The 57,671-nt window shown below is 39.3% G+C and carries 54 protein-coding genes (1 of these 54 cut by a window edge); 8 read left to right on the top strand and 46 right to left on the bottom strand.

Annotated features, from left to right (window positions below; genetic code table 11):
• The 3 genes from H0Z36_RS01170 to H0Z36_RS01160 form a co-directional block, all read right to left on the bottom strand.
• A protein-coding gene (locus H0Z36_RS01170) for a diguanylate cyclase (RefSeq protein WP_296863095.1) crosses the window boundary here: on the bottom strand, positions 1 to 1,340 show its 5' portion. The gene continues 256 nt to the left of window position 1, outside the view; the window shows 1,340 of its 1,596 coding nt (coding positions 1-1,340); it begins with the start codon at positions 1,338 to 1,340; its stop codon lies beyond the left edge, outside the window.
• Between the two features lie 233 nt (positions 1,341 to 1,573).
• Positions 1,574 to 3,517, bottom strand: coding sequence for an HD domain-containing phosphohydrolase (locus tag H0Z36_RS01165; protein WP_296863093.1), 1,944 nt, complete (start codon positions 3,515 to 3,517; stop codon positions 1,574 to 1,576).
• Between the two features lie 141 nt (positions 3,518 to 3,658).
• Positions 3,659 to 4,591, bottom strand: coding sequence for an alpha/beta hydrolase (locus tag H0Z36_RS01160; protein ID WP_296863091.1), 933 nt, complete (start codon positions 4,589 to 4,591; stop codon positions 3,659 to 3,661).
• A 72-nt stretch (positions 4,592 to 4,663) separates the two neighbouring features.
• Between H0Z36_RS01160 and H0Z36_RS01155 the strand changes: the two genes are divergently transcribed.
• Together H0Z36_RS01155 and nhaA are read left to right on the top strand one after the other, a co-directional pair.
• Positions 4,664 to 5,434 (top strand): epoxyqueuosine reductase, encoded by a 771-nt coding sequence (locus tag H0Z36_RS01155; protein WP_296863089.1) that lies wholly within the window; start codon positions 4,664 to 4,666, stop codon positions 5,432 to 5,434.
• Positions 5,435 to 5,553: 119 nt separating this feature from the next.
• On the top strand, positions 5,554 to 6,897 hold the full coding sequence (nhaA, locus tag H0Z36_RS01150; RefSeq protein WP_296863087.1) for a Na+/H+ antiporter NhaA: 1,344 nt from the start codon (positions 5,554 to 5,556) through the stop codon (positions 6,895 to 6,897).
• Between the two features lie 65 nt (positions 6,898 to 6,962).
• Here the strand turns inward: nhaA and H0Z36_RS01145 are convergent, their stop codons facing one another.
• Genes H0Z36_RS01145 through H0Z36_RS01135 form a run of 3 tightly spaced genes read right to left on the bottom strand, consistent with a single transcriptional unit; the run spans position 6,963 to position 10,206 of the window.
• The gene (locus tag H0Z36_RS01145; protein WP_296863086.1) at positions 6,963 to 8,093 is read right to left on the bottom strand and encodes an alpha/beta fold hydrolase; all 1,131 of its coding nucleotides are present in this window, start codon (positions 8,091 to 8,093) and stop codon (positions 6,963 to 6,965) included.
• Positions 8,094 to 8,111: 18 nt separating this feature from the next.
• Complete coding sequence (locus tag H0Z36_RS01140) at positions 8,112 to 9,830, bottom strand: AMP-binding protein (RefSeq protein WP_296863084.1); 1,719 nt, start codon at positions 9,828 to 9,830, stop codon at positions 8,112 to 8,114.
• Between the two features lie 19 nt (positions 9,831 to 9,849).
• Complete coding sequence (locus tag H0Z36_RS01135; RefSeq protein ID WP_296863082.1) at positions 9,850 to 10,206, bottom strand: hypothetical protein; 357 nt, start codon at positions 10,204 to 10,206, stop codon at positions 9,850 to 9,852.
• Between the two features lie 239 nt (positions 10,207 to 10,445).
• Between H0Z36_RS01135 and H0Z36_RS01130 the strand changes: the two genes are divergently transcribed.
• Positions 10,446 to 11,102, top strand: a complete 657-nt coding sequence (locus H0Z36_RS01130) for a DUF5692 family protein (protein WP_296863079.1) — start codon at positions 10,446 to 10,448, stop codon at positions 11,100 to 11,102.
• A 281-nt stretch (positions 11,103 to 11,383) separates the two neighbouring features.
• Here the strand turns inward: H0Z36_RS01130 and H0Z36_RS01125 are convergent, their stop codons facing one another.
• The 8 genes from H0Z36_RS01125 to H0Z36_RS01090 all read right to left on the bottom strand — a co-directional run bounded on the left by H0Z36_RS01125 (position 11,384) and on the right by H0Z36_RS01090 (position 21,153).
• Entirely contained in the window at positions 11,384 to 12,163 is a 780-nt protein-coding gene (locus H0Z36_RS01125; protein WP_296863077.1) for a hypothetical protein, read from the bottom strand.
• Entirely contained in the window at positions 12,160 to 12,897 is a 738-nt protein-coding gene (locus tag H0Z36_RS01120; RefSeq protein ID WP_296863075.1) for an HD domain-containing phosphohydrolase, read from the bottom strand. Before H0Z36_RS01120 ends, H0Z36_RS01125 begins: the two co-directional genes overlap by 4 nt.
• A gap of 665 nt (positions 12,898 to 13,562) precedes the next feature.
• Positions 13,563 to 15,374, bottom strand: coding sequence for a glutamine--fructose-6-phosphate transaminase (isomerizing) (glmS, locus tag H0Z36_RS01115; protein ID WP_296863073.1), 1,812 nt, complete (start codon positions 15,372 to 15,374; stop codon positions 13,563 to 13,565).
• 325 nt (positions 15,375 to 15,699) lie between these two features.
• Positions 15,700 to 17,049, bottom strand: coding sequence for a phosphoglucosamine mutase (gene glmM, locus H0Z36_RS01110; RefSeq protein ID WP_296863071.1), 1,350 nt, complete (start codon positions 17,047 to 17,049; stop codon positions 15,700 to 15,702).
• A 32-nt stretch (positions 17,050 to 17,081) separates the two neighbouring features.
• Entirely contained in the window at positions 17,082 to 18,731 is a 1,650-nt protein-coding gene (locus H0Z36_RS01105; RefSeq protein WP_296863069.1) for an FAD-dependent protein, read from the bottom strand.
• Between the two features lie 5 nt (positions 18,732 to 18,736).
• The gene (locus H0Z36_RS01100; protein ID WP_296863067.1) at positions 18,737 to 19,654 is read right to left on the bottom strand and encodes a CdaR family protein; all 918 of its coding nucleotides are present in this window, start codon (positions 19,652 to 19,654) and stop codon (positions 18,737 to 18,739) included.
• On the bottom strand, positions 19,632 to 20,483 hold the full coding sequence (cdaA, locus tag H0Z36_RS01095; RefSeq protein ID WP_296863065.1) for a diadenylate cyclase CdaA: 852 nt from the start codon (positions 20,481 to 20,483) through the stop codon (positions 19,632 to 19,634). The genes H0Z36_RS01100 and cdaA overlap by 23 nt, the downstream gene beginning before the upstream one ends.
• A gap of 25 nt (positions 20,484 to 20,508) precedes the next feature.
• The gene (locus tag H0Z36_RS01090) at positions 20,509 to 21,153 is read right to left on the bottom strand and encodes a thiamine diphosphokinase (protein WP_296863063.1); all 645 of its coding nucleotides are present in this window, start codon (positions 21,151 to 21,153) and stop codon (positions 20,509 to 20,511) included.
• A 189-nt stretch (positions 21,154 to 21,342) separates the two neighbouring features.
• Between H0Z36_RS01090 and H0Z36_RS01085 the strand changes: the two genes are divergently transcribed.
• Complete coding sequence (locus H0Z36_RS01085) at positions 21,343 to 21,516, top strand: 4Fe-4S binding protein (protein WP_296863061.1); 174 nt, start codon at positions 21,343 to 21,345, stop codon at positions 21,514 to 21,516.
• Positions 21,517 to 21,563: 47 nt separating this feature from the next.
• Here H0Z36_RS01085 and H0Z36_RS01080 read toward each other — a convergent pair whose 3' ends face one another.
• The 3 genes from H0Z36_RS01080 to H0Z36_RS01070 form a co-directional block, all read right to left on the bottom strand.
• A complete protein-coding gene (locus tag H0Z36_RS01080; protein WP_296863059.1) occupies positions 21,564 to 22,469 on the bottom strand; it encodes a diguanylate cyclase in 906 nt (301 codons plus the stop codon).
• Positions 22,470 to 22,568: 99 nt separating this feature from the next.
• Positions 22,569 to 23,843 (bottom strand): HD domain-containing phosphohydrolase, encoded by a 1,275-nt coding sequence (locus H0Z36_RS01075; protein WP_296863057.1) that lies wholly within the window; start codon positions 23,841 to 23,843, stop codon positions 22,569 to 22,571.
• Positions 23,844 to 23,864: 21 nt separating this feature from the next.
• Positions 23,865 to 24,323: a tRNA (cytidine(34)-2'-O)-methyltransferase gene (locus H0Z36_RS01070; RefSeq protein ID WP_296863055.1), complete on the bottom strand. Its 459-nt coding sequence runs from the start codon at positions 24,321 to 24,323 to the stop codon at positions 23,865 to 23,867.
• 238 nt (positions 24,324 to 24,561) lie between these two features.
• On the opposite strand from H0Z36_RS01070, the gene H0Z36_RS01065 reads away from it, so the two are divergent.
• Positions 24,562 to 25,419 (top strand): SpoIID/LytB domain-containing protein, encoded by an 858-nt coding sequence (locus H0Z36_RS01065; protein ID WP_296863052.1) that lies wholly within the window; start codon positions 24,562 to 24,564, stop codon positions 25,417 to 25,419.
• On the opposite strand, the gene H0Z36_RS01060 is transcribed toward H0Z36_RS01065, so the two are convergent.
• The 7 genes from H0Z36_RS01060 to H0Z36_RS01030 all read right to left on the bottom strand — a co-directional run bounded on the left by H0Z36_RS01060 (position 25,416) and on the right by H0Z36_RS01030 (position 34,511).
• Complete coding sequence (locus H0Z36_RS01060; RefSeq protein ID WP_296863051.1) at positions 25,416 to 26,294, bottom strand: DMT family transporter; 879 nt, start codon at positions 26,292 to 26,294, stop codon at positions 25,416 to 25,418. The two genes, H0Z36_RS01065 and H0Z36_RS01060, sit on opposite strands and share 4 nt — an antisense overlap.
• A gap of 2 nt (positions 26,295 to 26,296) precedes the next feature.
• The gene (locus H0Z36_RS01055) at positions 26,297 to 27,055 is read right to left on the bottom strand and encodes an ABC transporter ATP-binding protein (RefSeq protein ID WP_296863049.1); all 759 of its coding nucleotides are present in this window, start codon (positions 27,053 to 27,055) and stop codon (positions 26,297 to 26,299) included.
• A complete protein-coding gene (locus H0Z36_RS01050; protein ID WP_296863047.1) occupies positions 27,052 to 27,942 on the bottom strand; it encodes a branched-chain amino acid ABC transporter permease in 891 nt (296 codons plus the stop codon). Before H0Z36_RS01050 ends, H0Z36_RS01055 begins: the two co-directional genes overlap by 4 nt.
• Positions 27,943 to 27,954: 12 nt before the next feature.
• Positions 27,955 to 28,830 (bottom strand): branched-chain amino acid ABC transporter permease, encoded by an 876-nt coding sequence (locus H0Z36_RS01045; RefSeq protein WP_296863045.1) that lies wholly within the window; start codon positions 28,828 to 28,830, stop codon positions 27,955 to 27,957.
• A 128-nt stretch (positions 28,831 to 28,958) separates the two neighbouring features.
• Complete coding sequence (locus H0Z36_RS01040) at positions 28,959 to 30,134, bottom strand: ABC transporter substrate-binding protein (RefSeq protein ID WP_296863044.1); 1,176 nt, start codon at positions 30,132 to 30,134, stop codon at positions 28,959 to 28,961.
• Positions 30,135 to 30,327: 193 nt separating this feature from the next.
• Entirely contained in the window at positions 30,328 to 31,656 is a 1,329-nt protein-coding gene (locus H0Z36_RS01035) for a methyl-accepting chemotaxis protein (RefSeq protein WP_296863042.1), read from the bottom strand.
• A gap of 269 nt (positions 31,657 to 31,925) precedes the next feature.
• Positions 31,926 to 34,511, bottom strand: a complete 2,586-nt coding sequence (locus H0Z36_RS01030) for a PAS domain S-box protein (RefSeq protein ID WP_296863040.1) — start codon at positions 34,509 to 34,511, stop codon at positions 31,926 to 31,928.
• Positions 34,512 to 34,937: 426 nt separating this feature from the next.
• On the opposite strand from H0Z36_RS01030, the gene H0Z36_RS01025 reads away from it, so the two are divergent.
• Entirely contained in the window at positions 34,938 to 35,276 is a 339-nt protein-coding gene (locus H0Z36_RS01025) for a helix-turn-helix transcriptional regulator (RefSeq protein ID WP_296863356.1), read from the top strand.
• 76 nt (positions 35,277 to 35,352) lie between these two features.
• On the top strand, positions 35,353 to 35,823 hold the full coding sequence (locus tag H0Z36_RS01020; protein WP_296863038.1) for a helix-turn-helix transcriptional regulator: 471 nt from the start codon (positions 35,353 to 35,355) through the stop codon (positions 35,821 to 35,823).
• 236 nt (positions 35,824 to 36,059) lie between these two features.
• On the opposite strand, the gene H0Z36_RS01015 is transcribed toward H0Z36_RS01020, so the two are convergent.
• The 21 genes from H0Z36_RS01015 to H0Z36_RS00915 all read right to left on the bottom strand — a co-directional run bounded on the left by H0Z36_RS01015 (position 36,060) and on the right by H0Z36_RS00915 (position 55,357).
• Positions 36,060 to 36,689, bottom strand: coding sequence for a YkgJ family cysteine cluster protein (locus tag H0Z36_RS01015; RefSeq protein WP_296863037.1), 630 nt, complete (start codon positions 36,687 to 36,689; stop codon positions 36,060 to 36,062).
• Complete coding sequence (locus H0Z36_RS01010; protein WP_296863034.1) at positions 36,686 to 37,216, bottom strand: acyltransferase; 531 nt, start codon at positions 37,214 to 37,216, stop codon at positions 36,686 to 36,688. Before H0Z36_RS01010 ends, H0Z36_RS01015 begins: the two co-directional genes overlap by 4 nt.
• Positions 37,217 to 37,238: 22 nt before the next feature.
• The gene (gene rnhA / locus H0Z36_RS01005; RefSeq protein WP_296863032.1) at positions 37,239 to 37,682 is read right to left on the bottom strand and encodes a ribonuclease HI; all 444 of its coding nucleotides are present in this window, start codon (positions 37,680 to 37,682) and stop codon (positions 37,239 to 37,241) included.
• A 3-nt stretch (positions 37,683 to 37,685) separates the two neighbouring features.
• Positions 37,686 to 37,958: a late competence development ComFB family protein gene (locus tag H0Z36_RS01000; protein WP_296863030.1), complete on the bottom strand. Its 273-nt coding sequence runs from the start codon at positions 37,956 to 37,958 to the stop codon at positions 37,686 to 37,688.
• A 13-nt stretch (positions 37,959 to 37,971) separates the two neighbouring features.
• Positions 37,972 to 38,682, bottom strand: coding sequence for an HAD family hydrolase (locus H0Z36_RS00995; protein WP_296863028.1), 711 nt, complete (start codon positions 38,680 to 38,682; stop codon positions 37,972 to 37,974).
• A gap of 176 nt (positions 38,683 to 38,858) precedes the next feature.
• Positions 38,859 to 39,164 carry an FmdB family zinc ribbon protein gene (locus tag H0Z36_RS00990; RefSeq protein ID WP_296863026.1) on the bottom strand — a complete coding sequence of 102 codons (306 nt, stop codon included), beginning with the start codon at positions 39,162 to 39,164 and terminating at the stop codon, positions 38,859 to 38,861.
• A 72-nt stretch (positions 39,165 to 39,236) separates the two neighbouring features.
• Positions 39,237 to 39,992 (bottom strand): type II CAAX endopeptidase family protein, encoded by a 756-nt coding sequence (locus H0Z36_RS00985; protein ID WP_296863024.1) that lies wholly within the window; start codon positions 39,990 to 39,992, stop codon positions 39,237 to 39,239.
• Positions 39,982 to 41,211, bottom strand: coding sequence for an ATP-binding protein (locus H0Z36_RS00980; protein WP_296863023.1), 1,230 nt, complete (start codon positions 41,209 to 41,211; stop codon positions 39,982 to 39,984). Before H0Z36_RS00980 ends, H0Z36_RS00985 begins: the two co-directional genes overlap by 11 nt.
• 21 nt (positions 41,212 to 41,232) lie before the next feature.
• On the bottom strand, positions 41,233 to 41,673 hold the full coding sequence (locus H0Z36_RS00975) for a hypothetical protein (RefSeq protein ID WP_296863021.1): 441 nt from the start codon (positions 41,671 to 41,673) through the stop codon (positions 41,233 to 41,235).
• Between the two features lie 88 nt (positions 41,674 to 41,761).
• Positions 41,762 to 42,406, bottom strand: a complete 645-nt coding sequence (locus H0Z36_RS00970) for a deoxynucleoside kinase (RefSeq protein WP_296863019.1) — start codon at positions 42,404 to 42,406, stop codon at positions 41,762 to 41,764.
• A gap of 104 nt (positions 42,407 to 42,510) precedes the next feature.
• A complete protein-coding gene (locus H0Z36_RS00965; RefSeq protein WP_296863017.1) occupies positions 42,511 to 43,866 on the bottom strand; it encodes a SpoVR family protein in 1,356 nt (451 codons plus the stop codon).
• Positions 43,867 to 43,870: 4 nt separating this feature from the next.
• Entirely contained in the window at positions 43,871 to 45,040 is a 1,170-nt protein-coding gene (gene yhbH, locus H0Z36_RS00960) for a sporulation protein YhbH (protein WP_296863016.1), read from the bottom strand.
• A gap of 10 nt (positions 45,041 to 45,050) precedes the next feature.
• Complete coding sequence (locus tag H0Z36_RS00955) at positions 45,051 to 46,976, bottom strand: PrkA family serine protein kinase (protein WP_296863014.1); 1,926 nt, start codon at positions 46,974 to 46,976, stop codon at positions 45,051 to 45,053.
• A 218-nt stretch (positions 46,977 to 47,194) separates the two neighbouring features.
• Positions 47,195 to 48,115, bottom strand: coding sequence for an electron transfer flavoprotein subunit alpha/FixB family protein (locus tag H0Z36_RS00950; protein ID WP_296863012.1), 921 nt, complete (start codon positions 48,113 to 48,115; stop codon positions 47,195 to 47,197).
• A gap of 15 nt (positions 48,116 to 48,130) precedes the next feature.
• Entirely contained in the window at positions 48,131 to 48,880 is a 750-nt protein-coding gene (locus H0Z36_RS00945) for an electron transfer flavoprotein subunit beta/FixA family protein (protein WP_296863009.1), read from the bottom strand.
• 23 nt (positions 48,881 to 48,903) lie between these two features.
• Entirely contained in the window at positions 48,904 to 49,188 is a 285-nt protein-coding gene (locus H0Z36_RS00940; protein ID WP_296863007.1) for a 4Fe-4S dicluster domain-containing protein, read from the bottom strand.
• Positions 49,185 to 50,474, bottom strand: coding sequence for an FAD-dependent oxidoreductase (locus tag H0Z36_RS00935; protein ID WP_296863005.1), 1,290 nt, complete (start codon positions 50,472 to 50,474; stop codon positions 49,185 to 49,187). Before H0Z36_RS00935 ends, H0Z36_RS00940 begins: the two co-directional genes overlap by 4 nt.
• A gap of 67 nt (positions 50,475 to 50,541) precedes the next feature.
• A complete protein-coding gene (locus tag H0Z36_RS00930; protein ID WP_296863003.1) occupies positions 50,542 to 51,684 on the bottom strand; it encodes an acyl-CoA dehydrogenase family protein in 1,143 nt (380 codons plus the stop codon).
• Between the two features lie 179 nt (positions 51,685 to 51,863).
• On the bottom strand, positions 51,864 to 53,075 hold the full coding sequence (locus tag H0Z36_RS00925; RefSeq protein WP_296863001.1) for a VWA domain-containing protein: 1,212 nt from the start codon (positions 53,073 to 53,075) through the stop codon (positions 51,864 to 51,866).
• Between the two features lie 26 nt (positions 53,076 to 53,101).
• Complete coding sequence (locus H0Z36_RS00920) at positions 53,102 to 53,929, bottom strand: MoxR family ATPase (RefSeq protein ID WP_296863354.1); 828 nt, start codon at positions 53,927 to 53,929, stop codon at positions 53,102 to 53,104.
• A 174-nt stretch (positions 53,930 to 54,103) separates the two neighbouring features.
• Complete coding sequence (locus tag H0Z36_RS00915) at positions 54,104 to 55,357, bottom strand: NAD(P)/FAD-dependent oxidoreductase (RefSeq protein ID WP_296862999.1); 1,254 nt, start codon at positions 55,355 to 55,357, stop codon at positions 54,104 to 54,106.
• Between the two features lie 104 nt (positions 55,358 to 55,461).
• Between H0Z36_RS00915 and H0Z36_RS00910 the strand changes: the two genes are divergently transcribed.
• On the top strand, positions 55,462 to 56,028 hold the full coding sequence (locus tag H0Z36_RS00910) for a hypothetical protein (protein ID WP_296862997.1): 567 nt from the start codon (positions 55,462 to 55,464) through the stop codon (positions 56,026 to 56,028).
• A 48-nt stretch (positions 56,029 to 56,076) separates the two neighbouring features.
• On the opposite strand, the gene H0Z36_RS00905 is transcribed toward H0Z36_RS00910, so the two are convergent.
• Complete coding sequence (locus tag H0Z36_RS00905; protein WP_296862995.1) at positions 56,077 to 57,594, bottom strand: methyl-accepting chemotaxis protein; 1,518 nt, start codon at positions 57,592 to 57,594, stop codon at positions 56,077 to 56,079.
• Between the last annotated feature and the right edge of the window lie 77 nt (positions 57,595 to 57,671).

Below are 57,671 nucleotides of genomic sequence, written 5' to 3'. Positions count from 1 at the left end.
ATGCGCATAACCTCATCCTTTTGCCGCACACAGGATCTTATAACCTCAGCAGCCCGAATTATAAACTCATCTCCTGCCAAATGTCCCATAAAATCATTAATTTCTTTGAGCCCATCCAAGTCGCATATAATTATTCCCACCTTTTTCTCCTTATCCTTATCAATTTCCTCCATCTTCTTCAAAAAATATGCCCGGTTAAAAAGCCCTGTTAAAGGGTCATGCAAACTCAAATATCTGAGTTCCTTTTCTGCTTCTTTGCGAACTTTTATTTCCTGCATAAGCTTATTAACCAGTCGCATGTCTTTGCTTACTGCTACAATCCCCACTAAATCGCCGAAATTATCTCTCACTGCAGTAAAAAAATTTCTGGTAGGTATTTTTTCACCTGAAGAAGTTACAAAATTGAGTCTTCTATGTTGTTTATCAAACTTCTTTATACGGTTCAAAACCTCCATCAGTCGATCTTTTTCCTCAACCAGGTCAACTAATGAAATCCCTAAAACTTCTTCTTTCCTTTTTTTTAAAATAATCAATGCTCGTCGATTAACTTTTACTATTTGGAAGTTATGATCCAGCAAAAACACCATGTCATTTATATGGGATAATATATCCTCAGCCACCATACCGTAATTAAACTGCATAAGCTTATATTTATTAACTGCATAAAGAATCCCGCCTGCCCAAAATACGCCCAGGAAATGTGCTATCCCCGGCGTTTCGTATTTTAAAGCAGGTAAAATCAAATTAGTTATTAGCCCTGAAACCAGGATAATCATACCAAAAGAAATTATTAAATATGCCTGCATTTTTTCACGCTTAAAACGGCTTTTGTTTCCCCATCTATAGATCAAAATAAACATAATCAATGCATATAAACCATAATAAAAAATGTGAACCCAGTACCACGGGTTATCAAGGCGAATAATCTCCACCGTGCCGTAGTTATAGAAAGCAAAATCAAAAGCTGTAAGCTTTCCCATCCAAGATTTATAAAGCTCCAAAAAGGGAAGCAAAAAAATTAAAAAATAACCCCCAATCTTAATCTTTTCAATTTTTCCTGTAAGTTCGAGACCAAACAAAAGTAAAAATAAAGGCAAAAGTATCCAGCCAATAGAAGATATTCTAAACCACATCCAGGCTGTCCTGTAATCATCTGCTGAATAAAAAAACGCATAGCCAAAAGACCAGATTACAAGGCAAACACTCACCATCATAAAAAGCCAGTTCGCCCTGGATCTAGGATTCAAATTGAGCGCAAAAACCCCCAGCCATATATAAAAAACACAAACCAGAAGTGAAAGTATGCCTAAAGTGTTTATATCCCTTCTCTCCCCTTTCATAATTCCCGAATAATCTTTCTCCCTGATTTATCATTATTATACGATATTTTCATAAAATAAAATAAAATAAAAAAAAGGGCAATCTCACCATCAACAGTAAGAACAGCCCTTTTGCATGTCTTCTATTACAGCTTAAACATTTTTACCAAGGCAGTGAGTTCTTCTGCTTTATTGAGCAGCAGCCCTGCCATTTCGCTAACCTCTGCGTCTTTTCTGGCTGTATTTTCACTTCCTTATTTTCCACCTATAACCTCCAGAAAAATTTCCACCAGCTCAGGATCAAATTGAGTCCCGGCATTTCTCTTTAATTCAGCTACTGCTTCCTCACGGCTTAATGCCCTGCGGTAAGGTCTATCGCTGGTCATGGCGTCATAAGCGTCCACTACCGCAATAATGCGAGACAAAAGCGGAATCTCTTCTCCTTTAAGCCCCCTCGGATATCCTGTCCCATCCCAATGTTCATGGTGAGATAATATGTATTCAGCCACTGATAGGAGCTCAGCTGTATTCTGGGCTATGCGGCAGCCGATTTCCGGGTGTTTCTTCATTTCATCCCATTCTTCATCAGAAAGAGAAGCAGGTTTTTTTAAAATTTCTTCCCTGACCCCTATTTTACCTATATCATGTAAAAGAGCGAGAAGTGAAAGCTCATCTATCTGCCGGGAGGACAATTTAAGCCTTTTTGCTATACTTATACCCCATTTCTTCATGCGCTCCGCATGTTCTCTAGTTTCTACACTCTTTTCCATCAATGTGGAAAGTAATGCATCAAGAATAACTTTGCGGCTGCTTCTTTCATTTAAAAGCTTATTCCTATACATCATTTCTTCAGCTTCTTTTATAATCTTATCTATCGGGTATTTTGCTTCATTCATAATTGCAAAACCAAACGCCATACTTAATTTAAAAGGCAGATTTTCAAGCTTCTCACATTCTTCTTTTATTTTTTCAATAATCTCCTCAGCATCTGCCTCCGAGCTTGCAGGAAGAAAAATCAGAAATTCATCGCCTCCCCAGCGGGAAATTATATCGCTTTCCCGGCAGCTTCTTTTTATTGCTTCAGCTGCCTTTTTAAGCATAATATCTCCAAATTTATGGCCTAAAGCATCATTTATAACTTTGAGATTATTTATATCGGCTACGATTATAGTTAAGGGAACATTTTCCGATACAGCTATTTTATGTAAGTTTTCATCTATAAATCGACGGTTGTAAAAACCGGTAAGAATATCATGGTATGTCCTAAAAATAATTTCTTTTTCGTAATCTTTATTTATCAAATATTGGCAAACTATGTGTGCAACTACTTTCAAAAGTTCAATATCCTCATCTTTCCATACACGGCAACTCGTACAATCATCAAATCCAATAAAGCTCATTTTGCCATCCTCTTTGCAGATTGGAAAAACCAGAATTGATTTTATATTCTGTTCTTTTAAAATCAAGCTGGTGTATTCATCCGGTATATCATCTATATTTGAATAGTTAATGACTTCTCCCCTTTTTATCTTCTCCATCCACCAGGCAAACAATGCTTTAGGAAGCTTCTGCAACCTGTCCTTTTGCGGTTCAATACCGGGCGCATTCCACTCAAAAGTATTGCTTATAGTTTGACCATCATCATCCTCTTCAAAAATATAAACCCTGCTGACACCTGTTTCAGTTCCCAGGATCATAAGGGTCTTTTCTAAAAATGAAGCCTTTTCTTTTTCTTCCAGGGCCAAGATAGTTATCCTGCTTACTATTTTTTCATATCTCAAGCGATGTTTCAGTTCTTCTTCCATTTTTTTTCGTTCGGTTATATCACATCGTGAGCCCACAATATATTTTATCTTGCCTTCCTCATAAACAGGGGTTAAGTTAACATTCCATATCCTTTCCCCACCCGGCAAAAAAAGCTTTTCTTCATAGCTCACCGGAGATTCAGCCAATATGCAGCGCATATAATTTTCCTTTACTTTTCTTCCAATCTCCGAACCTAATACTTCTTCCGGGGTTCTGTTTTTTAGATCTTCATTTCTGAATCCGGTAAACTCCTGATGGGCACGGTTAGACACAATGTAATAAAATTCTCCGTTTTTAAATTCTGCCAGAAACAAAGCATCCTGGATACTGTTAAAAATAATCTCTAAAGGTCTATTTTTTAATAATTTTCCTATATTACTTTTATTCTCCATAAGTCCCCACTCTTTTTTAAGTTCTCAAGCAATTTTGCCATTTTTTATCTAATTTTATCACATTTTGTTTTATTTTGGTAGTATTTTATGTTGCTTGTGTATTTTTTTAAAAATATAAAATATTAATCAAACATAAGCTTTTTATCCTAAAATTTCTTTTTGCATCCATTCCCAGATATCATCGAAAACCTCTTTCCTGTTAACTTCATTAAACAATTCATGCCTTTTTCCGGAATAAAGTTTCATACTCACCTTTCTGCAGCCTGCATCCAAATATATGTTATAAAGCCTCTTTACCAGCCTGCCGTATTCCCCCACCGGATCCCTATCGCCCGCAATGATAAATACAGGCAAATCCTTGGGAATTAAAGATAACCTCTCCGGCTTATACAAATTCAAAAAAGCTTTGGCCAAATAATAAAAAAATCCGGTAGTAAAAACCTCCCCACAATATGGGTCTTCTTCATACTTGCGGACTTCTTCCTTATCTGTACTGAGCCAGGAAAAGCGGCTTTTATTATCCTTTATTCCCCGGTTGAAACTGCCAAAGCTCATAAAATCTAAAAAACGGCTGCGGTGCTTTTCTCCTCTTACCGCTCTTTCCAGGCTTGCCAAAATATATCCTGCTTTTGCCTTAATTGTATTCATAGCCGCCGAACCGCATAATACTGCCCCGTCAATTTTGTTCCCATATCTTATCATATATTCCTGGGCTATAAAAGAACCAAAACTGTGGGCTATTATAATTAAAGGTAAACCTTTATACTTTTCTCCCAAAAAATTTGATATTATATATTCATCCTTGACTATTTTATTAAAACCATCTTCCCCTATGTATCCTATATCCTCTAATCTTTTTGCCGTCCTGCCGTGTCCCCGATGGTCATCAGCGTAGACAACAAAACCTTTTCTATTGAAATACTCAACAAGCGGATAATACCTTGCTCCGTGCTCTGCCATGCCGTGGAATATCTGAACAACACCTCTAGCTTCATCTACTTTATCCCAACAGTGAAGATAGATGTCACTCCCCCCTTCTCCCCTTATAAAAGTTCCGTGATAGTTATCAGCCATAACAATACCCCCCTTGACTTATTAAGGATTTATTTTAAACTTTATTATAAACGATAAGCAGGTGAAGAATTTATGCAAAAAAAACTTACAAAATGGATAACAGAATATATCGAACATTATAAAAATCAGCATATGTCTGTTACTATATGGAATAAGCCTCTGATATCATTTGTAGATGCAAAAGACAAAAGATTTTACAACCTCAAAGAAACCGTAAATCCCGCTCATCTTATGCCGAACGACCTTCTTCCAAACGCCCGGTCTGTTATAGTATATTTTGTTCCTTTTACACATAATGTAACTAAAAGCAACCTGAATTCAGGCATAAGTTCAAGAGAATGGGCTTATGCTTGTGTAGAAACTAATAAATTGATAGCACATATAAACAGGTATCTACATGAAAAACTGAAAGACTATGGCTATACATGCACTAACCTTCCTGCTACCCACAACTTTGATGAAAAAAAACTCATAAGCAGCTGGTCTCACAGGCATATAGCAGAAATAGCAGGTTTAGGCGGATTTGGACTTCATCGCCTGCTCATAACTGATGCCGGATGTAGCGGAAGATTAGGAAGCATTGTAACAGATATTCCGCTTAATGTTGAGCCTGTGCTACCTAAAACTTACTGTTTATATTATCTTAACGGCAGTTGTAAAAAATGTATAGAAAAATGCCCTGCCGGTGCCCTTACTCTCGAAAAATTCGACCGTTTTAAATGTTATGAATATTTGTTGAAAAACGCCGAGCTTCATGCTGATATCGTATTAGCTGATGTATGTGGAAAATGTATAAGTGGAGTTCCTTGTTCTCACAAGAATCCCGTAAGGGAGGATGAGTAAAAAATCACCAATATTTCAATAAAAAACTTCATCAAGCATAATTTTTAAAATTTAAATCTATATGTTAAAATAATGACACAAAATATTCTTAAATTATATATTAAGAAGGAAAAAATAACATGAATAAAAAAGAAACCTCATTAAGGCTTTATCTTTTACAACCACTCCAACGATTCTTAAATTCCGAACTTTTGAGCAGCCAGCTGCTTCTGATCGCAACTGCAGTTGCTCTTATATGGGCTAATTCATCTTATGCCGCAAGTTATTTTGCCTTATGGGAAACAGAATTAAGCTTTCAAATAGGGAATTTCATTTTATCCGACACTTTAGGCCACTGGATAAATGATGGTTTAATGGTTATCTTCTTTTTTGTCGTAGGCCTGGAAATTAAACGGGAATTTATGGTCGGCGAGCTTTCCAGCTTCAAAAAAGCCAGCTTGCCCATGTTAGCCGCATTAGGCGGCATGGTGGTTCCCGCCATTATATATACTTTTTTTAATGCTGGCACTGACAGTATGAGCGGCTGGGGAATACCTATGGCAACAGATATAGCTTTTGCTTTAGGGGTGCTCATGCTTCTGGGAAATCGAATACCTCTGCCCCTTAAAGTATTTTTATTGGCACTGGCCATAGTTGACGATCTGGGTGCCATTCTGGTAATTGCTCTTTTCTACACAGAACAGATTAACTTAACCAGTCTGTTAATAGCTCTTATTATATTAGGCGTATCTGTTTTCTTGAATTATATCGGTGTGAGAAAAACCTTTCCCTACGCTTTACTCGGAATATTTTTGTGGGTAGCTTTCCTGCAGTCCGGAGTACACGCTACAATCGCCGGCGTCTTAATGGCTTTTACTATTCCATCCCGGGCCCAATTAGGTGCTGAAGAATTTAAAGAGGCAACTCTCAATCTTGTCGAACGCTTCCCGGAAAGAGAAATCAATATTATGTGTACTGACAAAGAACAAAAAGAAACCCTCTACGAGCTAAAATATATAATCAATAATATCAATACTCCGCTTCAGCGGTTGGAAGATGCCCTACATCCGATAGCATCATATTTTATAATCCCGGTTTTTGCCCTGGCCAATGCCGGAGTCCCTTTTATCGGCAATGCTGTTATTAATTTCTTAAATCCAATAACTTTAGGTATAATATTAGGGTTGGTACTAGGTAAACAAATCGGCATCACCCTTTTCTCCTGGCTGGGAGTAAAAGTCGGCATAGCCCATCTCCCGACCGGCATAAGTTTCAAACACATTTACGGAATAAGCTGCCTTGGCGGTATAGGTTTTACTATGTCGCTTTTTATCACCAACCTGGCTTTTGCAAATCCTGTCTATATTGAAGCAGCCAAAATAGGAATTTTAGCTGCTTCCCTGATTTCAGCTGTTATAGGAACAACATTTTTAATGCTCACTACTGATAACAAAAAAAATAAAACAAACTGCTCCTTTGAATGAGCCAAAAAATAAAAAACCCGTATATATTTCAGGCTGTTTCCTGCCCGGCGGAAACAGCCTTTCTATCAGATAACCAGCTTCATAACTTCCGCCACCTTAGTCCAGTCTTCCCTCAAAGCTTCAGTTCCCATAAGGGTTCCTATATGTCCCCCGGGAGTGAGTATCTCAATGATGTTTTCCTGAGGAGTCTTTACATATTTGCGGAGGGCAAAAGCCTGCGGCGGAGGTGTAATGTGATCCTTAGCCCCTGCCATAATAATTATCGGACACTCGATATTGCCAAGATCTATTCCTCTTCCCTTCAACTTCCATACACCCGGTTTAGTAAGGTTGTTCTCTTTAAATATATTTTTAATGGCATCAAGGTAAAATCTCCCCGGCAGATAATGAGTTTCTTCATACCAATTTTCAAAGCGAATGAATCGCTTTATACCATCTTCATCACATTTATCAATCATCTCCCAAAGCCTTTGATATTTCCGCACATAATGTTCATCAGCCTGCATGCTTTTAAAGCCCATCAAAATATACCTTCCGTCCATAAGACCGTTGCCGCGGGCAACCAGGTATTCAAAAAACTCCATAGGAAGTCGAGCATATTCAATAATTTCTGAAGGGGCAGCATATACATCAATAGGTGAAGCTGCAATTACCAAAGTCGCAATTTTCTCCGGATATAAAGCAGTATAGATAGCAGCTTGCCACCCTCCCTGGCACTGCCCTATAATGTGTATTCTATAAATCCCGGTACGCCGCCTGATCTCTTCTACTGCTTCATCAGTGAGCCTTATATAATCATCTATCCCTAGTTCTTTATATTCCGGCGTTGCCGAAAGCCATTCGGTAACATAAACATCATAACCATAGCGGTGAAAAACCCGAACCAGACTTTGGGCAGGAGAATAATCAGCTAAGCATGAGTGGTGTCCCGCCTGGGGAGGAAGTATTAATATAGGTCTTCTAGCCTTCGGATCATCAGGATTGGGAAAATGACGCAGTCTCAAAGTCTGATGTTCATAAATTATATTGTTATAGGTGCACCATCCGTTTTGCGGATTTTTAAGGCTGAAAAGAATATCATAATAACGCATAGTCTTCCGATATTTATCCGTCCAAAAACCCAGCGGTGCAAACATCAAAGACAAGCTTTCCTTATACCAGCTTAATATCCTTTCATTTTTCACATCAAGATTCATATTATACCCCTTCCTTCCTTACAGGCGTATCTTATGGCACAATACAGCTTCATAAACCTCCCGGGTCAATCTTGTATATTCTTCCTTTTCCGCATCAAATACAAAAAGCTCCTCCTTCACATAATCAGGATTAAATCCTTCTTCTATATATCGTGATTTGTTTTTTCTAAGGCCTTTATCAGTCCGGGAAATTCTTATAAAAGAAGGTATTTCATAGCGTGGCAGATGATTTTTCAAATGTGAAACAAACTTGCCCCAATTAAGCTTCTCCCCTTCAATCAGCTTGATTACCGCCAATCCCGCTCTTCCTTCATAACCTTTTACATCTATCCCTACGACTAGAGCATCGTCTATCGGTCCGAAAAACTTTTTAATAATATCTGCAACCTGATGGGCAGATATGGTCTTCCCCTTCCATCTATACACATCATCAAGCCTTTGCACAAACTCAATGTAGTCATCTTCATGAAGTCTTACCAGGTCACGGGTATTAAAATATCTGTCCCCCTTTTCAAAAACACTGCGCATAATCCTGATGTCTGTTTCTTCAAAATTGTTGATATATCCCTCAAACCCAGAGTATTCACCAATTTTTAAAAGAAGAACCCCGGTCTCATTAACCTCAGATTTTACCGCATAGCCATTATCATCAAAGATTATACGGTCTTTATCTTTATCATATCTGACAACTTCCCCCAGTCTCAATCCGGCTAAATTGAGACAACCGCACATGCCCGGCCTTTCTTCTAAATTTATTAAAATCCCCACATTTTCAGTTGTTCCATAAATTTCAATAATATGCTCAATATTAAACCTTTCCTTGAAAGGAATGAACAAATCTGCAGCCATTCCATTGCTCAAAACTTTTTTAACCCCATGTTTTTTATCCAAGTCTGAAGGCTCCTGACTGTAAAGATACTTAAACATCTGCCCGGTTCCTAAAAAATAAGTAGTTTTATATTTATCGGCATCCTTCCAAAAACTGCTTACTGAAAAGTCGGGGGCAAGCACCAGAGTACTTTCACTGGCCATCATGGCTGCAAAGGCCCCGGAAAATCCACTGTTAAGCCAGAAAGGGATACACGTGTATCCTATTTCATCAGAGGCAAGATCTGCATATATACGAACTGTTTCAGCAGTTAAAAGCCAGCGGAAATGATTTAAAGGAACTACCTTACGCCCTGAAAAACCGGCTGCTGTATAAAGATAGACAAACGGTTCAAAATTTTTAACTGCAACCTCTGGTTTATCAGCCTGGGAAGGAAGATCGGCGAGCAATTGAGGATAAAAAAGAATAGTTCCCGGATAGCGAAGTCTTGTAAAGTCTTTTGCCTTTTCCCATGCATCCGTGAACTCCTCTCCCACCACTACCATGCGGGGTTCGCTTAAGCTTATATCTTCAGCCAACTTTTCTTCTTTTAAATCGGTAATAATTAAGGCAGCTACCGCCCCCAGCCTGCTTAAACCTACAACCATAGCCAAATAATCGGGAGAATTCTTCATCAGAAGGGCTACCACATCGCCTTTTTTTATGCCTTTAGAGGAAAAAAAGCAGGCAAATTTATTGGCTTTCTCATCAAACAATCCGTAGTTTATAGATTTATCTTTATATATAAACGCCGGAAAATCCGGTTTTTTAGCTGCAATTTCTTCCAGTTTGCAGCCCATACAATAATCAGGATTTTCTTTTAAAAAATTTAAATACCTAAGGTATTCTCTGTCTTTTTCGTTTTCCATATTTCCCTCTCCATTTTACTTAATTTGTTTTTTCACCTTCATTTATATCATTCGAATTCATCATCTGCATAAAAGAAAGCCAGGGATTAAACGATGCATTTCTCATATTTTCCACAGAGCTCATTACAATTTCCTTGGTAACGGTATACATTTGCTGCTGTCCTTTGCTTGCCTGCATCAGAACCGCATCAAACCATTTCATCTGTTCATCAAGCATTTCCTTACTCGTTTTCATATAGTTTTTCATCATTGAATGGCTCTTTTCCTTCCATAATTTTGAACTTTCCGCCGCAACTTTCCATAAACCCCAGTATAATTCTGACATCTTGGCACCAGATTCCCACATCTTCTCCATTTTTTCTCTTTCCAGTATCATATACAACCTCCCCCTTTTTAATTACTAAATACCTTATAAGGTTAATGTTTCTTTTAAATGAATATTTTAACAGGTATTCATAATTCAATTTTAGTTTATTAAACAGAGCTTAGTCAATCCGCATTGTATACACCTTAATGCTGTCTTTATACATAAAAATAGCATCTTAATATCCATAAAATACAAATTAACTTAAAAATCAGGTTAAAAAAAATATAAAAATTTATAAATCCTTTTTAATGTTCCCCCCGGCCATTCTGTCAATTAACATCATGGAAGCTGTAATCCGCGACTTCCAATGCTTCAGCTTTAATGGAATTGTAGACGGAATGCTCATCGTGGGCGGTCCCTGGAACATTATGAACGGAATTGCCGGCATTCTTAACATTATAACCATCTCCGGCTGGGCTGGCATCTATATCTCTCAGAACCGCAAGCATCGCGACATGATTTGGCCTGACCAGCTTTGGTTTTGGATAATCGCTTACGATCTGTGGAACTTTGCTTATGTTTATAACTGCGTGCCCGATCACTCTTTCTACGCCGGAGCAGCACTGCTCTTATCCTGCACCATCCCCGCTTTCTTAAGTGGAGGCAAAGGAGCATGGCTGCAACACAGAACCCATACCCTTGGCGTATGGATGATGTTTGTCATGACTTTCCCCAACTTCGTAGATACTTCAATGTTTGCAGTAAAATCTTCCCACAACCCGACAGCCTTGATGATAGTAAGCGGATTAGCTTTAGCTTCTAATGTGGCAGTATTTGTATACCACTATTACAAAGTCTTTAAATACAAACGCAATATCCTCAAAGGGGAAGAAGTGCATACCGATCTTGGTTCTTACAAAGACTTAAAGAATCTAGATCAAACTGCCGAACCTGCTTTAGCTTAAATTCTCCCCCACAATATATTTAATTTTCATCCATTAAAGACTGGATACTCCTTCATAATTACTGAGTCATCCAGTCTTTGCATTTCTTAAAATATGTGTTTTCTTTTTTTATTTGTAAAACTTTGTCATCCAAAATAGAGGATTATAGCTTATTTTATTGAATTGTTTAAACCATAATAAATAAAAATTTTTATAAAATAAAATCTCTTTCTCTTTTAACCTATTTTTCTGCTATGTTCTGCACCTTAACAATCTCCAGCTTCCTAATCTCAAATAAAAAACTAATTAAACATCTTCTTTATACTTATCTGCTTGCGGAAAATCTGCCTAAATATTTCATCCCGATATTTTTCCTGCAGGTCAACAAACTCAAAAGTATAGTGAGTTCTTCTATTTATCTTAATCCTTTCGGTTATTCTCCCCGAAACCGGCACATTTGTTCCGTCTTCAAACCTAATTATAACAGCATAAATATCATTTTCATCAATTTGAACATTTTCTTCTTCAAAACTAAAATCCAAACTTTCTCCCGATATAGCCGTAATTATTATTCTTTTCACCTGTTTATTCTTTAAATTAACCAAATCTCCACTTAACATCCACAAAAGCTTAAATGCTGAATTAGCTTCTAAAGGCGACAGTTCCTTCAACAGAAGTCTATTATCCTCAATTTTTTCATATTTTTTAACTTTAAATTTGTAAAGTATATTTTGCCTCTCAAAGGCTAAAATCAAATTTTCTACATAAAGATCATCTAAATCATCAATAAAATTTACTGCCAAAAACAAAACTTGTTCAGCTTGCTTTAGGACGAAACCACTTAAAGTATAAATTCTCTTATTTGCCCTAAACAACAAATTGGCAGGCATCACTATATCATCAAAAACCTGCTCAGTTGCGGTTAGTCTCGCATTTAATATTTCTATAGCTATATCTGCTATCTCGGGGTCAAAATCCTTTCCCCTGCATCTTTTGATTTCTAATATCGTTTCCTTAATATCCATTTGTTTTTTATAACTCCTTTCAGAAAGCATCGCATCCATGGCATCTGCCATTTTCAAAATTCTGGCTCCTTTAAGATCAGCTCACCTTTTAATTGCCTGGGATATCCTGTGCCGTCCCATTTTTCATGATGCTGTAATATCCATTCATCAATATGGCTGTCTCTATCAAATAAAAACATATACCTAGCTAAATATTGACCAATTCTAACATGCTTTTTTATTTCCTCATATTCTTGTTCTGTTAATTTTCCCGGCTTATTCAAAATATCCTCGTCAATAAAGATTTTACCTATATCATGTAAAAGAGCAGCCAAATAAATTCTAGTCAAATCTTCATCAGAATAATTTAGTCTCTTAGCTATCTGTACCGCCCAAGAAGCAACATTATATATATGGTTTACCATAAAAGAAGATCTATTTTTAAATACTTCATGAAAAAATATTGTATTCTCAATAGTAATCTTATAAGATATTTTCATTTGTTCCAGTCTTAATATTTCATATATATTGTTTTCTATTATTTGATTTAGTCTTTTTATATCAAAATCATTTATTTCTTCCGCAAAATTACCCAGATAAACATACCCCAAAACCCTGCCATTTTGTTCAACCGGGATATAAATTTCATGCACAACATTTTTTAAAAGCATATTTTTGTCATCATCTTTATGTTTTTCAATTGATTTTCTTAAATTTAAAACATCAGCAAATTGACATTTTTTGTTAATCTCTAAATTTATGTATTCAGACAAATTATATTCTATGTTTATATTATCTCTCTTTACTTCCAATATTCTAATCACCATGTTGCTATATAAGGCATAAAGCAAACAGCAGTCTATATTATTTTTTTCAATAAAATCAAGTAATTCCTTTTTAAATCACTCGGATACAAACTTAGTTCTAATCTTAACGCACGACCAGACACTGTCTCACCCCTATTTCCATATAAATATTCAACATAATAAATTTTTCATTAGAGCACTCTACTTAAATTTAAACATAAAAACCTCTCTTAAACAGCACTAAATATTAAACACATTTTAAAAAAATTTTTTCAAAATATCTTCTGATATTTTCCAAAAACATATATTGATTTTTAAAAACCCTTTCCATTTTTGCTTCCGCAAACCCACATAAAATCTACATGTCATTTTCCGAGAGGTAATAAAGTTTTTCCGTAAGGCAGTATTAGATTTCCTATAATTCACCAAATACACCTCAAGTTTGTGTGAAAAAGTTGTTCCAAAAGGGGCAGGGTCAAGGATAAAAGGAAAAAGGAATAAGTGCGTAAACCTTGATTTTTCAAGGCTTACCACTTATCCCTTTCTTAGTTCTGTATGAACCTGTTCCTTAATCCTTTTTCCTTTTTTCTCCTCAAACGGAACCACTTTTTTCGCATGAGGGAAAGGTATAAATGAGAAATACATTTTTTCGCATGGTCGGGAGTAATAAATTATTCTACCGTCACCGACTTGGCCAGGTTTCTCGGTTTATCCACATCGGCTCCTCTGAACACCGCCATGTAATAGGCAAACATCTGCAGAGGCACTACGGAAACTATCGGGGTTAAGAAAGGATTCATATCCGGCAAAAGTATCTGCTCCTCACATTCCTGACATTCTTCCTGCAGGTTGTGTTTGCAGATAGCAATCACCACTGCCCCTCTGGCTTTTACTTCTTTGATATTGGACATAGTTTTTTCAACCAGTTCATCCTGGGTAATAAGTGATAAAACCGGAACTCCTTCGCTTATAAGTGCCAAAGGACCGTGTTTTAACTCCCCGGCCGCATAAGCCTCAGCGTGGATATAAGAAATTTCTTTAAGTTTAAGGGCTCCTTCCATGGCAACCGCATAATCAAGGCTGCGCCCCAGGAAAAAGGTGCTCTGCACATCACGGTATTTGTAAGCGAGCTCCTTAAGTTTTTCTTCCTGTTTTAATACCTCTTCCACCTTCTCATCTATATTTATTATTTCTTCGGTAATCTTCCTTATCTCTTCCTCAGCACAGGTTTTTCTCGCCTGAGCCAGGTAAAGTGCTAAAAGATACATGATTAAAAGCTGGGTGGAATAAGCCTTGGTAGAAGCCACAGCTATTTCCGGTCCGGCATGGGTGTAAATAACTTCATCTGCCTCCCGGGCAACCGAGCTTCCCACCACATTAGTTACCGCTAAAACCTTTATGCTGTTTCTTTTAGCTTCTCTTAAAGCAGCCAAAGTATCAGCGGTTTCTCCTGACTGGCTTATAACTACCATAAGGTCATTCGGCTGCCATAATATTTCCCGGTACCTGAATTCAGAGGCAATATCTGTTTCAACCGGGATCTTAGCCAGCTTTTCTATGGCCTTTTTCCCCACCAGTCCGGCGTGATAAGCGGTGCCGCAGGCTACAATATAAATTTTATTTATTTTTTCCGCATCAATCGCCAGATTATCTAATTCTACCCTACCGGCTTTTATTTTTCCTCTTAAAGTCTGGCGCAGAGCCTCCGGCTGCTCGTGAATTTCTTTAAGCATAAAATGCTCATAGCCGCCTTTTTCTGCTGCCACCGGATCCCAAGGAACTTGATATATCTCTTTATTAATAGAATTTCCGCTAAAGTCGGTAAACTCTATCTTTTCCGGCGTAACTACGGCAAATTGATTGTCTTCCATAATATAAACTTTATTAGTCCTGCTTAATATGGCAGGTATGTCTGAAGCGATGTAATTTTCCCCTTCTCCTATTCCTACGATAAGGGGACTATCTTTTTTGGCTGCAATAATCTTATCCGGCTCATCCTTTGATATAACCCCAATGGCAAAAGAACCTTTCATATGCTTAAGGGCCTTTCTCACCGCTTCTTCCAGGGAATTATCATAGTATTTTTCAATAAGATGAGCAATAACTTCAGTGTCAGTTTCAGAAACAAAATCATGCCCTTCCAATATCAAATCCTTGCGCAGCACAGCGTAGTTTTCAATTATGCCGTTGTGCACTACGGCAATCCTACCGCTGCAGTCAGTATGCGGATGAGCGTTAGTATCGCTCGGCACCCCATGGGTAGCCCAGCGGGTATGGCCTATTCCGATACGGCTTACCGGCATTTCCCTTAAAGCACTTTTTAAATCAGCAAGCCTTCCTTTTTTCTTTACAATCTCTATATGGCCATCTTTGTAAAAAGCAACCCCGGCTGAATCATAGCCGCGGTATTCCAGTTTGCTTAATCCATCTATTATTACCGGCAAACCCTGATTTTTGCCTATATATCCCATAATTCCACACATAAAAAAACCTCCAGATAAACTCTTTTACATTTTTTTATATCTAACTCCTCAAGTCTAAAATTATTTCGAATATGAAATAGTTTTTAACTCGAGAACCGTCCCCAAGTTAAAAGGTATTTCGGTTCGAAATAGTTTTTAAATTGGGAACCGTCCCCAATTTAAAAAACTGCTGGCTGGCTTTTTGTCCTGATTATTGCTAACCAGTTTTGTAGCCAGACTTACGGTGGCAGCACACCGGGAGGCACCCGCCGACATTTCGATAAACCTCCTCCTCGTCACCCGGATTGGCCGGGGCAGGCGCTTTTTGCCCTTTAAAAGGGCTTTTTTAAGATTCTCTTTCTATAACCTGTTTTATCTCTTCAATCACCTCCTTTAAGAGATCTTCATCATGTCCCTGAGCCATAATTCTTACTAAAGGCTCAGTTCCCGAAGGCCTTACTACAAGTTTGCCCCATTCTCCCAGTTTTTGCTCAGCCTGCTTTAATACTTCAGCTACTTCAGGTTTATTCAAAACCTTTTCTTTATTCTCCAATCTCACATTAACCAGAATCTGCGGATATTTTTCCATTTCTTCTGCCAGCCTGGAAAGCGGCATTCCGGTTCTCTTTACTACCTCTGCCAATTTTACGGAAGTTAAAAGACCATCTCCAGTAGTTGCATGTTCTAAAAAGATTATATGTCCCGACTGTTCTCCACCTATTACCGCACCGGTCTCCTGCATCTTTTCTAAAACATAGCGGTCTCCGACTTTGCAGCTGTCAATTTCTATATTCTCACGTTTAAGCGCAATTTCTAATCCAATATTGCTCATAACCGTGGCTACCACCCGGGAAGGGGTTAAAATTCCTCTTCTTTTCATATCTAAAGCACATATGAGCATTATCTGATCACCGTCAAGTTCAACTCCCCGCTCATCAACAGCCAAGCAGCGGTCAGCATCGCCGTCATAAGCTATCCCTAAATCAGCCTTATACCGGCGTACTGCTCTCTTAAGGCTTTCCAAGTGGGTAGATCCGCATTTGTAATTTATATTTACCCCGTTGGGCTGGTGGTTTATAGATATAACTTTTGCTCCCAGGCTTTCCCACAAAAGCGGGGCTGCTTTATATGCGGCTCCATTGGCGCAGTCAACCACTATCGTAAGACCGGTAAGTTTTTCATCTAAACTGTAAATACCCTTAATATATTCTACATACTTATCTACTGCTTCATTTATCTCATAGACCCGTCCGACTTCTTCTCCGGTAGGTCGCGGCAGATCATAGGTACCTTCCAAAACCAGCTTTTCAATTTTTTCTTCCACTTCATCCGGCAGCTTATATCCATTAGGACCGAAAAATTTAATCCCATTATCTTCTACCGGGTTGTGGGAAGCAGAAATTACAATTCCACAGGAGGCCTGATAAATCCTGGTAAGATAAGCAACCGCCGGGGTGGGAATAACCCCCGCAACAAGCGCATCGGCTCCCGTAGAACATATACCGGCAATAAGAGCTGCTTCCAGCATATCTCCGGATATACGGGTATCTCTACCTACTAAAATACGAGGTTTTTCTCCATCATTTTGTTTAGCCAAAATATAGCTTCCTGCCCTTCCTAAATCAAAAGCCATTTCCGGAGTAAGTTCATTATTAGCAATTCCTCTTACCCCATCTGTACCGAATAATATCCCCACGCGCTTTCCCTCCATAAAAATAATTAAGAGTTTTAAAGAAGACTTCCTCTTACTAATTCCTCTCCTTCTATCTCGATTCTTTTCTGAGGAGGAGCATATTTTTTAACAATCGTTTCCGCCACTTTTAATCCGTCTACCGCCGCGCTTACTATTCCTCCGGCATAACCTGCCCCTTCCCCACACGGATATATGTCAGATATACTTACCGAAGTCATATTTTCATCCCGCATAATCCTTACCGGAGCAGAAGTGCGCGTCTCCACAGCGGTTAAAACAGCTCTTTCATCTATAAAACCGGGCATTTTTTTATCCCAGTAATGAAGTCCTCTCCTTAAAACCTCGCAAAACTCAACAGGAAATAAATCCCATAGGTTAGCAGGAGTAACTCCAGGTTTAAAAGTTGCCAGGCTGTTTTTAAGCGAATAAGTAGGCTTTTTAGCCAAAAAATCAGTCATTTTCTGAGCTGGAGCTTTATAATTGCCTCCCCCCAGCTTAAACGCTTTTCGTTCCAATTCTTCCTGCAGTTTCATCCCCCCTAAAGGCTCATTATTCCAATCTTCGGGATATACCGTAATTACCAGAGCGCTGTTGGCTATCCCGGTATCCCGGGCAAAATAGCTCATACCATTGGTAACTACCTGCCCTTCACCAGAAGCTGCTCCGATTACATATCCTCCCGGACACATGCAAAAGGTATATAAAGAACGTCCGGTTTCTTTATCCCGATAAGTAAGATGATAATCAGCTGCACCTAACCGGGGATGTCCTGCAAAATCACCATACTGGATTTTATCAATCAATTCCTGCGGATGTTCTACCCTTACCCCTACCGCAAACGGTTTGGGGGTTATCTCTATACCTTTTTTCATAAGCAGGCGGTATATATCACGGGCGCTGTTGCCTATCGCCAGAACTAAAAGGGAACAGGGAACCTCGTATTTATAATTTATTACTATGCTTTTTAGACACTTTTGGTTAATATTTATGTCTGTAAGCCTGGCGTCAAAATAAAATTCACCGCCCAGGCGGATAATCTCATTGCGCATTTTCTTAACTATTTCCCTTATCACATCAGTTCCCACATGTGGCTTTTTAAGATACCTTATCTCAGGATCAGCCCCAAAGCGGACAAAAGTCTCCAAAACATAATTTACCCGCACATCCCCTATGCGGGTAGTAAGTTTCCCATCAGAAAAAGTTCCGGCTCCGCCTTCACCAAACTGGGTATTTGATTCCGGTTCCAGTTTCCCTTTCCGCCAAAAATCTTCCACCGATTTAATCCTGCGCTCCATATCCTGTCCCCGTTCAATAACCACCGGTTTATATCCATGTTCAGCCAAAAACAAAGCACAAAATAATCCGGCCGGACCGGAACCGACAATTACCGGTGATAAAGGAAGAGAAATATTACCCGGCTTTATTTCTTCCTTTTTTTCCTCTTTAATAATAGAAACATCCGGAGATAATGAAACAAGGGCCGGAATATCTATATCATCCTCTACCTCCACATCTACGGTATAGGTAAAATAAACCTTGCGCCTGCGGGCATCTACTGCTTTTTTTATCAGAGTGATTCCCCTTATATTTTCCATTAATATCCCTGATTTTTCAGCAGCCGCCTTTTTTATTTCATTATCTTTATGATCCAAATCAAGCCTTAAATCCCGTACTCTTATTCTCATCTGCATCACTCATTCTCTTTTTTCTTTATTTCTATATTTACCAAAACCTCATCCGGATAACCCTTTACCGCATCCGGCAAAACAAGCTTAGCCTTATAGCTGCCTGAAACACTTTGTCCTTCCACTCTTACCGGTAGGGTATTAACTTTTTGTAAGTTCTCTAAAAAATAAGGATCACCTATCAAGGTAATCTTATCCGGAATGACCGCAACAGATTTTATTTCATATCCTGCTTCCGGATTTCCTTCTAATATTGGATTTACAGACACTTCCCTGCTGGCAACTTTGTTTCCAACCGCTGCATAAACCGTCGCCTTTTGTGGAAGCAAGGTTAACTCTTCCCGCACTTTTCTGCCGTTACTGTCTATTGCCATTAGAGGAACTTCAAATACTTTTGTCCCGTTTATCTCATTCAGGTTAACTTCACATAATACAGAAGCTACCCGTCTTAATAAACTTTCATCTCCTTTTATGAGACAGGTTTTCGGTGAAATTTCCAAACCAAAAAGTTCATATCCCGACGGTAAAGCTCCAGTAGTCTGCAGCTTTATTTTAAAGACATGTTCATTTATTTTTCTTATTCTGACCCTTACTTCTTTTGGCTCAACAGCAGTTAAAAGTGCCCCTTTTAAAGTCTGCACCTTTACCGGAACTTCATGAAGTCCTTCACCTAAACCATTTAAATCCACATAAGCCTCAACTTCTTCCTGTTCTTCCGTACTTCCCCATATTTTGACTTTAACCGTGTCGGGGCCTTCGGCTGTCAATCCTTCCCCTAAATTGTAGTATCTCAAATTTACCTCCTTCACATTATGCCTGGTAGGATTTTGTCCTTCATTAACCACATAGATCCATAAAAGAATTGCCAAAACTACCGATAAAATCTTGAGCCACGTCTGCTTACTCCTTTTTGCCTTTTTCATATTCTCCCACCCACCTCTTTATAAGACTGCTCCTAAAGCTGTCCTTGCGCAAGAGTTCTCTTTCCAGAAGTTCCCTTAAACTTTCTCTGTCAAGGAAACGATAAAGCTTACCTTCCATAGCAACTGATACCGACCCGGTCTCCTCTGAAACCGCAATAGCAATAACATCTGAAACTTCACTTATCCCCAGAGCAGCGCGATGACGCGTTCCAAGTTCCTTATCCACAAAAGGGTTGTCGCTTAAAGGCAAAAAACAGCCTGCTTTATAGAGCCTTCCATCGGATATAACTGCTGCTCCGTCATGCAGAGGTGAATTGGGAAAAAATATGTTTACAAGAAGGCTTGAAGACACTACAGCATCCAGGGTAGTCCCGCTCTCTATGTATTCACCAATCCCAGTCTCCCGGGTAAGTACGATTAGAGCTCCTGTTTTATTGCGCGACAGAACCGAAACTGCATCATTTATTTCACTTATTATTTTTGCATATTCATCTTCATCCATCATAAACCGACTGGAAGCAAAAAAACTGCCTCTTCCTATTTGTTCTAAAAGCCTTCTTAACTCGGGCTGAAAAACTACCGGCAAAGTAACCGCAAATACCAGCCATAATTTAGAGAGAAGCCAGTTTACCATATCCAGGCGCAAAAAACCGGCTAAAGCTGAGAAAATCAAAAGCAGAACTAAACCTTTTAAGAGCTGCTCAGCCCGGGTTCCCATTATAAGTTTTAATATCTGGTAAAAAATATAGGCAACAATTGTTATATCCAGCAGGCTTTTTATTATATTAAAAGGGCTGGCAAATACCCCTGACAAAAAACTCAAGTCCAACCTTTACGCCTCCATTTCAGGTGTCTTAACCCACCTGGCCTGTATAATGTAAAACTGCCAGAACTCCTTCCCCGACCTTTATCAATGCCTTAGAAGCAGATAAAATATTAGATACAGCATAAGGGTTCCCTTTTTCCAAATCCGCATTATTAAGAGGATATTCCAGTCCTTCAGTACATACCTCCCTGGCTGTGTCAGTCAAAACCAGAATAGAAATAATATCCCCTTGTTTTCCGCTTATCTCCAGTTCATCAGCCGTTAAATACAAAACATAATCGGAAGTGCAGTGTTTTATTTTCATACCTTTCCTAACATATTCTATCCCCAGATAAATATTGGATAAGGCATGATCAAGCCTTCCACCCAAAGTTCCCAAAAAAACTACTTCACTTGCACCTTTTTCTTCAGCTAAAGCTAAAGTCAACTGAGTATCAGTAAAATCCTTACGCCGCGGATATTTACGAAAAAGCACCCCTTTTTCCATAAAAGACTGCTTAACTTCAGAATTTATCGAATCCATATCACCTATGACCGCATCAGGTATTATACCCGCTTTATAAGCATAATTGGCTCCACCATCCGCACAAAATATAAAATCTGCTTCCTTTACAGCTTCTAAATAATCTTTAACTTCTCCATATTCTCCATTAGCCATAATTACACACTTCATCCATCTCTTCTCCCGCTTTTATTTATCATATATAACCCATAATAACAATTTTATATTATGTCCTACCAGGTATCAATTACCCCAGCGGGTAATTTATTGATATCTAAACACCACTGTTTTTTAAATTGACAAGGGTTTAAGGCTTATTTATAATTCAATTATCGAAGATGGCAAAAAGGGGGGAAAACAGTGAGCTACATTATAACAGACGAATGCATCGCCTGCGGGGTTTGTGCCGAAGAATGTCCGGTAGAAGCTATATCGGAGGGCGAAGATAAATATGTAATCGACCCCGAACTGTGCACAGATTGCGGCGCATGTGCTGATGTATGTCCGGTAGACGCACCTCAACCTGGAGAATAAAATACAAAAATATACAAAAACCCGGATAACCGGGTTTTTCACTTTTTTTATGCCTTAATATCCGATTTAACAACCATGTTGCGTCCACTCTTTTTAGCTTCATAAAGGGCAGCATCTGCCTCTCTTATCAGATCATCTATCGTTTTGCCATCTTCAGGCTTCATGCCGGCAACCCCAAAACTCGCAGTGATTTTTATATCCCTGTTTATTTCAGGTATAAATGCGGGGGTTAATTCAGTAGCCTTGCGCATGCGTTCAGCTATTTTAAAAGCCTGTTCCAGTTTAGTTTCAGGCAGACAAATTATAAATTCTTCTCCCCCATAACGACCTGCAAAATCATATTCCCGGCAAGACCTAATCAAAACCGAAGCAAAATTCTTAAGCACCGTATCTCCAATCTGATGTCCGTATTCATCATTAACTTTCTTAAAATGGTCTATATCAGCTATTATGATACCCAGGCTGTCCCCCTTACGCTCCGCTCGTTTTATCTCTCCCTCGAGCCTTTCCATAAAGGCACGGCGATTTAAAAGACCGGTAAGATAATCGGTCCTTGCCATTTTTAAGATATCCTGTTCCAGCTTTATGATGCGTTCCCCTATTTTCAGGCGGTATTTCAGTTCTTCCGGATAAAAAGGTTTGATCATATAGTCATCGGCACCCGATTCCAATCCTTTTACTATATCTTCCCTGCCGGACTTAGAAGTCAAAAGTATTATATAAACATAGCTGCTCATTTTCTGCTCGCGTATATACCTGCAAATATCTATGCCATCCGCTCCCGGCATAATCCAGTCTAAAATAGCAAGGTTTGGCCTATCTTCCCGCAGCAGTATTTCTAAAGCTTCTTTTCCATCATTTGCTACCACTACTTCATATCCCCACGCCTTTAAAGTCCCTTCCAGCAATCGGCGTGATAAGCCGTCGTCATCAGCGATAAGAACTTTCGGCACTTTTTACCTCCAAAAATATTTATTAACATAACTAAACTATTATATCTAAATCAAAAAAATCCTTTAAATTAAACATTAAAATATTTTAATTTTAACAGATTATAATTTTAACCCTTTTAAAGGATGTACAATATGTTCATAATCCCGAAGCGATTCTTTTTGCATACTTTTTCTCTCATCATTAAGCATATCAAAATCATCTTTTATAAAGTTTACAATATCCCCATTTATCGCTTTGTCCAAAGCCATTTTCTCTAATATTCCCAAAACCTCTTTTTTATTCATACCCTGACGGTAAGGCCTGTCTTCACACACAGCGGTAAAAACATCAGCTACTGCCATTATCTGAGATCCTATCGGCAAGTCCTTTTCTTTAAGGTGGAAAGGATAACCTCTTCCGTCCAATCTTTCATGATGAAAAGAAGCCCATTTATTTATAATAGTTAACGATTCAATCTTGCTCAAAATGCTGTATGTATAATAAGGGTGGCGTTTTATAACCAAAAATTCCTGCGGGCTTAATTTTCCCGGTTTTTCCAAAATCTCTACCGGAACTGCAATTTTGCCTAAATCATGCAAATAACCGGCTACTCGCATTAATTTACATTCCGTATCGGAAAAACCTGCTTTTTCCGCCAGTCTCTCCGCTATTAAAGCTACTCCGCTGGAGTGGCTTGCATTTAAAGGACTCCTGAAATCAACAATTCTCGAAAAAAGGCGGGCAAAATCCTGCAGCTGGTTAAGGGAAAGATCTATGACCGCCGGGCTCAAATACCGCTTTAAAATTAAAGGAATTTGGTTAGAAACAACATCAAGCCAAAAGTATTCACACTCTGCCAGCTCCAAAAAGGCATCTACATGCTCAGGAACAAAGGCAATCCCCCGGTAATGCTTTATTTTACTGCATATGTTTTCTTTTTCCTCCAGAATGCAGGCGGGGTTTTTTATTAAAACTGCAATCCGATCGGCTAAATGGATGATATGGCTTTCTTCCGGCACTTCAAAGTTGAAAACCTTTCTCCCTTTTCCGCCCATCCAGGGGACATGATGATAACGTATTATCTCTGCCGCAAACTGCAAAGGGGCAAACTGGCGCAAAAAAAGATACCCTACTTCTGCATGCTTATGAGTCAAATAATCTTCGAACTTTAAGGCCAACAGCCTCTCCTGAATCGATATAGCTCCAATATCATGGAGTGCCCCGGCCATTACAATCTGCCTTTTGTCTTCGTGAGAATAGCCAAGCTTATCTGCAATACTGTAAGCAATATAAGCTACCTGCATATGATGGTTAGCTACGGCATGATCTACCAAATCTAAGGCTTCAGAAAAACCCAGCAATATGTCTAAAAGCTCTACCTGAGGCCGATCCACAATTACCCACACCCTTCTTCATCAACATAATCCCTCAAAATCAAGTTGTCTTAAAGCTTCGTACAAAATAATCGCCGCTGAATTGGATAAATTAAGCGAACGCCCAATGTTTTTCATGGGAATACGGATTTTATTTTCCGGGTATCTGCCCAATATTTCATCCGGTAAGCCTTTAGTCTCACAGCCAAAAACCAGAACATCATCTTTTCGGTACCTTACCTGATGATAAGCCTTTGAAGCTTTCGTAGTTGCTAAATATATGTTGTGGCCTTTAAGACATTTCTCTACTTCGTCAAAGCTTTCCCATATATTTACTTTCACCTTATCCCAGTAATCGAGTCCTGCTCTCTTAAGGTAACGGTCTTCTAAAGAAAAACCTAAAGGTTTAACCAGGTGTAAAACAGTTTCGGTAAGCGCACAGGTGCGGGCAATATTTCCTGTATTTTGAGGTATTTCAGGATTAACCAGGACAATATGCATAACATTCCTCCAACTTATCGTTTGCAAATAAAATTATACATAACTTTGCCAGTTATAATAAAGCTTTATACGGGCAAAATATAAAAAATTTCTGTTAAAGAGAGGTATAAAAATGTCCTGTAAAAAATGCCCAAAAAGCTTTCCAGCTTTTCTACTCATCACCTTATTATTAAGTATAGGTTTAAGTTTTAGCGGATGTTGCAAAAAAGAAGCTAAAAAATCTCTGCCCCCTCCCAAGTTGGCTCCAGAGGTCGCCAAGATAAAAAACAATGAACCAACTATAACCCTTTACCGCAGTGCAACTGGAGCTAAAGAAAGCCTACCCCTTGAACAATACATCAAAGGGGTAGTAGCTGCCGAAATTGGAGATAAATTTCCGATGGAAGCACTAAAAGCACAGGCTATTGTAGCACGAACCATGACTATGGCTCTAATTGAATATGAAAATGGAACCAGAAAGCTTCACAATACTGACGCCAGCGACAACCATACTGAATTCCAGGCATATGATCCGTCCAAAATAACCGATAAAATCTCCCGGGCGGTAGACTCAACCCGCGGTCAGTTCCTTATATCTGATAAAGGCAAATATGTATATGCCCTTTTCCATTCTGCTTCTAAAGATAAAACCGCGGATATAACCGAAAGCTTTCCTAAACTAAAAAATAAAGCGCCATATTTGGTTCCTGTTTCAACTAACGGGCTGAAAAATGCCCCCGAAAAATATAAAAATTGGACTGTCCAAATACCGCGCAGTGAAATAAGAGCCATTATGGGAAACAAAGCCGGATCGCTCGATGATATACGAATAAGTAAAAAAGGTCCCTCAGGACGGGCACTTACAATATCGGCAGGCAAAGCATCCATACATGCATCTGATTTAAGAGAAAAAGTAGGCTTTGACCGACTTTTTTCCACCCAGCTGAGCAAAGTATATGCCAAAGGCAATTACATCGTTTTCAAAGGAAGCGGCTGGGGACATGGAGCCGGTATGGAGCAATGGGGCGCATATACTATGGCCAAGGAAGGTAAAAATTCTTCTCAAATTATATCCCATTACTTTCCCAAAGCCAGGTTGATGAAACTTTATAATTAAACGGGACTTTGACCTCTTTTGTATTCATTTAAAACGGCAGTATATATGCCGATAATTATAAGAATTCCTCCCACCCACTGATACCAGAGGGGGTTTTCCCCAAAAAATATATAAGCAAGAACACTGGCTCCCACCGATTCTCCCAAAACCGATACAGCTACTATGGGAGCCTTTACATATTTTAAAGCCCAGGTAAGAGAAGCATGTCCGCCTATCCCGGGAACTAAAGCTAAAAGAATAAACCACAACCAATCGAGCGACGAATAGCCTGTAAGTTTATTATCAAAACCCAGATTTAAAAACAGAAGGGGTAACGCAGCAGTCAGAGACACTAGCCCCATATAAAAAAAGGTTTCAACATTATTTCGTATTCTGCGGCTTATTAAAAAGTAAAGAGCAATAAAAAATCCGCTCAAAAGCGAAAGCATATCCCCCAAAAACCTGCCATTTTTTAAATCTCCGCCGGCAATGAAAACCGAACCTGTAAGGGCTATAATTATGCCGGTCAAAGCCTTAAAACTGAGCCTTTCTTTCAAAAATAAAAAAGAAAAAACAAGTACAAATATCACCTGCAAATTGGTAAATAAAACTGAACTCGATACACTGGTATAATCAAGCGAAGTTATCCAAAATGCGAAATGAAAGGCCAGGAAAAATCCTGCCCCTATAATATAAGCAAAACTTTTTTTAATAACTTGGACATCAGATGGTAAACTGTTGCGAAAACTTAAAACAAAAGCAAGAAGAGAGGTAAATAAAACCCGGTAAAAAGCAATAACCAGGGCATCTGCAGCGCACAGCCTTATCATGATAGAGGCAGTCGACATGCATAAAACTCCTAAAAAAACAGTTAAATATACCCTTGCCATTCTCATCTTTATTCTCCCAAATCCCCCAGATAAGACATAATTACCCTTTCATCATTTTTAATCTCTTCCGGCATTCCTTCCGCAATCTTTCTCCCGTAGTCCAAAACCGCAATACGTTCGCAAATATTCATAACCAGGTTCATGTCATGTTCTACCAGAAGCACAGTTATTTTAAGCTCATCTCTTATTTTTCGGATTAAATCCATAAGCTCTTCTTTTTCAGCCGGATTCATTCCCGCCGCCGGTTCATCCAATAAAAGCAAAACAGGATCTAAGGCTAAAGCCCTGGCTATCTCAAGCCTTCTCTGCTCGCCGTAAGAAAGAGAAGCTGCATATTCATGCCTTTTTTCATATAAACCGAGCATCTGTAAAAACCTGTCGCTTTTTTCTTTGGCTTCTCTTTCTGCCTTTTTTTCTACCGGCAGCCCCAGCAAACTTCCCCAAAAACTGATTTTTTCAAGGCCAAAGGTTCCGATTTTGACATTATCCTCTACCGATAAACGGTTAAAAAGCCTTATATTCTGAAAAGTGCGCGCAATACCTAAAGAGGCAATTTTATAGGGAGGAAAACCATTGATCTTTTGTCCATTGAAAATCAGATTCCCCGCGGTAGGAACATATATACCGGTTATTATATTGAAAAGGGTAGTTTTTCCAGCCCCATTAGGCCCTATAACCCCAAATATTTCACCTCTAGTTATCTCCAGGTCAACTCCATCTAAAGCCCTTAAGCCTCCAAATTCCTGGGTTATACCTTCCAACTTCATGATTTGCTGCATGTTTCCACCTCTTTTGTCTGCCAGCGCTTCCTAAGGTCATATACCCTTATATCACCCATAATTCCATTAGGTCTAAAAATCATCAAGATAACTAAAAGAGCGCCGTAGAATAATAGGCGATAGTCTGCTACTATCCGCAGCATTTCCGGAAGCACGGTTAAAATAGCTGCTCCTATTATCGTGCCGGGAATACTTCCCATCCCTCCTAAAACAACCATGTTAAGTATTTCGATAGAACGCATAAAGCCAAAATCCTGAGGAGCAATATACCCCATATAATGTGAATAAAGGCCGCCCGAAAGACCTGCCAAAAAAGCTCCAACAGTAAAAGCCGCAACTTTCATTCTCGTAGTATTAATCCCACATGCTTCAGCAGCTATTTCATTTTCCCTTATTGCATAAAGTGCCCGACCATATCGGGAATTAAGCAGCTTAACATTAAGCAGGGTAACTACGATCACAATAACCATTACCAGGGAAAAAGTAGTGAACTGCTGCATTCCGTATAATCCTACCGCTTTTCCGCCCGGTTCAAAATTAAGAAAAAATACCCGTATTATTTCAGCAAAGCCGATAGTAACTATAGCTAAGTAATCGCCTTCTAAACGTAAAGTAGGGATCCCAATTAAAAACCCAAAAAAAGCAGCCATAAGGGCTCCTGCTATTAATGCCCCAATGAAACTCACCCCATAATGCAAAGTTAAAATAGCTGCAGTATAAGCCCCTATGCTCATAAATCCGGCATGTCCCATAGAAAGCTGTCCGGTAACACCAGTTACCAGATTAAGTCCTAAAGCTAAAATTATATTAATGCCTATAAGCACCATTATTCGCAGGTAATAAGCATCAATATGCTGCATAAACCAGGCATCCATTATCTAATCCACCTACACTTTTTTTATTTTCTTCTGTCCCATTATCCCTTGCGGGCGAATGAGTAAAACCAGTATTAATATAGCAAAAGCTATAGCATCTTTATATGAAGAAGAAAGATAAGCTACTCCAAAAATCTCCAAAACCCCTAAAATAATACCTCCCAGCATGGCACCGGGAATTGAGCCTATTCCTCCCAATACAGCAGCCGAAAAAGCCTTGAGCCCTGCCATCATTCCCATATACGGCCATACTGCATTGTAGTATATCCCAACCATAACGCCTCCGGCAGCTGCTAAGGCTGAACCTACAGCAAAGGTAAATGAAATAATGCGGTTTACATTTATCCCCATAAGACAGGCCGCATCCAGATCCTGTGAACATGCCCGCATCGCTTTGCCCAAACGTGTTTTCTGCACCATAAACTGAAGGCCGGCCATAAGCACAAAAGCAACCAGAAGAATCACTATCTGCAGGGAAGAAATCTCTACTGAACCTATAGTGTAAGAATGAATATTTAACACTTCAGGATAGCGCGTGGTGTTAGGTCCCCTTAAAAGCACCATAAGTGTCGATAAGAAAATAGAAACCCCTATAGCACTTATAAGACCAGAGAGGCGCGAAGACTTGCCGCGTAAAGGACGATAAGCTATTATTTCCACCAGGATTCCTAAAAGCATACAAAAAATCATAGCCCCAATAAGGGCTACAAATATATTCACTCCAAGTACAGTAACCAGGAACAACCCGGCAAAAGCCCCAAACATATAAATTTCTCCGTGGGCAAAGTTAATCAGCTGAATAATTCCGTAAACCATCGTATAACCCAGGGCAATCAAAGCGTAAGTACTGCCCAAAGTAAGCCCATTGATAAGCTGTTCCCAAAACATCTGGTTCCTCCTTGCCACAAACTGTTAGTTAATAACGAATAACTGCTCAAAAATTAAAGCATTTATTCGTTATTAACCAATCGTGCCCTGTCCTTTAAGGACAGGACACTTATATATATTAACCCTTATTAAACATTAACTTCAATCTTATCTAAAAGTTTAAATTTTCCATCTTTTATAGTAATCAGGCAAACCGGACTCTTCACCGGTTCACGGCTAGGAAGGAAAGTAGTTCTTCCGGAAACTCCCGGATAATCTTTAAGCTTGGCCAGTTCATTTTTAAATACCTTAGGATCAGTGCTCTTTGCATCTTCCATAGCTTTAGCCAGTATCATAACTGCATCATAATACTGGGCAGAGAACATATCCGGCTCTTCCTTATATTTTTCCCGGTATTTTTTAAGAAAAGCCTCGGTTTCCGGGCTAGGCTGATCGCTTGAAAAACCACAATAAAATATAACTTTTTCCTCAACTGCATCTTTGCCCAATTTAGCCAAATCCTGCCCGTAAAGCCCATCTCCGCCAACCAAACAGATGTCAAAATTCTGCTTCTTAACTTCGTTCATTATAAGAGCTGCTTCCGTATAGTACCCGGTAAATACAAGAACATCAGCTCCGGATTTTTTTAGTTTGGTAACCTGAGCGGTAAAATCAGTTTCTCCATCATTTATGCTGTCTTCCAGCACAATCTTTCCGCCTTTTTTATTTATGGCATCTTTAAACACCGGAGTCAAAGCCGTGCTGTAACCGTTATTAAGCGAAGTTATAACAGCAAAGTTTTTCCATCCTTTTTCGTTCATCATCCAGTCAACTACTGCCGGAACCGCAAAAACATCTAAAAGGGTATTTCGAAAGACATAGTCGCCGATTTCAACTACTCCCGGACCGGTAGCTCCCGGCGAAAAGAGAACTACTCCATTTTTCTGGGCAATATCGGCTGCTACCTTGGTTAATCCAGTGCAGGGATCACCTACCATAGCTACAACCTTATCCCTGGTTATATACTTGGTAGCAATAGAAGCAATCTCAGCACTGTCACCTTTATTATCTTCATAAATACCTTCAACCTTTTTCCCTAGAATTCCGCCCTTAGCATTAAGCTCTTCAATAGCCAGCTTCATCCCTTTTTCCGCGGGTATTCCATAATTGGCAACCGAACCTGTTTTAGCTCCCAAAAAACCCAGCTTTATTACATCTTCTTCTCCATTCCGAGACATTTGTCCGCCTTTTCCGCAACCAGCGGCTACAAAAAGAAAAACAACCATTAAAATTAAGGCTATGCCTTTATTTCTAAGTTTATACAAAACGCGTCCCTCCTCAAATATATTAAATCATTTAATGGCAATGCCTTCTATCCCTTCTGCATCCCTCCCATATAAAAGCATAACATTTTATTATTCTACATTTTTTATAAAAATCCTGCATTATATATTTTAAAATAAAAAAAAGAGACAAACCTTCAAAGCTTGTCCCCGATTATCATCTGATATTTACTATTTATACCGTAAAAAGCTTTACTGTTTCATTCAATTCTTCAGCAATTCCATTTAAAGTCTGGGCAGTAGCTGCAACCTCTTCTGACGAAGCCGTTAGCTCTTCTGAAGCTGCCGCAACTTCTTCGGCGGCTGCTGAATTTTCCTCAGCTACTGCGCTTGCGCTCTGAACCTTTCCTATAACCATATCTTTAGTAGTTACAATCCCTTCTAAAGCCTTATAAGTTTCTTCCATATAAGGTGCAATTTTTTCCACTGTTTCTAATATATCATCAAAAGACTGAATAGTAACCTTCAATGTCTCTACCTGCGCATTTACCTGATCCTTTACATTGTTTGAAGTGTTTATAACTTCTTCCGTATCTTTAACGGTTGACATTATGAGATTACTTATCTTTGAAGCAGATTGCTTTGATTCTTCTGCTAATTTCCGCACTTCTTCGGCTACTACTGCAAATCCTCTACCATATTCCCCCGCTCTGGCTGCCTCAATAGCTGCATTAAGTGCCAGAAGGTTAGTCTGTTCCGATATACCGGAAATAAGCTCAGTCACACCTTTTATTTCATTTACAGATTCGGTAAGATTGACTACCTTCTGTACTACTATTTCAAAGGCTTCTCTTATGTTATTGATAGATGATTCCAGCTTGTCCATTTCTTTCTTGCCTATTTCAGCCCTTCTGGCTGTTTCCTTTGTTTCATCAGATACATCCTTTAACTTTTCATACATAAATTCAACGCTGCTGGTAACCTTGGTTAAGGCATCTCCTATATCAATCAAGTCCCGAGCCTGTCCTTCCGAACCTTGGGCCACCTGCTGAATAGTATTAGCCAGTTCCTGAGAAGATGCCGAAACTTCTTCTGAGGTAGCGGCAAGGGTATCCGCGCTTGCACCTAGCTCTTCCGCTTTCTTCTCTACCTTAATAATCAATTCTCTCAAAGTCGTTTTCATATTGGATAATACTGCTGCCATAGCTCCGATTTCATCCTGCCTACTTTCAAAATCCTCCGCAATTTCCACCTGAAAATTGCCGTTGGAAATGTTTTCGGCCCATCTTTCAAGCATGCTTACTGGGTTAACAACAGAAAATTTAATAACCAGTAAACATAAAACAGCCCCCAAAAATACAACTAATAAAGAAATCATTATCATAAAATTTACTGTTAATGATCCCCTGTGCAGAATAAAATTTAGCAGAAAATTATTAACTGCAAATAAAAAAATCAAAATACCCGTAAAATATAAAGTCAGCTTTAATTGTAACCCATTTCCTTTAGCCTTATTTTCCACTTCCTCGCACCTCTCAATATCTCGAGCTTCTTTTACATTCACCCAATTTAACCCCCAAAATATTCCATCACCATATCAAAGCTAAACTATCTCTCACCTCCTATAAAAAAATATAGAAAGGTACTTTGTAAAACAATCTATAACCTTTAGAAAAGTTTCACCCCTCTTTCTGGGTAAATTATTATATTATGTAAAAATATCAAGATTGTTGCCAATATTCAGACATTTTTTTGCGTAAACTACATCTCATTGCTTGCAAATATGAATATATATATGAATAATATAAATCATGTTTTAAGACTAATCAGCTTTTAAATCTTCGTCTGCCGCAAAGCTTGGCTTCTTATTAATTCAATGAATATCTCCACTACTTCCGGATCAAACTGAATCCCTGCATTTCTTTTTATTTCCGCAAGAGCTGTTTCCACACTTAAAGCTTTGCGATACGACCGGTCGCTGGTCATAGCGTCATAAGCATCAACTACAGCTAAAATGCGACAAACCAAAGGTATTTCCTCCCCTTTTAAACCTTGCGGATATCCTTTTCCATCCCAGCGTTCATGATGACTCAGAATATAATCAGAAATAGAAGCTAATTCCGGAATATTTCTCGCAATCCTATAGCCTATTTCAGTATGTTTTTTCATTTCCTCCCATTCTTTGTCGTCCAAAGGCCCCGGCTTATTCAAGATACTTTCTTTTACGCCTATTTTCCCAATATCATGCAGCATAGCCAGAAGGGCAAGTTCATCCAAATCCTTGTCCTCTAAACCCATCTTTTGTCCAATAAGCAAACAGTATGTTTTGAGCCGTTCGGCATGTTCCTCTGTCTCTGTACTTTTAGCTGCCAAAGTAGTCAGCATAGTATTCATAATTTTATTACGGTAACTCTTGTCTTCCAACAGTTTTTGACGATACATCCCTTCTTCCGCTTCCTTTATTAACTGTCTCATACTTCCTGAAGGTTCATATTTTACTGCACATCCCATAGCTATGCTCAGAGGAACCTGGTCTGTTTTGGCTCGCAGACATCTCTTTCTTATTTTTCCCATAACTTTCCTGGCCTCTTCAGCCGAAGTGCGAGGCAGCAGGATAAGAAATTCATCCCCGCCCCAGCGGGCTACAACCGCACTTTCCCCACAGATCATCTTTATTACTCCCGCTGTTTTTTGTAATAATTCGTCTCCTTTCTCATGGCCAAAAACATCATTCACCAGTTTAAGCCCGTTAACATCAGCCATAATTAATGCCAAAGGCAATTCTTCAGACACATTCATCTGACTAATTCTTTCTTCCATGAAGCGGCGATTGTAAAGCCCGGTAACGACATCATGATAGTTAAGATAAATAATTTTTTCCTGATTTGCCTTTTCCTTTCTTATATCGCGAAAAACCACCACTGCTCCGTAAACATTCCCTTTTTCGTCTTTGATGGGGGCAGCACTAGCAGCAATGGAAATCCTTTGCCCTTCCTTATTTATCAGGGCTGTATAGTCAGCTAAGCTTACAGCCTTTTCTGTCCGCAGTACTTTTGCTACCAGATCCTCAACTTCCTCTCCAGTAGTTTCTCTTATCATCCGAAAAACCTCGGCAAAAGGCTTCCCTTGGGCCTCTTCTTCACTCCAGCCAACTACTTCTTCTGCCACCTTGTTCATAGTCTTTATCCTGCCTGTCCGATCAGTAGTCACTACCCCGTCACCAATAGAAAGAAGGGTAATCCTTAAAAGTTCTTTTTCCCGGTATAATTCTTCTCTGTATTTTTCCCGCTCAGTAACATCAAAGACAACAGAAAAAAGCAAATTTTCCCCTCCATAACTTACCGGACAGGAATAAACATCTACCAACCTGGTTTCTCCGTTTTTTAGACGATGAGGAGCCATAAAATATCTTCTTTTTCCCTGTAATGCCATAAAATACTGTTTTTTTACTTCTTCAGATGGCAACATGTTGATTTCGTAAATATACATGTCTAAAAGTTCTTCCCGAGTATAACCGTAAAAATTGCAGGCTGCAGGATTGGCAGCTGTTATTTTGCCATTGTAAGGTTCAATAAACAACATTACTGCAGTATGTTCATCAAACATGGCCTGTAACAGTTTGGAAAGTTCCTCTCTTTCTCGCTCTGCCTGTCTCTGCTCGGTTATATCCCGGCTAGATCCTATCAGGTATTTGGGGGTTCCTCCTTCCCCTACTGTTGTAAGCCTTGTCCTCCAGATCCTTTTCCCTCCAGGAAGATCAATGGTCTCTTCATAGATCATGCCGGAACCCATACCATCAACCTTATTATAGCTGTCGACAATCTTTTTCCCTATTTCTTTTCCAAACAATTCAGCAGGGGTTTTTCCTTTTATATCCGCCAGACTAAAACCTGTCATCTCCTGATGAACTTTATTGGTACGCAGATAACGTAACTCTCCTTCTTCCAACCCGAGCATGAAAATAGCATCCTGACTGCTGTCAAATACAGCTTCAAATTCTGTTTTTAAATCCTGCACCTCTCTTTTTTGGGACTCAAATATTTTTATCTGTTCCATTTCTGAAGTTATTTCCTGAAAAATAGTTATTAAATAGTCTTTTTCCAGGGCAAAGGCAGTTATTTTATACCAGTGTTTAAGAGGTTCAACATGCCAGATAAACTCCTGTTTTTCTCCTATAAGAGCCACTTTAGCATAGAACTTTATCCAGTCCCAATTATCATCTTCCATGCCCGGAATTACTTCCGTTATCTTCTTTCCCAGAATAGCTTCTTTTTTCAACCCTGTCATTTCTTCAAAAGCGTGATTTACATCAAAAAATATATAATCTTCAGGTTCGCCTTTTTTATTCAATATTATTCGGTGGCAGGAGTAGGCAAATGGCATCTCTTCCAATATTTGTCGTGCAAATTTCTCCTCCATAAATTTTTACTTATTTCACGCTCCCGATCAGAATTCTTTAATAACTCATAATTATATAACCTTATTTTCAGAACGGATAAAACTAAAATTAATCAATAAAAAAAGAGCAACATCATCTGACAATAATGCTCTATAAATCTGCTTGATCTTGACTGCATATGCAGACAAAAATAAATATTAATAATTTTTCCGACAACAAAATAGCCAGCATCACTTTCTGCTGATTTACTGATCAATATCTATACAAAAATTTGTCAAAATATATTCATTGCCACCCAAAATGCCATAAAATCTAATAAGAGTTAGTATAAAATCAGCCTATTTGCTTATAGTAACTTTCGGTATCTTTTTGGTTTAATTTAGTTTCTATAAGTAACTTAAAATAAGCTTTTTACAATCAGAAAGGAGGACTTTATTTTGTCTACAGTGCTAGGAGAACGCCTTAGACAACTGCGCAAGGAAAATGATTTGACTCGTGAAAACCTAGCTCAAATGCTCGATGTAACACCAAGCATTATAACTTTTTATGAAAACGGAGCCAGAAGCCCAAGTCTTAAAGTTTTACTCTCCTTAGCCGACTATTTTGAAGTTTCTCTCGACTATTTGACTGGCCGAAGCAATAATCCCAAAATAAACCAGCCTGAAGCGATAACCGAAGCCGAAAAAAATCTACATCAAATTACGACCCAGCTTTCGGAAGAATCTCTAAACGAGCTTCTTCAATATGCCAATTATTTGAGAATAAAACAAGTACTAAAGCCTTAGTTTTTATCTAAAATTATTTTCTGTTTTATCACATTTTAGTTTAAAACATAGACAAAATTTTGACAAGGGGGATTTTATGGTTAACCAAAAAATTTTTGCCAAAAGACTGCGCAATTTGCGGAATGTCCATGAATATAGCCAGAAATATGTTGCTGAGCAAATAGGCTGTAGGCCAAGCACAATAACTAATCTAGAACGGGGAAATTCCTCTCCAAGTCTCGATATGGTAATAAAGCTGGCTACTTTTTATGAGGTAACAGTAGATTATTTAGTAGGTTTATCAGACTTTCCTCATCCCATATCCAATAAGGTAACCGCCGCCATAAATCAAATAGAAAACCCGGAAGAGGTGATTGAATTTTTACAAAATACTATAAAAGAAGAAGATCCCAATTACAAAAAAGTAAAAAATCTCTTAAAAGATCTGGATGATGATTCAATAATTGAATTAAAAAAATATCTTCAATATTTACATATAAGACAAATCCTGGACGCCGGACACAATCCGATTCCTTCCGGAGAATCTAAAGAAAAACTTCGTTTATAATCCTTATCTAATTCAAGCAACAGGAAAAGAAACAAAATCACCTTTTTCCGTTCTTTACTTGATACAAAACTGCCGACCAAGATATGTATAATATCCCGGTCGGCAGCATCATTATTCTAAATTGGGGGCTTTCTTAGATCCCACTTGAAATTTAAATCTGATATTAATTAGTGTCCAGGCAAATATTTTTACCTCATCCTATATCAAAGCAAATACCAATATAATTAATTACCAAATTAAAACCAAAATTTCCTAAGCGGTACATCCCTGTATTCACTAGCCTGAAGGAACAACTCGACATTAGGGGCCAGACAATACTCAGCAATATTTTTTTTAAAAAGCAGGTCAAAACTGCTTAATCCTCCATCTTTAACACCAACCAGCAAATTATTTTTCTGGGCAAAAACCTGTGTAGCTGCTATTCCAGTCCAGGTGATTTTGTATATAAGCTCTTCGGTTTTTCCTTCGATTTCACTGCACAGATAAAAACGGCACAAGAGGGTTCTTAAGGGATAAATAGTGCAGATATTTTCTTTAAGAAAAATACAGGGGTCAGGCTTTAATCTTAAAATCCCCAATTCTCTTTTTTCTCTCTGAAAATATTTATGAACAAATTCTTCATAGCTTATGCCAAGGTAAGCCTTTATTTTTTTGAAAGATATAATATCGGGAATGACATAAGCAGTATTACAGCAATTTATTTTACATCCTTTGCAAATATTATTCTGTTCGGCATAAATTTTAGCTACCTCCTCATCGTCACACAGCGGCTGCCAGGCGTCGAGAAGATCCTGCAGATTGGCATCATCAGCCACATGGGCTATCTTTATCTTTCCCTCTTCATAAATAACCTTTACTTTGCTCATTCCCAAATAACATCCTCTTTTATTACCCGGGCCGGATTGCCTGCTACCATAGTGCGGGGAGGAACATCTTTGGTAACTACCGCATTATTGGCTATTATCGCCCCTTCTCCAACTGTAACCCCTTTTAAAATTACCGCCCGGCACCCTATCCATACATGATCTTCTATCCTTATAGGAGCTATCTTTGTCCTGGGAACTTCTCCTCTAAATCCCAACGGATGGGAAGAGGTATCCATAAAGAGCACATGCCAGCTTATAGCACAATTGCTGCCTATACTTATTTCCTTTACCGCCAGAACATTGCTAAAATCGCCTAAATAAGTATTATCTCCAATATATATGCGGGCATTATCACCTAAAGACAATCTAACTTTACGCTCCAGCATAACATTATTGCCTACATGAATTTCTGCACCTTTGCCTTTAAATATTTCCCCGGCATTGCGGGCCCTTAAGTTTTCTCCACAGGTAGTAAGCTGCCTTTTTACTAAAAAAGTAGAATAACGGTCATAAAAATTTTGAAACATCCCCTTCACCGCCCTGTCGTATTTACTGCTTTATTTTAAGAATAGCATCCCGGGCCAGCTTGTCACAATATTCATTCAGCTCATCCCCTGCATGTCCTTTAACTTTTTCTATTTTCACATTGTTAATCTGCATCAAACGGATAAGCTCCTGCCATAAATCCTGATTGGCAACCGGCTCTTTTTTGCTGTTTTTCCATCCGTTCTTCTGCCATTTTCCTATCCAGTTATCTTTAAAAGCGTTAACTATATATGCACTGTCGGTGTATACTGTAACATCCCAACCTTCGACTTTAAGGGCTTTTAATGCTTCAATCACCGCCGTCAACTCCATACGCTGATTGGTAGTTTCTTTGTCGGCTCCGCTTATTTCCTTTCTGTGTTCTCCACAAAGCAAAACAGCACCCCATCCGCCCGGACCGGGGTTGCCTGAGCATGCTCCATCTGTATATATTGTTACTTTCCCCATTATCTACTCCTTATCATGATGCGGATTTTTTCCCACAACCTCCACCGCTTCGGTCAAAGCTACCAATATAGCTGCTGAAAGGTCAACATCCATATACTGTGCTCGCACAAAAACTTCTCCTCTCTCAGTCGAAACATATCGCGGCTTCAGCTTGTTAAGGGCATAAGCAATCATATCCGCCCTGCATTTTTCACACTTGCAAATGTTTTCTTTACTGTTTAAAACCGTATCCAACTTATCCCATGCCATTTTTTCCACGATATTGACTACCTGCACATTTATCGTCCCCTTATATGTCAAAAATAGCCTTGAGTTCATTCAACCTGCGGATATGATAATCAATATGAGAAAGTTTTTCGTCAGCCTCAGGAGCAAGCCATATCGTAGTCATACCCGCATTTTTGGCTCCCCACATATCTGTTAAAACATCATCTCCTATATGGGCAACACAGCTGTTTTCCGCTTTAAGCTTATTTAAGGTAAAATTGAATATCTCTATATTAGGCTTGGCAAAACCTACTTCATCCGAAAAAACTAAATAATCAAAGTAATCAATTATCCCGTCTTTTTTCATGAGTTCGCGCAAATTCTTCCCCGGGGTTATACCTGTATTGCAGATTACTGCCAGTTTATATTTAGATTTAAGCCGAGGCAAAATTTCCTGAACATCATCATTTATAACCGGCGGAAAATCCAAAAGGGTTTCGGTATAAATATTATATGCTTTATCTTCCATGTCCGGCATAAGCTCAACGCCTATTTCATCCAAAATAATAGCAAGATGCCCGCGGGGAGTAATATCTATCCCTTCTTCCCGCTGCTTTTTGTTTGCCATATCCCAGGCTTTCATAAAAGCTCTTTTTACCTGCTTCCTTTCCACCTCAAAACCTATTTTTAAAAGATAATCCCAGAAAAGATTAATCCTCTTTCTCCCAGCTTCTTCATTTTCAGGCGGTTTATACAGAGTATTCCAGAAATCAAAAGTAATTGCTTTAAACAAAAAGTTCACCCCAAAAATTAAGTTTACTTAATAAATACAACACCAGGTTGGAAAATCCTGCTTCAACGGTGCAAACACCTGTAAACAGCCTAAAAACTTCAAGCATTTTCAAATAAAACCAAATAACATAAAAATTAAGAAGGGCAGTCAAATTGCTACCCTTCATCTTTTATGCTTTATGCCTCTTTTATCTTAAGATCAGTCTTTTCTGCCTGTTCCACATATGATTTTACATCACCGTCCAAAAGGGCCTGATTATCTTTCTGTCTTTCCTGATTTATCTGTTTTGCCCTGTCTTTATTCATCCGGGAATCGGTAGTATAAAACCCCGATCCTTTAAAAACTATACCGATATTTTTGCCTATAAGCCTTTCCACCTTCCCTCCACAGGTCGGACAGGTTTTTAAAGGATCTTCAGTAATGCGTTGTTTGATTTCAAATTTGCCGCAGTTTTCACATTTATAATCATAGACAGGCATCATGTTCACCTCATTTCGCTTAATAATTCCTAATATAATATTTATAAGCCAAAATATAAATTTGTCAATCAGAAGTTATATGCCGTTAAAAAGGCTCATATACAAAGCCAAAGCCATCACTCCATTCCATATCCCATGAGCCAAAGCAGACACCAAGATGCTTCCACTCTTTTCATATATATAGCACAGAACAATTCCTCCTATACTCAAAGGAACAGCACGCCATAAATCCCAGTGAGCCAACCCGAAAACCGTTCCGGCTAAAACCATTCCCAAAGCAGAACCGGTATATTTACGAAAAACAGGATATATCATACCCCTGAAAAAAAGCTCTTCTGACAAAGGGGCCATAACAGTTCCAGCCAGAAAAACCAACAAAAACTGGGGAAAACTCTTTACTGTCCTTATTATTTCCTCATAGGCCTGGGGATTTAAGTCAGGTTTAAGATAATTTACAAAAACACTTAATAAAAGAATAACTGCTATAAGAAATAAACCGCCTCCCAAGCCGTAAACCAAATAAGAAAAAAAGGAAACATTTTTAATACCAAGGTCGCTCAAGCTTGCTTTTCTTACTCCCAGAGCAAAAAATAAAATCAAAGAAACCGTGACAATGAACTGCAGGAAAAAGCTTAACATAAACAAGTTAATCTCATTGGCTTCCATCCCTTTTGAATACATAAATTTCATAATATCAGGCACAAAGTAGTTAAAAATGAGTCCAGTTGCCACTATTCCCACATAAACCAGGATTATATCCAACCATCCCCAGGTAATTTCCTTTTTGTAGGATGTCAAACCTACGACCCCTTTCACAGCATCATTTTTCATAATATTCCCCCAATGAATCAACAAACTGCCGGGCGGTCCTGCCTGAGAATCCATGGTGGCTTCTTTCCCATTCTATCGCTTTAGTTTCTAAAAGCTGGTCGGATATTTTTAGCCCTCTTTTTCTGGCCAGATTTTTAACTATATTAAGATAAATCTCCCGGTTCGGTTGAGGGATTGTAATAATAAGTCCAAAGCGGTCAGACAGAGACAACTTTTCTTCCATAGAATCAAAAAAATGCACCTCTTCAGAAGCTTTAGCCCGGTCGCTGAAATATTCTTTCACCAAATGGCGCCGGTTAGAAGTAGCGTAAATTAAAACATTAGGATTCTTTCCTTTAAGGGTTCCCTCTAAAACAGCTTTAAGCCCTTTGTATTCAGTTTCATAATCTTCAAAAGACAAATCATCAATATAGATTATAAATTTAAGGTTATACTTCCCAAGCTCGTCTACTACTTCAGGCAGTTCATTCAAATCTTCCCTTCTGACTTCTACCAGCCTCAGCTTAGTCCCACGGTATTTATCCAAAAGCGCTTTTATCATGGTAGATTTACCTGTCCCCCGCGGTCCATAGAGTAAAACATTGTTGGCAGGATAACCTTTTAAGAAAAATTCCGTATTCTGACATAGCCTTTTTATTTGGTAATCCAGTCCTAACAGATCATCTATATAACAGCGGTCGGGATTTTTTATTCCAGTAAGGCCTTTTCCTTTTTCCCAGGCTAAAGCTCGATAAACAGAAGCTATACCCCGCGAATTTTCAAAATAATAACGGGCAAGATGCGGCAAAATTTCTTCCCAATTTTCTTCCTTAAAAAATTCCGGATATTTAGCATCACGAGGTTCAGAAAAATCTGGATAAACTGATTCGGGATAAATTTTATTCCAAGGGAAATCATATATCTTCTTAAGCACAGCCAAATCCCGGGCTGTCGCTTTAATCAGGTCTTTATTTATCTTATGCCATGCTTTATGTTCAGCTGCCCGTGAAAAAGGGTTGTCATCATGAAGAATAAAATATAATAAAAAGTCTTTAAAAGTGGTCTCTTTTTCATAAAGCATGAAAATAAACTCGTGATAACTCTCGAAAGCGTCTAAAGAATCTTCTCCATACTTTAAAATATTATCTATGGTTTGCAGTCCCCTTATAACAACCGGTTCTTTTAAAAAATTACGATATATGCTTAAACCAGCCAGATCATATCTTATCTCGCGATACAAAGACTATTGCCCCCTTTAATCTTACGCTGTTTTCAAAAAAATCAAACTTAATAAAACCAGGAGCGAATGGGTAAAGAAGAATAAGGCGCTTATGCGTTCAACTGGCCATAAAAACAAGGACTTAAAAGGCAGTTTGCCCTGGAAAAAGTTTCTGAATCTCTTGGCCGTAAATAAAATATGCAAAAGTTCAAAACCGGCAAAAAAAGCAGTAAAAAAAAGTAGCAGAGGATTTTTAATCACTGTCCACGCAAGCAAAAAATAGATAAGCTCAAACACCACCGAAAATAAGAGCATAAGCCACAAATCAGTTCTCGCCTTAACCTTGCGCGCCAAAATCCATTCACCCAGGCTTTTTATAAGGCTTAGCTCAAACTCCTGCGGTTTACCTATGATTATCTTGTAAAAATAAAAACTGTACCCCAAAAATATAATAAAAGCAAAAATAACTAAAACCGAAGTCATCTCTTACCAACCTTTCCAAGTTTATGCACAAATAAAAACCAGTCATCAATATGACTGATTCTAAGATAACAGAAATATAAATTTTTATCTATCCTACTTTTTGAGCATCAGCAAGATCTAAAGCCTGCTTTATACGACTTAAAACATATTCCCTGTCTTCGGTACGGTTTACATAGTCAAGGTCATCTGCCTGAATTATCAAAAGTCTGCTCTCACCAAAATTCGAATAATTTTCTTCATAAAATTTATTCAAGGTATCCCAGTATTCATATTCTACTTCCAACTCATCAGGCCTTCCACGCTTTCTTATCCTGCGCACTGCTTCATCCGTGCTGACCCTCAGATAAACCAGAAGCTGAGGAGGAGTTACATAATCCAGAAGAACATTCAAAAGATTATTATATACTGCATATTCTTCCGGATTTAGGTACCCATACTCTAAATACATGCGGGCAAAAATCTTGTCTGAGTAAATAGAGCGATCCATCACCACTCCTCCTATTTTCATAGCCTGCCTGTACTGCTTAAAACGGTTGGTAAGAAAATTAGTCTGCATAGGAAACGCCCATTTTGCCCGATCATGAAAAAATTTATGCAGAAGCATATTTTCATCTTCAAACATCTCACTGAATGGCTTAAGGTTAAATTCCTCACTTAATATTTTAACTAAGCTGGACTTTCCCACCCCCGTTACTCCATCTACAACTATCTTAACTCTCTTATCGCCTTCCACCACTTGTTCTCCTTTCCCTGCAAAATTTGCTGTTTTTATAATTCGTGATTAATGCCTGAATTCCTACTTCTATTCTGAAATCCTTTCAAGTCTAAATTTTTTTGCTATTCTGTCCCCTCACTTTCCAATATTTGAACAGTGTTTCTTAGCCGGGTTTTAAGCCTAACTCTTCCCTTCCATAGGCTGGCTATATGTTTAACTGTATTATGAGCATATTCCAGATTAAGTTCGCGCCCATCCCATTCGTGTTCAAGCATAAGCGTATTATTTCTTCCTATCTCTGCAACCTTAATAACAGGTATGGTATTTACCCCGGTATTAGCAATCAAAGTCTCTCTTATTTTTTCAAAACCTTCCTCATCTGCAATTTCAGTAACTACATAATCCCGCCCGCTCTTTTTAAACTGAAAAAGATTAAGCTCCCTGCACAGCTCTTTATCAAAATATCGGCGCAAGAAAGATACATCCCTCTCTTCATTTCGCACTTCAAAAATAAAATCAGTTCCATTTTTCCGTGCCAATTTTTCAAATATTTTAAAGCCCAGATGATAAGGATTAATGCCTCCTTCTATCGCAGCAATCACCTGATTATGTCTCTTTAAAAACTCTAAATATAAATTATCAGGCAAATCCATACTGCTTAAAATCTGATAATGCCAGTAGCTGGCCCAGCCTTCGTTCATAATTTTGGTCTCCATCTGAGGCAAGAAATAAAGACTCTCTTCCCTCACCATCATGACTATATCCTTTTCCCAATCCTTTAAAGGAGCATGTTCATATATAAAAAGCAAAAGGTCATCTTCCGGCATCAAAGGAATTTTATTAAGATCAGGCATTTTCACATTATAACTGTCTTCCAGGAGGGGATGTTCACTCGGTTTAGGCATAAACTGATCTATAAGCCTGGCTTTTATTTCTTCTTTGCTTAAACGCTTTTCTCCCACAATCCTTACCGTCTGAAAACGTATAGAATGCACAGCATCAAGTATCCTCTCAACCTTAACATACCCTATGCTGGGATCAGCAATATAAGTTCTTATCTTATCCGCATGGGTTTTAAACATTTCTATGGTGTTTTCAGCTCTGGTGCCTGTTTTAAAAAGTCGGTTATTTTTAAAAAAATCATTATGCCCATACACATGAGCCATGGTAAGTATCTGTAGAAGCACGGTATTATCTTTCATAAGATACGCCAAGCAAGGATTAGAATTTATGACCATCTCATAAGGAAGTCCGGTCAGATTATAGCGATAGAAAGTTTTCTTCCGCTCATAAGCTTTGCCAAAACTCCAATGGGGATAACGGGCAGGCATGCCTGAATACGCCTCATACCCTATCATCTCCTCATATGAGCAAAGCTCAAACTCCTGAGGATAAAAATCAAGCCCTTTATCCCGGGCGATCTCCTCTATTTTTTGATTATATTTAATGAGGTCATCTATTATATAATCACACCCCACCTTATCACTCCTTCTCGGCGACCGTTAATATTTTTTTAAAGGCAGGCCATATGTCTTCCTTGCTGCTCAAAATAACACAAACAAAATTTGGAGCATTTATGACCTTCTTATATTCACTTAACATAGTACTGGCAGGACTCCAGGAAGAAACAATTTCACCATAGCCGAACAAATTACACACCTCAGCAAGCTCCTTAGCCTTTTCTACTGCTCTGGCTATATCTTCCGGCCAGTTATCACCATCACTGCAGTGAAACGCATATATATTCCAGATCTCTTTGTCATACCTCTCATTTATAATTTCCAAAGCCTTTTCATAGCCGCTGCTGATTATAGTCCCTCCTGATTCTCCCCTATGAAAAAAAGAATCTTCATCTACCTCTTTAGCCGTAGTAGTATGATTTATAAATACTAGATCCACATTGGCATAACGATAGCGGACAAACTGATAGAGCAGGAAAAAAAAGCTGCGCGCCATATACTTTTTACTTAGATACATGGAGCCTGAATTATCCATAATACATATAACAACAGCATTAGACTCCGGTCTTATGTCTTCTTTTACCCGTTGATAGCGCAGATCTTCCTCGCTAAAGGGGAATCTTTCTATTTCCTCATCCAATCCTAATTCCCTTAATGTCCTCTCTGCAGCTTTCTTCCGCTTTATCCTCTCCATCATAGACCTTTTTTTGTTAAGGCGCGGGGGAATCCCTTTTCTCTGTATCCCCCACCTCTTAGTGCTTTTTTCTGATTGAATATAGGAGAACTTCTTTTTTTCCATATACGGAAGATCTAAATCTTCAAACATATATTCAATCAATTCTTCCAAAGTGATTTCAGTTTCATAAATATCCTCACCCTCTATACTTCCTGCTCCATTCCCTGCCTGGGGAATCTCTCCCCCTCTATTTCCCGGAATTCTCTGACCTCTCTTTTCATCACCCTTGCCTGAGGCTACCCCCGGTCTGTTTTCTCCATAAACAAATCGGTATTCCTTTATTCCTCTTATTGGTATTTTAAATACCTTTTCCTTACTTTGCCCAATGATACTTTCTTCTGCCACTATACTGCCTATATTCCGCTTTATGGAATCTTCTACCAGCTCTCTGTGCCTCCTGCGATCCTCAGCGCTCCTGTCCCTTCCTTCACCTTCAAAATCCCGAAAGACAGCCATAAAACCACCCTCAGTCTCTCCACAAATTATTAGCTGCATACTTCAAAACTACATTACAGCAGTGATCACAATAACCGTTCCTTTTCATCTCTTCTACCATCGCATCATATTTGCGCTTTTGTTCCTCATCCCTAACTCTGGCACTGGTAATAACACGGGAAATTTCGCGCACCGAAGCAGTCAGTTTCTTTTCAATAGCCTCTCTTAAAGGTTCATAACTTTCATAATCAATTTTCTTTTTATTGCGCAAAAGGGAAAACATATAGGAAGTAACATCATGCCTGAAGCCTTTGGCCGCATTTCCTGTAAGTCCTATCTGAGCCTCGATAGATTCCATAAATTTTTCATCCGGTTCCAACTCTTCGCCAGTATTCTTGTCTTTGAGCTTAGTTTTATTTACAAAAGCTTCTGCATGATCTAAATAATTGTTAAATAAAGTTTCTGCCTGTTCACGATAACCATGAATAAAGGCTCTGGTGATCTCCTTTTCTAATATGCGGTGATACTCTTTCTTTATGGTATCCTTAAGATACCCCAAGAGCTTCTGTTTCTCATCATCCGGCATATCAGTCGCTTTAACCGATTTTATCAGGGATTCCATAACAATAATGGGATTTATGCAATTATGAGGAGATTCAGATAAGGCATTATCTATAGCCTTCATAATAAAGCGGGTAGATATACCTTTAAACCCTTCCTTGCCCGCTTCTTCTCTTAACTCCTGAATATCAATCCGCGGCTGAGCATCTTTTTGAACTATCTCTTCCCCATTGTAAATACGCATCTTAGTCATTATATCTACCTTGTTGGAAGGATTAAGGCGGCTTAAAATGGCAAACATTGAAGCCACTTCAATAGTATGAGGAGCAATATGAGCATCAAACTTGCTCTGTCTCAAAATTTTGCGATATATCTTTACTTCCTGGTCTAATTCCAGACAATAAGGAACCTCTATCTTTACTATGCGGTCTAAAATAGCTTCATTAGTGTTATCTGATTTAAATTTGTTCCATTCCGCTTCATTAGAGTGAGCCAGAATTATGCCATCAAAATAAATCATAGGTCCTTTTCCGGGAGAAGGTATTGATTTTTCCTGAGTAGCGGTAATTATGGTATGTAGATATTCAACATCATTTTTAAATATCTCAATAAACTCTACAATACCACGGTTACCAGCATTAAAGGCTCCATTAAGCGTTAAAACCCGCGGATCATCTTCCGGATACAAATCCATTTTAGATATGTCTACCGAACCAATAAGCACCGAGGTATCCTGATTATTAGGGTCAACCGGAGGCACAACCGCTATCCCTTTACGCGAACGGACAGAAAAATCAACCGTTACTACCCCGAATTTTTCATATTCCCCCTTATATTCATTAATCAGGCGATATCTGCATATCGGACATAAATCCCCTTCAATCTTTACCCCTAAAATCCTTTCAAATTCAGGCCTTAAGTGCTTGGGAAGCAGATGCAGAGGTTCTTCCCGCATAGGACATCCCTCTAAAGCATAAATAGGCGGGCTGTTTTCCAGGGCTCTTTTAAGGCTTTCCATAATAGAGGATTTTCCGGACCCTACCGGTCCCACCAGATACAATACCTGTCTCGATTCTTCACCCCGCATAGCCGCAGAATGAAAGTACCGGACTATCTCCATAATGGTTTTATCAATCCCAAAGAAATCGTCGGCAAAAAACCTATATCTTTTTATAATATCATGCCCGTAAATACGCCTTAAACGGGGGTCATCCTCCGTCTTTACGACTTCTGTCCCCGGTTCAGTAATGAGCCGGTACATCCTTTCATGAGCCAGCATCGCTACATCTTTGTTTTCTTTAACTATATTAAGATAATCCAGAAAAGTCCCTCTAAAACTCTCATGTTTTCTTCTTTCTCTGTCTTCTTTAATCAGGCGGTTAAAGTCATCAGACATCTAATTGTCCCCTCCCTTAAAAAAACTTTCCCCATTAAAAACTAAAGAAAGAGCTTCTAATGTTATATTTATATGCTCTTTTTACAAGATATTGATTTACAAACATTTACATCTTGTTTAAAAATTTACCAACCAAAAAAAATCAGCATAAAGCTTTATAAAGCTTTATGCTGATTTTACCGAAAAATATGTTTATTTTTAAATCAACTTTTTTCTAACTATCCCAAAATCTCATTCATTTCCTTGACCACTTCATGCAGGTCAGCGGTAAGGACATAGTCTGCCATAGTATTTATAGTCGCATTTTCATCTGTATTTACAGCTGCAATCACTTTAGCATCTCTTATACCTACGGTAAACTGAACCTGTCCGGATACCCCTAAAATAATGGCCAGTTCCGGCTTGCATATCTTTCCGGAAAGTCCTACTACGTGCTCTTCGGAAAACCATTTCTTATCGGTGGCTACCGGTTTGGAGCAGGCAACTTCCGCTCCAATTTTGGCAGCCAACTCCTCAATCATAGGAATGTCATCTTTGCTATTAAGACCCTGCCCTACTATTACTAATTTTTCAGCCGCAGCAATATCAACTGTATCAGCAGCTTTCGGCTTTACTTCCAGCACCTTCACCGTTGAAGCGGGAATAGTTATATCGATCTCGTTTATACTGCCTCCGCTTCCGGCAAATGGAGCAAAGCTGCGTGGAGATACAGCTATAACCTTTTTATCCCCGTTTATGTACTGGGTAGCTACAGTTGCCCCACCTAAAGCATTGCGCTGACATTCAATCTTATCTCCATTAACATTGATAGCTGAAACATCAGTTAAGCATCCGGCTCCTATCTTCTGGGCCAATCTCCCAGCCAATTCTTTTCCTCTACGGTTGGAAGATAGAAGAATAATGTCAGCATTAAGCTTTTCTGCCGCTTCCTTTAAAACTTCGGCAACCTGTCCTACATCAGCCAAGCTTATATCATCATTGCTTAATTTATAAACGTCAGCTCCGGCATCAGATAAAGCCTGCGCCTGTTCATCATTATTTATTACCAACACCTTAGCTGTTCCGCCGATAACCCCGGCTGCTGTCAAAATTTCCAATGCCAAATTAGTTCTATCGCTGAAAACTAAAATTCCTGCCATAAAAGCCACCCCCTCCTAAATCATGTTCTCACTTTTCAGTTTATCAACAAGTTCAGCTGTACTCTTGACTACTACGCGCTTGCGGTCGCTTTCGGGAGCCAAATTGCTTACCGTAGTAATGAGAGCATCCTTGTTTATTTCGTCCAGTTCATCTTCTTCCACTATTTCTTTCGGCTTCTTTCCTGCCTTTAAAATCTGTGTTACCGAAGGAATTCGCGCTTCATTTATGCCGGAAACCACAGTTATAACAGCCGGAAGAGAAACTTCCACCACTTCTTCCGCGTCTTCCAAAACCCTGGTTACCACCGCTTTATTCCCTTCTACCTTTACAGCTCCGGCATAACCTACCTGAGGCCATCCTAAAATTTCAGCTACCCTTGAGCCTACCTGCCCTGAGTAATTATCCCCGCTGCCTTCTCCAAAAAGAATAAGTCCTACATCTTCTATCTGTTTAATCCCTGCAGTTAAAACTTGAGCTATAACGCTGCTTTCAGCTCCGTTAAGATCATCGCCCAAAATAAGAAATGCTTCATCTGCTCCAGCAGCTAAAGCCTCTTTTATTGTATCCTCCAAATCTTCGTTGCCGGCGGAAAGAACAATCACCTTATCAGCCAGCCCATTTTCTTTTAAATTTACTCCGGCCTCCAGAGCATTTTTATCAATGCTTCCAAAAGTAAGAGGCACATCGTCAAAAACCGGCTGGCGGTTTTTAATCCTTATCTGCTGTAGGTCAGGAATTTGTTTCATAGCTACCACAACATTCATCTGCAAAACCTCCTTTGATATTTTTATCCAAACCTGAATTGAACCCCAGAGCCGCCATTGGGATATTTCCACTCTAAAACCTCCGTGCCACATGCTATGCGGCAGGTTCCACATTCCAGGCAGCCGTCAATGGTAAACTCTACCTCACCCTGTTCATTTAAGCTGTAAAGTCCGGCCGGACATACCAGAACCGCCCTCTTTAAGCGCGGGTCTTTTTCCATCCCCGGCTTTATATTGATATGTCTCTCTTTGTCTTCTTTAAAAACATTAAGTCCTAATTTGGCCTTTAAATTTAAGGTTTCGCTCATATTTTCATCACCTTCCGCATATCGCCTGCCATAGCCCAAAGCTGCTTAAAGCCCAGGTATCTCTTAACCGTTGGATAAAGTTTTTCTTTGGGTCCGGCCGGAACCGCATACAAGTCGCGCATAATATTGCCGACAAGTTCCGGGTAGTAATTAAAGAACCTGGGATTTTCCAGAACATGAGGAGCTTCTTTAAAGTTTATGAAATCTCTCATAACAAAACTTGACTTAAGCATATCTTCATATATCGAAAGGGTCTTTGCGCTAAAATCGCCTTTTTCTTTTGCCTTTATAACAGCTTTAGCCGCATAATAGCCTGAAGCTAAAGCATATTCCATTCCTCTTACCGTAACTCCTATATTCATTGCAAAACCGGCCGCATCTCCTGCAACTAAAATGCCATCACCATAAAGCCTGGTTAAAGCTTTATAGCCGCCTTCCGGGATAACATGAGCTGAATATTCAGCAGTCTGTCCTCCTTTTATAAGAGCTGCTATTTCCGGCCGATTTTTAAATTCTTCAAACATAACCGGAATTTCAATACCCTGTTTATTTTCCATAAGCTCTTTGATACTTACTACCAGTCCCAAACTTATACTCTCTTTGTTGGTATATAAAAAGCCTCCGCCGAACATGCCTTTGGTAACTTCCCCCATGAAAAGACGGGCAGCTCCTTCTCCATCGGCAAGGGCAAACCTGTCCTCAATAACTGCCGGGTCAAGTTCAATTACTTCCTTTACTCCTACTGCATAATCCTTAGGATTTCCAGGGCTGCGCAGTCCGGCTTTTTCAGCTGTTAAAGAAAGAACCCCGTCACAGGCAATAACAACATCTGCCTTAAGTTCTTCTCCGCCGGTAATAACCCCTGCTATCCTTCCATTTTCCCGTATTAAATCATCAACCTTGCTTTTAGTTACAATCATAGCTCCTTTGCGTTCTGCCTGTTTGGCAAACCAGCGGTCAAATTTGGCGCGCAAAATGCTGTAGCTCTGATAAGGCTCCTTTTTAAGCTCTTCCCCACTGTAACGGACGGTAATAGAGCGCTCCTTAGCCATAACCGTTACTTCTTCATGGGCTATAAATCTTTCGAATGGTGCCTTTTTCCAAAGGTCAGGATACATATCCCGCACCGGATTTACATAAATGCGACCTCCGGTAACATTTTTAGCCCCGGAATAATCGCCTCTTTCTAAAAGCAAGACCTCCAATCCTTCGCTGGCCAAAGTATATGCTGCTCCTAAACCTGCAAGTCCTCCTCCGACTATTATGGCATCAAACCTTTCTTCCATCCCTACCACCTCACCTTTACCGGAAGATATATTTAAAAGGGGGGAGGAAAACCCCCCTTATGCAGTCTTATTTACTTCCAATAATAACTCCCGCTACTATTTCTTTTTGCATATCAGATACGCCTTCAATCTGAAGACCCATTATGGCATCTCTCCACAAACGCTCTACTTTGTAATCCTTCATCAGGCCATATGATCCGTGAACATTAACTGCCAATCTGGAAATGTCGACAATCTGAGCACAGATAAAATCTTTAGTTAAAGCTGCTTCCTTTGCAAACTGAGCCGGGTTCTTAACATTGTCAGCCAAATAGCCCAATCGATAAGTCAGCCATCTGCATGCTTCCACCCTCTCAGCTATTTCAGCCAAAGCAAGCCTTATTCCCTGGAACTTGGTAATAGGCTGATCCCGGTGCATTTTTTCTTTAGCATACTTGAAGGCTTCACGACAGGCAGCTTCCGCTCCGCCTAACGCACAGGCACTTACTCCTACCTTGCCAAAGGATATGGCAAACTGCAGTATGGCATATCCCATTCCCGGTCCGCCTAATAAGTTTTCTGCCGGAACCTTTACATCCTTAAGATATACATCTAAAAGAGGTCCGCCATGCATTCCTAGCTTTTCCCACGGCTCAGATATAGAGTATCCTTCACACCACTTTTCAACTATAAAACCGCTTACCTTGCCGGTTTCCTCTTCTTTGGCAAATACGACAATCGGCCCCGGATAGCCGGCATTGGAAATAAACCTCTTGGTGCCGTTTATGATGTAATAATCTCCCTCTTTTCTGGCAGTTGTTGCAATCTGTTTCGGGTCAGAACCAGTTCCAGGTTCAGTAAATGCAAAAGAAGCTACTTCTTCCCCGCGGCAAGGTTTAAACATATATTTCTTCTTCTGTTCTTCAGTTCCAAACTTATCAATAGCTCCAAGTCCTAAAGTATGAGCAGACAAAATCATCCCTACTCCGGATGATGCCGCAGCTATCTGTTCCATAGCCAGAACATAGCAGAGATAACCTGCTCCAGCACCGCCATATTCTTCATCAAACGGAATACCAAAAAGGTCAAGCTCTCCTAATCCTCTTATTATTTCATCCGGAACTTTATTTTCTTCATCAATCTGTTTGGCAACAGGTTCAATAAATTTTTCTGCATATTCGGCAGCTGCCTTCTGAATGAGCTGTTCCTCTTTACTTAATGAAAAATCCATAATTTAATTCCTCCCCACCTTATTTTTTCAACATTACGTTTTAAAATATTTTATTCTTGTAATAATTTTATAACGAAAATATAATGTATGTAAATATTAATTTTTCATTTTTATAAAAAAAAATCCCCCAAAAGGGAATTTTGTTAACTAAATTTATCTGTTTTCCTACTATTTATCATTCATATATTTACAACCGCCTGCCGGCTGCGCAGCTTGTTAATCGCCCTTTCCAAACCGTCAACAGTGAGTTCCTCCATCGGGAAAATCTCAGCAATCTTTTTTATGGTAAAAGCCCCGTCAGTCCAGTCCCAGTAATCCCGGGGAATAGGATTAAGCCAGACTGAATATTCGAAATGACGTCTTATTCTCCTTAACCAATCTATTCCTGGTTTATCATTGTAAAGCTCCCAGTCAATTATCCCTCCAACTCTGGTAAGCTCATAAGGAGCCATGCTGGCATCCCCCACTATTATTACCCGATAATCCGGATCATAAGTTTTAAGCACATATTCTGTATCCGTATAATCACTCAAACTGCAGTGAGGCGTATGAAAAAGCCAATCATATATGCAGTTGTGAAAATAGAATACTTTTAAGTCTTTAAAATGATTTGATTTATTAACCGCAGTAAAAAGCTGATTGCACAGACGGCTGTATATAGTCATAGAACCGCCGGCATCCATTAAGAGCAAAACCTTTATACTGTTTTCCCTGGGTCTTTCCCATACCAGCTCCAACCTTCCCGCATTCTGGCATGTCTTGTTAATGGTTCCGTCCAAATCAAGCTCGGTTTTTTGCCCATCTAAGCGGGAGGTAAACTGGCGCAACTTGCGCAGGGCTACCTGAAACTGACGAACCCCTAGGGTTTCATCTGTTCGAAATTCCTGGAACCTTCTCATTCCTGCCACCTTTACTGCCGACAGGTTACGGGACTGCCCCCCTATTCTTATTCCACCGGGGTGATAGCCGGAATGTCCAAAAGGCGAAGTCCCTCCGGTTCCTATCCAGTAGTTTCCTCCATGATGCTCCTCGGTCTGTTCTTTTAACCTTTCCTCCAGCATTCGTTTTAGTTCATCCAGGTCAAGCTGCCGGTTATTGCGCCTCATCTCTTCGGTAATTTCCATTTCCGGCAGCTCTTTATCAAGCCATTCCCAAATTTTTTCGGGCAAACCTTCAGGGGTTTCTACATCTCGAAAATAGCTGGCAAAAGCCAGATCAAAGCGGTCATAATGTGCCTCGGTTTTTACAAGTATTGCACGGCACAGATAGTAAAAACCGGTAAGGCTGGAGCCTGCCAGGCCTTTCTCTAAAGCGTCCATCAAAGTATACCATTCATTCATAGAAACAGGAACACCGTATTCTTTTAAGGTGTAAAAAAACCTGGTAAACATGATACATCCCCTCTTTTAACTAGAGCTTAAACCCGAAAACGGTTGATTGAGCTCCCAATATAAGTAGAGTTGGCATTCTTGTTTCTAGTTTTATTATATACCTCATTTAATACCAAATCTAAATCTTCATTCTTCTTAAGCAGAACTCCCAGGAAAGGAAGATCCTGCTTAATTTTGCTTGGTTTAATACCGCCTACTACCAAAGCCTGCAGCCAGTCGATCAGTTCGCTGGTGCTGGGTTTTTTCTGAATATTCGGGATGCTTCTCAGCATATAAAAGGTTTCCATGGCCTGTTCTAAAAGCTTCTTTTCAATGTTGGGATGATGAACCCGAACTATCTTTTCCATTTCTTCCGGGGCAGGAAAAGCTATATAATGGAAAATACACCTTCTAAGAAAGGCATCCGGAAGCTCTTTTTCCGCATTGCTGGTTATTATTACTATAGGTCTATGTTTAGCCGTAATCGTTTCTTTCGTTTCCGGGATATAAAAACTCATCTGGTCTAATTCCCACAAGAGGTCATTGGGGAACTCCAGGTCAGCCTTGTCAATTTCGTCAATCAGAAGGACTACCTGTTCGTCGGAAACGAACGCTTCTCCCAATTTGCCCAATTTAATATACTGCTTGATGTCGGAAACATCTCCTTCGCCAAACTGGCTGTCATAAAGCCTTTGCACCGTATCATAAACATATAAGCCTTCCTGAGCCTTGGTGGTAGATTTTATGTTCCATATAATAAGCTTTAATCCCAGCGCATCAGCAATACTCTGCGCCAGCATGGTCTTTCCGGTTCCCGGCTCTCCTTTTAAAAGAAGCGGTTTTTGCAACGCAATCGCAATATTTACACTGTTCATAAGCTCTTCAGAAACTATATAGTCAGATGAACCACGGTATATTTTTATTTTTTCTACCACTTTCCATTCCCCCAATATTCATCTATTAATTATACATTTTTAAATCAAATGTTAGCAAAAATATCTTTTATCGTCAATGTGAAAAGAATCTCTTTAATGACTAACAGCAGGAATTTACCGATTATTTATCTTATGTGCATATTTCCCGGCTACAAAACCGGTAGAAAAAGCTGCCTGCAGGTTAAATCCTCCTGTATATCCATCAACATCAATCACTTCTCCGGCAAAAAATAATCCTTTTATCAGTTTGGACTCCATGGTCTTGGGATTAATTTCTTTCACATTCACTCCCCCGGCAGTAACTATGGCTTCTGCTATCGGCCTGGTTCCGTTTACAGTAAAGTTAAGATTTTTAAGAAGCTCTAAAAGCCTTCTTCTCTCCTCACGCGTTATTTGATGACATGGTTTTTCTTTATCTATTCCGCTTAAATTTATTATCACCGGAATAAGCTTTCCGGGTAAAAGATCATCCAAGCCATTCTTAAACCGGCGCCTTGCATATTTAGCCAAATCCCTCTGCAGCCTCTTGTCCAGTTTTTCTTCATCTAAAGCCGGTTTCAGATCAATAAAAACCTTAACCTTCCCCCCTTTTTCCCGCAAACAGCTTACTATATCGCGGCTCATGCTTAAGATTATAGGACCGGAAAGGCCGTAATGAGTAAAAAGCATCTCACCAAATTCTTCATTTATTTTTTTTCCTTTCATGGTATAAGATGCAGCCCTTACATTTTTAAGGCTTAATCCCTGTAAATCCTTTACCCAGGCTTCTTCCACCACTAAAGGCACTAGTCCGGGAAAAGGTGTAATTATTTTATGACCAACCTTTTCAGCAAAACGATAGCCATCTCCGGTCGAACCCGTCCCCGGATAAGACAATCCTCCAGTAGCAATAACAATCGCATCAAAAGGGAAAAACTCCCCTTCTGCTTTTATCCCGGTTACCCTGCCTCCTTCAACGCAAACATCCTCAACCTCTGATGAAAGCCTTATTCTAACCCCTATCCTTTTAAGTTCAGAATTTAGGGCATTAACCACTTCATCTGCATCATCCGAAACCGGGAAAACCCTTTTTCCCCGCTCTACCTTTGTTTCAACCCCTAATCCGTTTAAAAAACGAATAAGATCGTAGTTAGAAAATTCATGAAGAGCGCTGAACAAAAAACGCCCGTTGCCTGGATAAGAAGAAATGAAATTTTGTAAGTCTTCTTCCGCCGAAGTTATGTTGCATCTACCCTTGCCTGTAATCCTAAGCTTGCTGCCCAACCGCGGTTTTTTTTCGAACAAAACCACCTTAGAACCAGCTTTAGCTGCGGTGATTGCTGCCATCATCCCGGCCGGCCCTCCTCCAATCACGCCTATTTCTGCCAAACGATTACCCTCCTTACTTTATTTTTGTTCTATTTTTGTTGTCTAGCAGGATTTTATCTGTTACAATTTTTGTTATATGCAACACTGATCTGGAGGTAATAAAATTGAACAAAACTGCTGCTAACGGAGTACCTAGATATATCTATTTTGTAATTGTAGCAATTTTAGCCCTTATGTATTATTATGCCGCTTTTGTCGACACTTCACCGGCAGAAAATGCAGTAGAAGATTTTTATACTGCTTATTTTAACCGGGATTACGCTGCTGCAGCTCAAAATTTAAGTGTTTTCTGGGCAGTACAGTTTCTGCCGCAGTATCAGTCTTATTCCCCGGAGGAGCTCATTAAAAACCGGGATAAAATCATAAAAGAAATTACTGAGATAATAACTGAAATAGAAAGCAAAAACAAAATCCCCTCCGACCTCAGCATTAAAATACAGAAAAAATACTCAAAAAGAGAAAAAAACAGTGCGGTGGTAGCGTACAGCTTTGTTGAAAAAGGGAAAGAACAGGGAATGGAAGTTGCTATTTTAATTTATGAAAAAGGCGGCTGGCGCATCATAAGTTTTTCTCCAACCGCCCCGGAAGCGATGGAGCAGATTACCAAACAGGATATGAAAGATTTAGACAAACAGTTTTCCGAGCTTACGAAGTCACATTCGAATAAATAATGCCTCAAAAATAACAGGGATGGAAAACAGCCATCCCTGTTTAAATTTTCATTTCAGTTCTTCCGCCATTCGGTGCAGCTCATCGACAGCCTTTTCTAAGCCTGCTATCATTTCAATTATCTTTTCTACCGCCTCTGTCTGATGAGTTATAAGTGCATTTATCTCTTCATTGCCGGCTGCTGCTTCCTCAGTAGAAGAGGATATTAATTCAACTTCATTCACCATTTCATTGCTGGAAGCTAAAACCTCCTGCAACACCGCTGATACTTCCTGAATAGCCCTGTCAATCAGGCGCGCGCCCTCCCCAATGCGGTTGAAAAGGGCCTGGCTTTCCTCAACTGCTTCACACTGCTTGCTGGTTACCTGGTTGGATTTTTCTATTTCTTTAACTGCAGCTTCCATGTCGGATTGGATTTGATTTATAAGGCTAGCAATATCTTGGGTAGCCTGTCTTGATTCTTCCGCCAGCTTGCGTACCTCTTCTGCCACTACCGCAAATCCCTTTCCGGCTTCTCCTGCCCTGGCGGCCTCAATAGCCGCATTTAAAGCCAAAAGGTTCGTCTGGTCGGCTATTCCGCTTATGAGATCTACTATATTTACAATCTGAGCCGACTTCTGGTTAAGCATATAAACGGCCCGGTTTACCGAATCCTGCACACTGCTTCCTTCCTGCATATACCGGTTCTGCCGGTCTAAAGCATTAAGCCCCTGTTCCACTATTTCCTTAAATTCCTGGGACTTAACTGTAACTTGATTTATATCTTCTCCGGCACTTTCTAAAGCATTTACCACCTGTTTTACCATTTCAGCCGTTTTTCCTGCATGATTAGCTTCTTCAGTTGCTGCCTCAGCCATTTGCTCTGCACTGGCATTAACCTGCCTTGCCGTTTCTCCGGTTTCCTCTGCTAAAGTCAAAAGCTCCTGAGAGGAATTTTTAAGCATATCAGCCTTGAGTGCAACATCTCTCCCTGCTCTTCTTAACTCTTCAGCCAGCTTGTTAGCCTTATCTTTATTTTCTATTGATTTTAATAAAAGTCTTCTGGCTACATTGGCAATTATCCCAGCTGCAATACCAAACCATAAGAAGCAAAAATATCTTACCCCTAAAGTAGCTCCTATATTACCTTCCGGGATAACTTGGGGAAAAAGTATTATCCACGCTGTATGCAGAACAAATACAAGAACAGTAGCAAAAACTGTAAGCGGAACGTCGAAATACAAAATACTGAGGCCCATAACCAGATATAGATTGGCAAAAAGCTCTTTTGAGCCATGCATTACACAATCAAACAAAAACATAATAATCCCTACCATCAAAACGGTAAGATACTTGCTTATTCCCCTGGCTGCATTTTTTTTCACCAAAAGATAAGTTGCAAAAATTATTGCCGATGCCATGGCAATCTCCTGCAATATTTTGTTCAAGGCGAGTGATTCCGAACCGGTTCCACTGAAGTAAATCCCTAATGTAGCAAGGTTGGCCAGCACTGTAATTATAATCGTAGCAATAAACATCCGCCGGTGGCTTTTCAACATATTTTCAGTAAGAAGTGTATTATCTCTCATCCCTTCTACCCCCAAGTTAATTTTTGGTTAAATTCGCTTCTAAATTATAAATTCCTGCTTTATTGACAAATTATTCT

Origin of the sequence: Thermosyntropha sp. (assembly GCF_017656155.1) — a bacterium.
Classification (GTDB): domain Bacteria; phylum Bacillota; class Syntrophomonadia; order Syntrophomonadales; family Syntrophomonadaceae; genus Thermosyntropha.
Note: the sequence above shows the minus strand (reverse complement) of the source record. Positions and strands in the feature narration are given on the sequence as shown.

Bases quoted from the DNA above. Each gene is read 5' to 3' on its own strand.
- H0Z36_RS01165 (WP_296863093.1), bottom strand. From the start codon at position 3,517: ATGGAGAATAAAAGTAATATAGGAAAATTATTAAAAAATAGACCTTTA.
- H0Z36_RS01160 (WP_296863091.1), bottom strand. From the start codon at position 4,591: ATGGCTGATAACTATCACGGAACTTTTATAAGGGGAGAAGGGGGGAGT.
- H0Z36_RS01155 (WP_296863089.1), top strand. From the start codon at position 4,664: ATGCAAAAAAAACTTACAAAATGGATAACAGAATATATCGAACATTAT.
- nhaA (WP_296863087.1), top strand. From the start codon at position 5,554: ATGAATAAAAAAGAAACCTCATTAAGGCTTTATCTTTTACAACCACTC.
- H0Z36_RS01145 (WP_296863086.1), bottom strand. From the start codon at position 8,093: ATGAATCTTGATGTGAAAAATGAAAGGATATTAAGCTGGTATAAGGAA.
- H0Z36_RS01140 (WP_296863084.1), bottom strand. From the start codon at position 9,830: ATGGAAAACGAAAAAGACAGAGAATACCTTAGGTATTTAAATTTTTTA.
- H0Z36_RS01135 (WP_296863082.1), bottom strand. From the start codon at position 10,206: ATGATACTGGAAAGAGAAAAAATGGAGAAGATGTGGGAATCTGGTGCC.
- H0Z36_RS01130 (WP_296863079.1), top strand. From the start codon at position 10,446: ATGTTCCCCCCGGCCATTCTGTCAATTAACATCATGGAAGCTGTAATC.
- glmS (WP_296863073.1), bottom strand. From the start codon at position 15,374: ATGTGTGGAATTATGGGATATATAGGCAAAAATCAGGGTTTGCCGGTA.
- H0Z36_RS01105 (WP_296863069.1), bottom strand. From the start codon at position 18,731: ATGAGAATAAGAGTACGGGATTTAAGGCTTGATTTGGATCATAAAGAT.
- H0Z36_RS01100 (WP_296863067.1), bottom strand. From the start codon at position 19,654: ATGAAAAAGGCAAAAAGGAGTAAGCAGACGTGGCTCAAGATTTTATCG.
- H0Z36_RS01090 (WP_296863063.1), bottom strand. From the start codon at position 21,153: ATGAAGTGTGTAATTATGGCTAATGGAGAATATGGAGAAGTTAAAGAT.
- H0Z36_RS01070 (WP_296863055.1), bottom strand. From the start codon at position 24,323: ATGCATATTGTCCTGGTTAATCCTGAAATACCTCAAAATACAGGAAAT.
- H0Z36_RS01060 (WP_296863051.1), bottom strand. From the start codon at position 26,294: ATGAGAATGGCAAGGGTATATTTAACTGTTTTTTTAGGAGTTTTATGC.
- H0Z36_RS01055 (WP_296863049.1), bottom strand. From the start codon at position 27,055: ATGAAGTTGGAAGGTATAACCCAGGAATTTGGAGGCTTAAGGGCTTTA.
- H0Z36_RS01050 (WP_296863047.1), bottom strand. From the start codon at position 27,942: ATGGATGCCTGGTTTATGCAGCATATTGATGCTTATTACCTGCGAATA.
- H0Z36_RS01045 (WP_296863045.1), bottom strand. From the start codon at position 28,830: ATGTTTTGGGAACAGCTTATCAATGGGCTTACTTTGGGCAGTACTTAC.
- H0Z36_RS01030 (WP_296863040.1), bottom strand. From the start codon at position 34,511: ATGGAGGAGAAATTTGCACGACAAATATTGGAAGAGATGCCATTTGCC.
- H0Z36_RS01020 (WP_296863038.1), top strand. From the start codon at position 35,353: ATGGTTAACCAAAAAATTTTTGCCAAAAGACTGCGCAATTTGCGGAAT.
- H0Z36_RS01015 (WP_296863037.1), bottom strand. From the start codon at position 36,689: ATGAGCAAAGTAAAGGTTATTTATGAAGAGGGAAAGATAAAGATAGCC.
- H0Z36_RS01010 (WP_296863034.1), bottom strand. From the start codon at position 37,216: ATGTTTCAAAATTTTTATGACCGTTATTCTACTTTTTTAGTAAAAAGG.
- rnhA (WP_296863032.1), bottom strand. From the start codon at position 37,682: ATGGGGAAAGTAACAATATATACAGATGGAGCATGCTCAGGCAACCCC.
- H0Z36_RS00990 (WP_296863026.1), bottom strand. From the start codon at position 39,164: ATGATGCCTGTCTATGATTATAAATGTGAAAACTGCGGCAAATTTGAA.
- H0Z36_RS00985 (WP_296863024.1), bottom strand. From the start codon at position 39,992: ATGAAAAATGATGCTGTGAAAGGGGTCGTAGGTTTGACATCCTACAAA.
- H0Z36_RS00975 (WP_296863021.1), bottom strand. From the start codon at position 41,673: ATGACTTCGGTTTTAGTTATTTTTGCTTTTATTATATTTTTGGGGTAC.
- yhbH (WP_296863016.1), bottom strand. From the start codon at position 45,040: ATGGCTGTCTTTCGGGATTTTGAAGGTGAAGGAAGGGACAGGAGCGCT.
- H0Z36_RS00955 (WP_296863014.1), bottom strand. From the start codon at position 46,976: ATGTCTGATGACTTTAACCGCCTGATTAAAGAAGACAGAGAAAGAAGA.
- H0Z36_RS00950 (WP_296863012.1), bottom strand. From the start codon at position 48,115: ATGGCAGGAATTTTAGTTTTCAGCGATAGAACTAATTTGGCATTGGAA.
- H0Z36_RS00945 (WP_296863009.1), bottom strand. From the start codon at position 48,880: ATGAATGTTGTGGTAGCTATGAAACAAATTCCTGACCTACAGCAGATA.
- H0Z36_RS00940 (WP_296863007.1), bottom strand. From the start codon at position 49,188: ATGAGCGAAACCTTAAATTTAAAGGCCAAATTAGGACTTAATGTTTTT.
- H0Z36_RS00935 (WP_296863005.1), bottom strand. From the start codon at position 50,474: ATGGAAGAAAGGTTTGATGCCATAATAGTCGGAGGAGGACTTGCAGGT.
- H0Z36_RS00930 (WP_296863003.1), bottom strand. From the start codon at position 51,684: ATGGATTTTTCATTAAGTAAAGAGGAACAGCTCATTCAGAAGGCAGCT.
- H0Z36_RS00925 (WP_296863001.1), bottom strand. From the start codon at position 53,075: ATGTTTACCAGGTTTTTTTACACCTTAAAAGAATACGGTGTTCCTGTT.
- H0Z36_RS00920 (WP_296863354.1), bottom strand. From the start codon at position 53,929: ATGAACAGTGTAAATATTGCGATTGCGTTGCAAAAACCGCTTCTTTTA.
- H0Z36_RS00905 (WP_296862995.1), bottom strand. From the start codon at position 57,594: ATGAGAGATAATACACTTCTTACTGAAAATATGTTGAAAAGCCACCGG.